The 55754-nt window shown below is 67.7% G+C and carries 53 protein-coding genes and 3 pseudogenes (1 of these 56 running past the window's edge); 35 read left to right on the forward strand and 21 right to left on the reverse strand.

The features are described from left to right. From CNE_RS01390 to CNE_RS01400, 3 genes are all read left to right on the forward strand, one after another. A protein-coding gene (locus CNE_RS01390; RefSeq protein WP_013955366.1) for an aspartate aminotransferase family protein crosses the window boundary here: on the forward strand, nucleotides 1-742 show its 3' portion. Its footprint begins 590 nt before the window's first position; only the last 742 of its 1332 coding nucleotides appear in the window; its start codon lies off the left edge, out of view; it ends in the stop codon at nucleotides 740-742. A gap of 109 nt (nucleotides 743-851) precedes the next feature. Then, entirely contained in the window at nucleotides 852-2369 is a 1518-nt protein-coding gene (locus CNE_RS01395) for a CoA-acylating methylmalonate-semialdehyde dehydrogenase (RefSeq protein ID WP_013955367.1), read from the forward strand. A gap of 79 nt (nucleotides 2370-2448) precedes the next feature. Continuing rightward, nucleotides 2449-2799 carry a VOC family protein gene (locus tag CNE_RS01400; RefSeq protein WP_013955368.1) on the forward strand — a complete coding sequence of 117 codons (351 nt, stop codon included), beginning with the start codon at nucleotides 2449-2451 and terminating at the stop codon, nucleotides 2797-2799. A gap of 6 nt (nucleotides 2800-2805) precedes the next feature. Here CNE_RS01400 and CNE_RS39030 read toward each other — a convergent pair whose 3' ends face one another. After that, on the reverse strand, nucleotides 2806-2970 hold the full coding sequence (locus tag CNE_RS39030) for a helix-turn-helix domain-containing protein (protein ID WP_013955369.1): 165 nt from the start codon (nucleotides 2968-2970) through the stop codon (nucleotides 2806-2808). A 133-nt stretch (nucleotides 2971-3103) separates the two neighbouring features. Beyond that, complete coding sequence (locus CNE_RS01405; RefSeq protein WP_049800588.1) at nucleotides 3104-4264, reverse strand: RNA-guided endonuclease InsQ/TnpB family protein; 1161 nt, start codon at nucleotides 4262-4264, stop codon at nucleotides 3104-3106. 54 nt (nucleotides 4265-4318) lie between these two features. Between CNE_RS01405 and tnpA the strand changes: the two are divergent. Continuing rightward, a pseudogene (gene tnpA, locus CNE_RS01410) lies at nucleotides 4319-4618 on the forward strand (IS200/IS605 family transposase); the annotation flags it as partial. A 44-nt stretch (nucleotides 4619-4662) separates the two neighbouring features. On the opposite strand, the gene CNE_RS01415 reads toward tnpA, so the two are convergent. Further along, nucleotides 4663-5496 carry a GlxA family transcriptional regulator gene (locus CNE_RS01415; RefSeq protein WP_013955371.1) on the reverse strand — a complete coding sequence of 278 codons (834 nt, stop codon included), beginning with the start codon at nucleotides 5494-5496 and terminating at the stop codon, nucleotides 4663-4665. Nucleotides 5497-5660: 164 nt separating this feature from the next. On the opposite strand from CNE_RS01415, the gene CNE_RS01420 reads away from it, so the two are divergent. The 3 genes from CNE_RS01420 (at nucleotide 5661) to CNE_RS01430 (ending at nucleotide 8709) form a co-directional block, all read left to right on the forward strand. Beyond that, entirely contained in the window at nucleotides 5661-6911 is a 1251-nt protein-coding gene (locus tag CNE_RS01420; protein ID WP_013955372.1) for an MFS transporter, read from the forward strand. A 7-nt stretch (nucleotides 6912-6918) separates the two neighbouring features. Beyond that, nucleotides 6919-7122: a hypothetical protein gene (locus tag CNE_RS01425; RefSeq protein ID WP_013955373.1), complete on the forward strand. Its 204-nt coding sequence runs from the start codon at nucleotides 6919-6921 to the stop codon at nucleotides 7120-7122. A gap of 189 nt (nucleotides 7123-7311) precedes the next feature. Continuing rightward, complete coding sequence (locus tag CNE_RS01430) at nucleotides 7312-8709, forward strand: amino acid permease (protein WP_013955374.1); 1398 nt, start codon at nucleotides 7312-7314, stop codon at nucleotides 8707-8709. A gap of 6 nt (nucleotides 8710-8715) precedes the next feature. On the opposite strand, the gene CNE_RS01435 is transcribed toward CNE_RS01430, so the two are convergent. Continuing rightward, nucleotides 8716-10122: an aminotransferase-like domain-containing protein gene (locus CNE_RS01435; RefSeq protein ID WP_013955375.1), complete on the reverse strand. Its 1407-nt coding sequence runs from the start codon at nucleotides 10120-10122 to the stop codon at nucleotides 8716-8718. A gap of 209 nt (nucleotides 10123-10331) precedes the next feature. Between CNE_RS01435 and CNE_RS01440 the strand changes: the two genes are divergently transcribed. The 5 genes from CNE_RS01440 to CNE_RS01460 all read left to right on the forward strand — a co-directional run bounded on the left by CNE_RS01440 (nucleotide 10332) and on the right by CNE_RS01460 (nucleotide 16242). After that, complete coding sequence (locus CNE_RS01440) at nucleotides 10332-10670, forward strand: DUF2917 domain-containing protein (RefSeq protein WP_041227701.1); 339 nt, start codon at nucleotides 10332-10334, stop codon at nucleotides 10668-10670. Nucleotides 10671-10950: 280 nt separating this feature from the next. Further along, nucleotides 10951-14241, forward strand: coding sequence for a fused isobutyryl-CoA mutase/GTPase IcmF (gene icmF / locus CNE_RS01445; protein ID WP_013955377.1), 3291 nt, complete (start codon nucleotides 10951-10953; stop codon nucleotides 14239-14241). A gap of 141 nt (nucleotides 14242-14382) precedes the next feature. Beyond that, nucleotides 14383-14820 (forward strand): HIT family protein, encoded by a 438-nt coding sequence (locus CNE_RS01450; protein ID WP_013955378.1) that lies wholly within the window; start codon nucleotides 14383-14385, stop codon nucleotides 14818-14820. Nucleotides 14821-14872: 52 nt separating this feature from the next. After that, entirely contained in the window at nucleotides 14873-15727 is an 855-nt protein-coding gene (locus tag CNE_RS01455) for a 3-hydroxybutyryl-CoA dehydrogenase (RefSeq protein ID WP_013955379.1), read from the forward strand. A 182-nt stretch (nucleotides 15728-15909) separates the two neighbouring features. Then, nucleotides 15910-16242 carry a hypothetical protein gene (locus CNE_RS01460; RefSeq protein ID WP_013955380.1) on the forward strand — a complete coding sequence of 111 codons (333 nt, stop codon included), beginning with the start codon at nucleotides 15910-15912 and terminating at the stop codon, nucleotides 16240-16242. A gap of 47 nt (nucleotides 16243-16289) precedes the next feature. Here the strand turns inward: CNE_RS01460 and CNE_RS01465 are convergent, their stop codons facing one another. Next, nucleotides 16290-16712 (reverse strand): DUF3293 domain-containing protein, encoded by a 423-nt coding sequence (locus tag CNE_RS01465; RefSeq protein WP_013955381.1) that lies wholly within the window; start codon nucleotides 16710-16712, stop codon nucleotides 16290-16292. 1 nt (nucleotide 16713) lies between these two features. Further along, the gene (locus tag CNE_RS01470; protein ID WP_013955382.1) at nucleotides 16714-17382 is read right to left on the reverse strand and encodes a Crp/Fnr family transcriptional regulator; all 669 of its coding nucleotides are present in this window, start codon (nucleotides 17380-17382) and stop codon (nucleotides 16714-16716) included. Nucleotides 17383-17658: 276 nt separating this feature from the next. Between CNE_RS01470 and CNE_RS01475 the strand changes: the two genes are divergently transcribed. The 7 genes from CNE_RS01475 to CNE_RS01505 all read left to right on the forward strand — a co-directional run bounded on the left by CNE_RS01475 (nucleotide 17659) and on the right by CNE_RS01505 (nucleotide 26405). Continuing rightward, a complete protein-coding gene (locus tag CNE_RS01475) occupies nucleotides 17659-19617 on the forward strand; it encodes an AMP-dependent synthetase/ligase (RefSeq protein WP_013955384.1) in 1959 nt (652 codons plus the stop codon). Between the two features lie 14 nt (nucleotides 19618-19631). Continuing rightward, complete coding sequence (locus CNE_RS01480; protein WP_013955385.1) at nucleotides 19632-20594, forward strand: ABC transporter ATP-binding protein; 963 nt, start codon at nucleotides 19632-19634, stop codon at nucleotides 20592-20594. An 11-nt stretch (nucleotides 20595-20605) separates the two neighbouring features. Continuing rightward, entirely contained in the window at nucleotides 20606-21520 is a 915-nt protein-coding gene (locus CNE_RS01485) for a branched-chain amino acid ABC transporter permease (protein ID WP_013955386.1), read from the forward strand. 24 nt (nucleotides 21521-21544) lie between these two features. Next, complete coding sequence (locus tag CNE_RS01490) at nucleotides 21545-22621, forward strand: branched-chain amino acid ABC transporter permease (protein WP_013955387.1); 1077 nt, start codon at nucleotides 21545-21547, stop codon at nucleotides 22619-22621. A 91-nt stretch (nucleotides 22622-22712) separates the two neighbouring features. After that, nucleotides 22713-24050, forward strand: coding sequence for an ABC transporter substrate-binding protein (locus CNE_RS01495; RefSeq protein WP_013955388.1), 1338 nt, complete (start codon nucleotides 22713-22715; stop codon nucleotides 24048-24050). Between the two features lie 193 nt (nucleotides 24051-24243). Further along, nucleotides 24244-25062, forward strand: coding sequence for an ABC transporter ATP-binding protein (locus CNE_RS01500; RefSeq protein WP_010814873.1), 819 nt, complete (start codon nucleotides 24244-24246; stop codon nucleotides 25060-25062). Between the two features lie 92 nt (nucleotides 25063-25154). Next, entirely contained in the window at nucleotides 25155-26405 is a 1251-nt protein-coding gene (locus tag CNE_RS01505) for a phenylacetate--CoA ligase family protein (RefSeq protein ID WP_013955389.1), read from the forward strand. Nucleotides 26406-26536: 131 nt separating this feature from the next. Here CNE_RS01505 and CNE_RS01510 read toward each other — a convergent pair whose 3' ends face one another. The 8 genes from CNE_RS01510 to CNE_RS01545 form a co-directional block, all read right to left on the reverse strand. Further along, nucleotides 26537-26905 carry a YbaN family protein gene (locus CNE_RS01510; protein WP_013955390.1) on the reverse strand — a complete coding sequence of 123 codons (369 nt, stop codon included), beginning with the start codon at nucleotides 26903-26905 and terminating at the stop codon, nucleotides 26537-26539. 132 nt (nucleotides 26906-27037) lie between these two features. Next, nucleotides 27038-28015 (reverse strand): NAD(P)H-dependent flavin oxidoreductase, encoded by a 978-nt coding sequence (locus CNE_RS01515; RefSeq protein ID WP_013955391.1) that lies wholly within the window; start codon nucleotides 28013-28015, stop codon nucleotides 27038-27040. A 125-nt stretch (nucleotides 28016-28140) separates the two neighbouring features. After that, nucleotides 28141-29577 (reverse strand): two-component system sensor histidine kinase CreC, encoded by a 1437-nt coding sequence (gene creC, locus CNE_RS01520; protein WP_013955392.1) that lies wholly within the window; start codon nucleotides 29575-29577, stop codon nucleotides 28141-28143. A gap of 9 nt (nucleotides 29578-29586) precedes the next feature. Next, nucleotides 29587-30279: a two-component system response regulator CreB gene (gene creB, locus CNE_RS01525; RefSeq protein ID WP_013955393.1), complete on the reverse strand. Its 693-nt coding sequence runs from the start codon at nucleotides 30277-30279 to the stop codon at nucleotides 29587-29589. 9 nt (nucleotides 30280-30288) lie between these two features. Beyond that, complete coding sequence (locus CNE_RS01530; protein ID WP_013955394.1) at nucleotides 30289-31416, reverse strand: NAD(P)/FAD-dependent oxidoreductase; 1128 nt, start codon at nucleotides 31414-31416, stop codon at nucleotides 30289-30291. A gap of 238 nt (nucleotides 31417-31654) precedes the next feature. Further along, a complete protein-coding gene (locus tag CNE_RS01535; protein WP_041227706.1) occupies nucleotides 31655-32980 on the reverse strand; it encodes a sigma-54-dependent transcriptional regulator in 1326 nt (441 codons plus the stop codon). 8 nt (nucleotides 32981-32988) lie between these two features. Then, entirely contained in the window at nucleotides 32989-34995 is a 2007-nt protein-coding gene (locus CNE_RS01540) for a sensor histidine kinase (protein ID WP_013955396.1), read from the reverse strand. Between the two features lie 70 nt (nucleotides 34996-35065). Then, nucleotides 35066-36361 (reverse strand): dicarboxylate/amino acid:cation symporter, encoded by a 1296-nt coding sequence (locus CNE_RS01545; protein WP_013955397.1) that lies wholly within the window; start codon nucleotides 36359-36361, stop codon nucleotides 35066-35068. Between the two features lie 391 nt (nucleotides 36362-36752). On the opposite strand from CNE_RS01545, the gene CNE_RS01550 reads away from it, so the two are divergent. The 7 genes and pseudogenes from CNE_RS01550 (at nucleotide 36753) to CNE_RS01575 (ending at nucleotide 41638) form a co-directional block, all read left to right on the forward strand. Then, a complete protein-coding gene (locus CNE_RS01550; RefSeq protein WP_010814863.1) occupies nucleotides 36753-37073 on the forward strand; it encodes a (2Fe-2S) ferredoxin domain-containing protein in 321 nt (106 codons plus the stop codon). A 148-nt stretch (nucleotides 37074-37221) separates the two neighbouring features. After that, nucleotides 37222-37863 (forward strand): alpha/beta hydrolase, encoded by a 642-nt coding sequence (locus tag CNE_RS01555; RefSeq protein ID WP_010814862.1) that lies wholly within the window; start codon nucleotides 37222-37224, stop codon nucleotides 37861-37863. Nucleotides 37864-37925: 62 nt separating this feature from the next. Then, nucleotides 37926-39125: a D-alanyl-D-alanine carboxypeptidase family protein gene (locus CNE_RS01560; protein ID WP_013955398.1), complete on the forward strand. Its 1200-nt coding sequence runs from the start codon at nucleotides 37926-37928 to the stop codon at nucleotides 39123-39125. Between the two features lie 61 nt (nucleotides 39126-39186). Beyond that, nucleotides 39187-39495 carry a YbeD family protein gene (locus tag CNE_RS01565; RefSeq protein WP_013955399.1) on the forward strand — a complete coding sequence of 103 codons (309 nt, stop codon included), beginning with the start codon at nucleotides 39187-39189 and terminating at the stop codon, nucleotides 39493-39495. 208 nt (nucleotides 39496-39703) lie between these two features. After that, on the forward strand, nucleotides 39704-40900 hold the full coding sequence (locus CNE_RS01570; protein WP_013955400.1) for a class I SAM-dependent rRNA methyltransferase: 1197 nt from the start codon (nucleotides 39704-39706) through the stop codon (nucleotides 40898-40900). 59 nt (nucleotides 40901-40959) lie between these two features. Then, a pseudogene (locus CNE_RS39035) lies at nucleotides 40960-41067 on the forward strand (helix-turn-helix domain-containing protein); the annotation flags it as partial. Between the two features lie 151 nt (nucleotides 41068-41218). Then, a complete protein-coding gene (locus CNE_RS01575) occupies nucleotides 41219-41638 on the forward strand; it encodes an aldehyde dehydrogenase family protein (RefSeq protein ID WP_013955401.1) in 420 nt (139 codons plus the stop codon). 9 nt (nucleotides 41639-41647) lie between these two features. Here the strand turns inward: CNE_RS01575 and CNE_RS01580 are convergent, their stop codons facing one another. The 3 genes from CNE_RS01580 to CNE_RS01590 form a co-directional block, all read right to left on the reverse strand. After that, nucleotides 41648-43747, reverse strand: coding sequence for an ATP-dependent helicase (locus tag CNE_RS01580; protein ID WP_041227708.1), 2100 nt, complete (start codon nucleotides 43745-43747; stop codon nucleotides 41648-41650). A 150-nt stretch (nucleotides 43748-43897) separates the two neighbouring features. Further along, the gene (locus CNE_RS01585) at nucleotides 43898-44434 is read right to left on the reverse strand and encodes a TlpA disulfide reductase family protein (protein ID WP_013955403.1); all 537 of its coding nucleotides are present in this window, start codon (nucleotides 44432-44434) and stop codon (nucleotides 43898-43900) included. A 112-nt stretch (nucleotides 44435-44546) separates the two neighbouring features. After that, the gene (locus tag CNE_RS01590; RefSeq protein ID WP_013955404.1) at nucleotides 44547-45053 is read right to left on the reverse strand and encodes a SoxW family protein; all 507 of its coding nucleotides are present in this window, start codon (nucleotides 45051-45053) and stop codon (nucleotides 44547-44549) included. A gap of 148 nt (nucleotides 45054-45201) precedes the next feature. Between CNE_RS01590 and CNE_RS01595 the strand changes: the two genes are divergently transcribed. The 3 genes from CNE_RS01595 to CNE_RS01605 all read left to right on the forward strand — a co-directional run bounded on the left by CNE_RS01595 (nucleotide 45202) and on the right by CNE_RS01605 (nucleotide 46799). Beyond that, a complete protein-coding gene (locus tag CNE_RS01595; RefSeq protein ID WP_041227710.1) occupies nucleotides 45202-45801 on the forward strand; it encodes a hypothetical protein in 600 nt (199 codons plus the stop codon). 83 nt (nucleotides 45802-45884) lie between these two features. Then, entirely contained in the window at nucleotides 45885-46532 is a 648-nt protein-coding gene (locus tag CNE_RS01600; protein ID WP_013955406.1) for a LysE family transporter, read from the forward strand. Nucleotides 46533-46610: 78 nt separating this feature from the next. Then, complete coding sequence (locus CNE_RS01605) at nucleotides 46611-46799, forward strand: hypothetical protein (RefSeq protein WP_013955407.1); 189 nt, start codon at nucleotides 46611-46613, stop codon at nucleotides 46797-46799. On the opposite strand, the gene CNE_RS41970 is transcribed toward CNE_RS01605, so the two are convergent. Together CNE_RS41970 and CNE_RS41975 are read right to left on the reverse strand one after the other, a co-directional pair. After that, the gene (locus CNE_RS41970) at nucleotides 46781-47242 is read right to left on the reverse strand and encodes a GntR family transcriptional regulator (RefSeq protein ID WP_238553028.1); all 462 of its coding nucleotides are present in this window, start codon (nucleotides 47240-47242) and stop codon (nucleotides 46781-46783) included. The two genes, CNE_RS01605 and CNE_RS41970, sit on opposite strands and share 19 nt — an antisense overlap. Then, the gene (locus CNE_RS41975; protein WP_228772305.1) at nucleotides 47191-47409 is read right to left on the reverse strand and encodes a GntR family transcriptional regulator; all 219 of its coding nucleotides are present in this window, start codon (nucleotides 47407-47409) and stop codon (nucleotides 47191-47193) included. The genes CNE_RS41970 and CNE_RS41975 overlap by 52 nt, the downstream gene beginning before the upstream one ends. Before the next feature lie 292 nt (nucleotides 47410-47701). Here CNE_RS41975 and CNE_RS01615 point away from each other — a divergent pair, with 292 nt between their 5' ends. The 6 genes and pseudogenes from CNE_RS01615 to CNE_RS42680 all read left to right on the forward strand — a co-directional run bounded on the left by CNE_RS01615 (nucleotide 47702) and on the right by CNE_RS42680 (nucleotide 53966). Further along, nucleotides 47702-48664: a porin gene (locus CNE_RS01615; RefSeq protein ID WP_013955409.1), complete on the forward strand. Its 963-nt coding sequence runs from the start codon at nucleotides 47702-47704 to the stop codon at nucleotides 48662-48664. Beyond that, on the forward strand, nucleotides 48661-49764 hold the full coding sequence (gene nagA / locus CNE_RS01620; RefSeq protein WP_013955410.1) for an N-acetylglucosamine-6-phosphate deacetylase: 1104 nt from the start codon (nucleotides 48661-48663) through the stop codon (nucleotides 49762-49764). Before CNE_RS01615 ends, nagA begins: the two co-directional genes overlap by 4 nt. Beyond that, a complete protein-coding gene (locus CNE_RS01625; RefSeq protein WP_013955411.1) occupies nucleotides 49757-50788 on the forward strand; it encodes an SIS domain-containing protein in 1032 nt (343 codons plus the stop codon). The genes nagA and CNE_RS01625 overlap by 8 nt, the downstream gene beginning before the upstream one ends. Nucleotides 50789-50846: 58 nt before the next feature. Continuing rightward, nucleotides 50847-52334: a glucose-6-phosphate dehydrogenase gene (gene zwf, locus CNE_RS01630; protein ID WP_013955412.1), complete on the forward strand. Its 1488-nt coding sequence runs from the start codon at nucleotides 50847-50849 to the stop codon at nucleotides 52332-52334. After that, nucleotides 52334-53641: pseudogene (locus CNE_RS41980) on the forward strand (hypothetical protein). Before zwf ends, CNE_RS41980 begins: the two are co-directional and overlap by 1 nt. Further along, nucleotides 53583-53966, forward strand: a complete 384-nt coding sequence (locus CNE_RS42680) for a glucose-6-phosphate isomerase (protein ID WP_013955415.1) — start codon at nucleotides 53583-53585, stop codon at nucleotides 53964-53966. The pseudogene CNE_RS41980 and the gene CNE_RS42680 overlap by 59 nt, the downstream one beginning before the upstream one ends. Nucleotides 53967-53976: 10 nt before the next feature. Here CNE_RS42680 and CNE_RS01640 read toward each other — a convergent pair whose 3' ends face one another. Together CNE_RS01640 and CNE_RS01645 are read right to left on the reverse strand one after the other, a co-directional pair. Next, nucleotides 53977-55182, reverse strand: coding sequence for a YifB family Mg chelatase-like AAA ATPase (locus CNE_RS01640; RefSeq protein ID WP_013955416.1), 1206 nt, complete (start codon nucleotides 55180-55182; stop codon nucleotides 53977-53979). Between the two features lie 81 nt (nucleotides 55183-55263). Then, nucleotides 55264-55542, reverse strand: coding sequence for an accessory factor UbiK family protein (locus CNE_RS01645; RefSeq protein ID WP_013955417.1), 279 nt, complete (start codon nucleotides 55540-55542; stop codon nucleotides 55264-55266). Nucleotides 55543-55754 lie beyond the last annotated feature (212 nt).

Genomic DNA, 55754 nt, shown 5'->3' on the forward strand with positions numbered 1-55754 from the left:
CGCGCACCTGGCCGATGAGCTGGAGCGCATCCTGGCGCTGCACGACCCGTCCAACGTTGCCGCCGTGATCGTCGAGCCGCTGGCCGGCTCCGCCGGCGTGCTGGTGCCGCCGGTCGGCTACCTGGAAAAGCTGCGTGAAATCACCAGCAAGCACGGCATCCTGCTGATCTTCGACGAGGTCATCACCGCCTTCGGCCGCCTGGGCGCCGCCACCGCGGCGGAGCGCTTCAAGGTCACGCCGGACCTGATCACCATGGCCAAGGCGATCAACAACGCCGCGGTGCCGATGGGCGCCGTCGCCGTGCGCCGCGAAGTGCATGACACCGTGGTCAATTCGGCCGCGCCGGGCGCGATCGAGCTGCTGCATGGCTACACCTACTCCGGCCACCCGCTGGCCGCGGCTGCCGCCATCGCCACCCTCGACCTGTACCAGCGCGAAAACCTGTTCGGCCGCGCCGCCGAACTGGCGCCGGTGTTCGAAGCCGCGGTGCACGGCGTACGCAGCGCGCCGCACGTGAAGGACATCCGCAACTACGGCCTGGTCGCCGGCATCGAGCTGGAGCCGCGTCCCGGCCAGCCCGGCGCGCGCGCGTATGAGGCCTTCCTGAAGTGCCTGGAGCTCGGCGTGCTGGTGCGCTACACCGGCGACATCCTGGCGTTCTCGCCGCCGCTGATCATCTCTGAAGCCCAGATCGGCGAACTGTTCGATACGGTGAAGAAGGCACTGCAGGACATCAAGTAAGCGGCGCGCGCCGCATCGCATTGCCGCCGGACCTGCGGGTCCGGCCTCCCTGACTGCACGCCGGGGCGCGCGCTGACTTGCGTGCCGCGGCAATCGAAGGAAATCCCAAGTGAGCATCGCAGAAAACCGGCAACTTGCCGAGATCCACCATTTCATCGGCGGCGCCGTGCGCCGCGCCGGCGGCCAGCGCCATGCGGACGTATTCAACCCCGCCACCGGCGAGGTCGCAGCGCGCGTGGCGCTAGGGACCACGCAGGACGTGGCCGATGCCGTCGCCGCCGCCCAGGCCGCGTTCCCCGCCTGGGCCGACACGCCGCCGCTGCGCCGCGCGCGCATCCTGTTCAAGTTCAAGGAACTGCTCGACCAGCACCACGATGACCTGGCCGCGCTGATCACGCGCGAGCATGGCAAGGTGTTCTCGGATGCGAAGGGCGAAGTCACGCGCGGCATCGAGGTGGTGGAATTCGCCTGCGGCATCCCCAACCTGCTCAAGACCGATTTCACCGACAACATCGGCGGCGGCATCGACAACTGGAACCTGCGCCAGCCGCTGGGCGTGGTGGCCGGCATCACGCCGTTCAACTTCCCGGTGATGGTGCCGATGTGGATGTTCCCGGTGGCAATCGCCTGCGGCAATACCTTCGTGTTGAAGCCGTCGGAGCGCGATCCGTCGCCGAGCCTGCTGATTGCCGATCTGCTGCGCCAGGCGGGATTGCCCGATGGCGTGTTCAATGTCGTGCAGGGCGACAAGGAAGCCGTGGACGCGCTGCTCGCGCATCCAGACGTCCAGGCGCTGTCGTTCGTCGGCTCGACGCCGATCGCCGAGTACATCTATACGGAAGGGACCAAGCACGGCAAGCGCGTGCAGGCCTTGGGCGGCGCCAAGAACCACCTGGTGGTGATGCCGGATGCCGATCTCGACCAGGCGGTCGATGCGCTGATCGGTGCCGCGTATGGTTCTGCCGGCGAACGCTGCATGGCGATCTCGGTCGCCGTAGCGGTGGGCGATGTCGCCGACAAGCTGGTGCCGCGCCTCGCGGAACGCGCGCGCACGCTGAAGATCCGCAACGGCATGGAGTCCGATGCCGAGATGGGCCCGCTGGTGACCGGTGCGCACAAGGCCAAGGTCGAAGGCTATATTGCCAAGGGTGTGCAAGAGGGCGCGACGCTGGTCACCGATGGCCGCGGTCACAAGGTCGATGGCCATGAGAACGGCTTCTATGTCGGCGGCACGCTGTTCGACAACGTCAAGCCCGACATGACGATCTACAAGGAAGAGATCTTCGGCCCGGTGCTGTCGGTAGTGCGTGTGCATGACTTTGCCGAAGCGGTGTCGCTGATCAATGCGCACGAGTACGGCAACGGCGTGTCGTGCTACACCAGCGACGGCGGCATTGCGCGTGCGTTTGCGCGGCAGATCCAGGTGGGCATGGTCGGCATCAATGTGCCGATCCCGGTGCCGATGGCCTGGCACTCGTTTGGCGGGTGGAAGCGCTCGCTGTTCGGTGACCACCATGCCTATGGCGAAGAGGGCGTGCGCTTCTATACGCGCTACAAGAGCGTGATGCAGCGTTGGCCGGATTCGATCGCCAAGGGCGCTGAGTTCACCATGCCGGTGGCTAAGTAGTTTGTTGTGCCTATTGGCGGGGACCGGTTGGCGGTCCCCGCTCCGTTCAGGGCGGCCCGCTTGTTCAAGGAGGCAGGGGATGAACGTCAGACGTATCGTCGCCAATATCTCGGCCGCGGAGCCTTCGCTTGCGCGCGCCTTCTACCAGGACGTCCTTGGTCTCGACCTGCTGATGGATCACGGGTGGATCCAGACTTATGGCCGCGACACTGCCATGTCCGTTCAGGTCAGCGTGGCGTCGGAGGGTGGCAGCGGTACACCCGTGCCGGACCTGTCCATAGAGGTTGACGATGTCAATGAAGCGCATCGCCGCATGGTGGCCGCGGGCTTTGCCATCGAATACGGCCCTGCCGACGAGCCGTGGGGCGTGCGCCGTTTCTATGTGCGCGATCCGTTCGGGCGACTGGTGAATATCCTCAGGCACGCCTGAGCGCGGCTATTCCGCGCTGCACGTGCTGGCCTGCCGGTAGGCGCTCGGCGTGCCGGCTTCTCCCTTGTTCCAGCAGGCGCGGAAGGCCTGCACGCTGGCGAAGCCGCTCTTCAACGCGATCGCTTCCACCGGCAGCGTCGATGCGGCCAGCAGCTTGCGCGCGCGTGCCATGCGCAGGTTGACATCCTTCCCGTCCTCAGCCTTCGGCTGCCGCCTTACGGCGGAAAGGACGAGGATTCCTACGGCGCTACGTGATGCTCTACGTAGTCACTTCGGTGGGTTCCTGCTTCGTAGAGCGGCTTGACTACGCCGACTCTCCACAGGCTGCAACGCGGTGCCCCCGCGCCAAAATGTTGATCGCGCCGACCACGTCGGCGTGATTCGCATAGCCGCATGCCACACAGGCGAAGCTCGCCTGGCTCTGCCGGTTCTCGACAGATACATGCCCGCAGCAAGGGCACGTGCGACTGGTGTGCTGTGGCGGCACAGCTATTAGCCAGCCGCCATTCCACGCTAGCTTGTATTCCAGTTGACGCCCGAACTCGTACCAACCCTGATCGAGGATGGCCTTGTTCAGGCCGGACTTGGCCCTGACGTTCTTGCCCGGTTGCCCGCTTGAACCGGCCGCTGACTTGGACATGTTCCGTACCTTCAGGTCCTCGATACACACCATCGCTTGATTTTCGCTGATCGTGGTCGTGGCTTTGTGCAGGTAGTCGAGGCGGGCGTTACCGATGCGTGCGTGGATACGCTGGATTCGGGCCTTGGACTTCTTCCAGTTGTTGCTGAATTTCGTCTTGCGGCTCATCGCCCGCTGCGCACGGCGCAGTCTGGCTTCGTGCTTCCTAAAGCTGTTGAGCGGCGCGAGGAAAGTGCCATCGCTCATGGTGGCAAAGCGAGCGATGCCCATGTCGATGCCGATGGCGCTGGTGGCTTTCGGCACAGGTCGCTCGACCTTCCGCTCAGTCTGGATCGAAACAAACCACTTGCCGCCCGACAGGCTGACGCAGGCATTGCGTACCTCACCGAGTACGTCGCGGCTGTTCCTGTATCGCAGCCAGCCCAGCTTGGGCAAAAAGATACGCGAGTTGGTCTGATCAAGCTTGATTTGCTTCTGGTCGGGATAGCGGAAACTGTCGCCCAGACCCTTCTTCTTGAAACGCGGGAAGTCGGCCCGTTTTGCGAAGAAATTTGTGTAGGCCCGCTCCAAGTCCTTGAGCGTCTGTTGAAGAGGATGGACTGGTGCATCGGCCAGCCATGCTGTTTCCGTGCTGTTGCGCCACTCCGTGAGTTGCTTACACAGACCGGCATAGCTGAGCTTCTTTTCGCCTTGATCGTAACGCTGTTTCTGCAACGCCAGCGCCTTGTTATAGACGAACCGGCACGATCCGGCATAACGGCGCATGTTGCGCTGCTGCTCGCCGTTCGGCATCAATTCGTATTTGAATGCTTGAAGACGCTGCATGGCCCAATCATACTCTTGGCCTACGAGCGACGACAATGACATTCGGCAGAGGACCTGCGCGACATATTTACCGGCGTTTGCGCAGATTTCGAAGCTGAACTGGTGGAGTTCGATGGGGAGGACGATCACGTTCACCTTCTTGTGAACTACCCGCCAAAGGTCGCGGTGTCCGCACTGGTAAACAGCTTGAAAGGGGTATCCAGCCGTATGATCCGAAAGAAGAACTACCCGAGCATCAGCAAGAAGCTATGGGGCGGTGCACTGTGGTCGCCGTCTTACTTCGCAGGGAGCTGCGGCGGTGCGCCCATCGAGATCATCCGCCAATACATTGAGCAACAACAGACGCCGCATTAGCCGCCGAAAGGACGCCGACGGCGTCCGCGCTATCCTTCCCCGGCCTAAAGGCCGAGGCTTGCCGCGCACCTGGTCAGCTGGTATTGCTTCGGCGTGAGGCCGGTTTCCTCATGGAACAGGCGCGACAGGTGCCTGACGCTGACCGCGAAACGCTGCGCAAAGCGCGGGTCAGCGACGTTGGCTTCCAGGTCGCGCGCGATCGCATCCTGCACTGCATGCACCAGCGGATTGCCGTGCGAGCGTGCGCTGAACTGCGGTTCAAGCTGCGGATCGGCGCCGAAGCGCCGGAACGGCACGACGTTGTCGCGCGCCACCGCAATCGCGGCCTCGTCGCCGCAGGCGTTGGCCACCAGCCGCAGCGCCAGGTCGATGCCGGAGGCCACGCCGGCCGAGGTCCAGACATTGCCGTCGCGGACGAACACTCGGTTGTCGATCACCGAGGCATCCGGATGGCGCGCGCGCAGGCGCTTGATATGTGCATGGTGTGTCGTGCACAGGCGCCCGTCGAGCAGGCCCGCTGCGCCGAGCAGAAAGGCGCCGGTGCAGACTGCGGCCACCTGCACGCCGCCATTCCTGCCCTCACCAAAGCTATCCCTCAACCATGCCGCGCTATCGTGCCACGCAGGCGATGTCGTCAGTGTGTCCAGAAGTTTGCTGCCAACGGCAATGACCACGTCGCCGGCTTCGAGCCGGGCGGGCAGGCGTTCAACCCGGCCAAGCGCCGGACCCTGGAAGGACGTGACGCTGGAATGCGGGCCGACGCAGCGCACAGTGAGTGGCGCAAGGCCAAGTTCTGCCACACTCGACAGGATCTGTAGCGGCCCGCCGAGGTCGAGCATGTGGACATTGGGCAGCACCAGGAAATAGGCGGTAGTCATCACCAGTGTGGAGATCGCGAGGCCGATGCCGGCATTCTTGCGCGAATTGCAGGCTTTGTATCGGCGATGGCCGAAAATTTGCTTTTCTGGTCCATGGCGTTGTCCCGGCAGGCGGCCGGCCTTCCTTAGCATGGTCAACGAACCCCTGCCAAAGAGAGATCGCCATGCACCGCACCCGCCTGCCCGCCGTCACCGTGGCCCTGGTCGCCATCGGCTTTGCCGTGATGTTCGTGTCGACCGCGGTGAGGGGCCTCTACCAGGTGTACTTCGTCGACCTCGCCACGCACTTCGGGCAGGGCCGTGCGCAGTTTGCCTGGTCCGGTAGTGTCTTTATGCTGGCCACCGGGCTGATGTCGCCGGTGGTCGGCGCGCTCAGCGATCGCGTCGGCCCGCTGCGCACCGCGGCCGCCGGTGCGCTGGCGGCAGGCATTGCGCTGGGCAGCGCGGCGCTGTGGCCGGGATCGCTGACGTTTTTCGTGCTGATGTTCGGCCTTGCCGGCGCGTTCGGGCTGGCGGCCATGACCTTTGTGCCGATGGGCATCCTGGTGGACCGGCTGTTCGAGGAACGCAGGAAGGGGCTGGCCTATGCGGTGGTTACCAACGGCACCGCGATCGGCTTTGTCGTGCTGTCGCCGCTGTGGATCTGGCTGCAGCCGCAGGCGGGCTGGATCACCGCGTTCGGCGTGGCGGGTGCGGTGTTTGCGTTGCCGGTGGCCGGCGCCTTGTGGCTGGCTTCGCGCTGGGAGCCGGCGTCCGCACCGGCGCCACGCACGGCCGAGGCCGACGTGCCGGCATGGACGGTGGTGCGGCGTGACCCGGTGTTCTATGCGCTGGCAGCCGGCTTCTTCGGCTGCGGCGCCACCATGGCCTTTATCGACGTGCACCTGATCGCGTACTGGCAGGGGCAGGGCGTGCCGCGGCTGGCGATGGGCTATGCGATGAGCACGCTCGGTGGACTGGAGCTGGCCAGCGGCCTGGTCTCCGGCGCGCTGGCACTGAGCTGGGACAAGCACCGGCTGCTGGCCACGTTCTACGCGCTGCGCTCGGCGTCGATGCTGTTGCTGCTGGTGCCGGGCCTGGGCGTGCTGCCGTTTGCGGTCGGCTTTGGCGCCAGCTACCTGGGCACGGTGATCCTGACCTCCATGTTCTGCTTCGAGCGCTATGGCAGCCGGATCAAGGGCAAGGTGTTTGGCCTGCTGTTCCTGGGGCACCAGCTGGGTGCCTTCCTGACGGTGCAGCTGGGGGCGTGGTCGTTCGATGCCACGCGCAGCTACCAGGACAGCATCACGGCGCTGGTGGCGGTGACGCTGTGCTCCGCCGCGTGTTCGTGGTTTGGCCTGCGCCGCGCGGGACCGTTGCCGGCACTGGCCAGGGGCCCGGCGCACGCCGCGGTGCCCGAGGCTGCCAGCCGCTGAAGTACTGATGCTGCCGCGGCTCCTGCTTGCCCGCGCGGCCCTTGCTCCGCTGGGTCTGGGGGCCTGGGCGCTGCCGTGGGCGCCGCGCGCAAGGATTGCCGCGCTGGCGGCACTGGCCCTTGCCGGCGCCGCACTGCTGGCGCTCGATCCGCTTGCCGCCGCACTGGCGCGCGTGGACGGCATCCTGTCGGCGCCCGGCTGCGGCGGCTGACATCCTCCACCTGCAGTTTGTCTGCGGTCAGTGCCGGCCAGCCTGGCCTTTCCTATCATTCGATGACGCGCCTGCCTCGCGCGGGCGCGCAATGTGACGCCTTCGCGCCGCGGCGGGCGTAAACTACCGCCCTTTTTCCGGGCCGCCGCCTTGCCGCCTCGTGCCCGGCCATAGTTGCAGGGAGTCTGAATGAGCTTGTTTCGAACCAAGGACATCGACGCGATGCTGGCCGTCGCGCGCGATGACGGCCTGAAGAAGGTGCTGGGTCCGATCGACCTGGTGATGATGGGCATCGGCGCCATCATCGGCACCGGCATTTTCGTGCTGACCGGCACCGGCGCGCTGACCGCGGGGCCGGCGCTGACGGTGTCGTTTGTGATCGCGGCGCTGTCGTGCGGCTTTGCCGCGCTGTGCTACGCGGAGTTCGCTTCGGCGATCCCGGTGTCGGGATCGATCTATACGTACAGTTATGCCACGCTGGGCGAGATTGTCGCGTGGATGATCGGCTGGGACCTGCTGCTGGAATACGGGCTGGCTACGTCCGCCGTGTCGGTGGGATGGTCGGGCTACTTCCAGTCGCTGATGGCGGGCTTCGGGCTGAAGCTGCCGGCGGCGCTGAGCGCGGCGCCAGGGTCCGTGCCGGGGGTGAAGACCATGCTGAACCTGCCGGCGTGCCTGATCATGCTGGCCATCACCTGGGTGGTGTCGTACGGCGTGCGCGAATCCACGCGCATCAACAACCTGATGGTGGCGATCAAGATCGGCGTGGTGCTGCTGTTTATCGCGGTGGGCGTGTGGCATGTGCAGCCGGCCAACTGGCAGCCGTTCGCGCCATTCGGCTTTGCCGGCATCTTCAATGCGGCGGCGCTGGTGTTCTTTGCCTTTATCGGCTTCGACGCGGTGACCTCGGCCGCGGAAGAGGTGCGCAACCCGCGCCGCGACCTGCCGATCGGCATCATCGGTTCGCTGGCGGTGTGCACGGTGCTGTATGTGGTGGTGGCCGCCATCATGACCGGCATCGTGCCGTTCGCGAAGTTTGCCGGCGTGGACCACCCGGTCTCGCTGGCGCTGCAGTTCGCGGGCCAGAACTGGGTGGCCGGCTTTGTCGACCTGGGCGCAATCCTGGGCATGACCACGGTGATCCTGGTGATGACCTATGGCCAGACCCGCGTGATCTTTGCGATGTCGCGCGACGGCCTGCTGCCCGAGCGGTTGTCTTCCGTGCACCCGGTGCATGCCACGCCGTATTTCGCCACCTGGACCGTCGGCATCGTGTTTGCCGCGATTGCCGCCTTCGTGCCGCTGAACGTGCTGGCCGAACTGATCAATATCGGCACGCTGGCGGCCTTCACGCTGATCTCGGTGGCGGTGCTGGTGCTACGCAAGACGCGCCCGGAACTACCGCGCGCATTTCGCTGCCCGGGCGTGCCGGTGGTGCCGCTGCTGTCAATCGGCTTCTGCCTGTTCCTGATGGCACACCTGCAGGCGCTGACCTGGATTGCCTTCCTGGTGTGGCTGGCGGTGGGGCTGGTGATCTACTTCGGCTACGCGCGGCGCAATGCCGTGCTGCATAACCACGGCGGCTGAGCGCCTTCAGCTGCCGCGCCCGGCCGCGGCCTTCATGAAGGCCACCGCGCGCGGCTCGTTGGCGTAGGCGGCGTTGATCCGGATCCATGCCGAGGTCTCGCCGCCCGGGCGGAAGTAGTTGCCCGGGGCCAGCGTCACGCCGTATGCCTCGCCCAGCGTCACTAGTTCGCGCGAATCCTCGATGCCGGGCGGGCGTGCCCACAGGAAGTTGCCGCCGGACGGCTGGCAGAACACCTCCCAGCCGTTGCCGGTCAGCTGCCGCACGGCATTGGCGGAGGCCTCGCGCACGCGCAGGCGCAGCCGCTCCACATATTTGCGGTAGCCGCCGCGTTCCAGCAGCGCCGCCGTCACCGCCTCGGCGAAGTGCGAGCCGGCCACGCTGGTCAGCACCTTCACATCGACCAGGTCCTTGACCAGCGCCTTGTCGGCCACCAGGTAGCCGACCCGCAGCGAGGCCGACACCGTCTTGGAAAAGCCGCCGATGTAGATCACGTGCTCAAGCTGGTCCAGCGTGGCCAGTCGGTCGGTGAAATGGGTCTGGAAGTCCGAGAAGATGTCGTCCTCGACAAAGCGGAAGCCATGCCGGCGCGCCAGCTCCAGCAGCCGGAATGCCACCGGCGGCGCCAGCGTCGACCCGGTCGGGTTCTGCAGCACGCTGTTGGTGAAGAACAGCTTGGGCTTGTGCTGGCGCAGCAGCGCCTCGGTGGCGTCCGGGTCGGGGCCGTTGGCCGTGTGCGGCACGCCCACCAGTTGCACCCCATGCAGCCGCAGCAGGCCGAACAAGTTGTAGTAGCCGGGATCTTCCACGAACACCGTATCGCCGGGCTTGAGCAGGTGGCGCACCACCAGGTCCAGCGCCTGGCTGGCACCGGTGGTGATCAGCACTTGCGGCAGTTCGGCGGCGATGCCCAGCTGGCGCACGCGCAGCAACACCTGGCGGCGCAGTTCCGGATGCCCCATCGGCGTGGCGTAGTGGATCACGCTGTCGATTTCGTTGCGCGAGATCGCGCGGATCGCCTGCGTCAGCCCCTCAACGTCGCGCCAGGTTTCCGGCACAAAGCCGCCGGCCAGCTTGAGCGTGCCGCTGGGGTGGTTGAACTGCTCGAGGATGTGGTCGGAAAGATCCTCGGCCAGGCTCGGATCCGACCAGCCGCACGCTGAGCGCCCCGCCAGCGGACTGTCCGCCACATAGAAGCCCGAACCCTGGCGCGAATCCAGCAGCCCCTGCGATACCAGTCGGTCATAGGCTTCGATCACCGGGAAGCGGCTGATGCCGTTCGCGGCTGCCAGCTGACGGATCGACGGCAGCTTTGCGCCGGGCCGAGCCTCGCGGTTGCCGATCCACGACTTCACGCCGTTGACGATCTGATCGGTCAGTGGAATTCCGGTAGAAGCATCTAAGATTAGTTTCATAAGGCAGGGCAGCCGGGGGAAACCGGAGGACGCAACTGTCAGGGAAAACTACTGAACAGTTCATCGAAAACTGTTCACAACTGTACATGGGATTGTAGTGAGGGATGCGAATAATGGAAGCGTGGCGGAGAAAGGCGCCGGCTCCTGTGGTCATTCGGCATCCAGGAGTCGGCACCGGACCAGACCGCCGGGCTGATGAGGAGTGCGACATGCGCGAACTACGGACTTTCGAACTGGACGAGCCCGGACAGCCAGTGAGCTGGCGCGCCGGTTACGGGCAGACCGTCTGCGCGGCGGCGGGCAAGCTGTGGGTGACGGTGGAAGGCAATCCCACTGACATCTGGCTGGAGCCGGGCGCCGAACTGCCGTTGCCGGAGGGCTACCGGGTGTGGCTGTCGGGCGATGGCGCGGGCGCGCGCTTCGCGCTGGCCCAGGTGCCGGCGCCGTGGTCGCTGCGGCGGCTGGCGGCGTGGCTGCGGGCGATGCGGCACCGGGTGGAGGAGCACAGCACCGATGCGTTCGGGGAGTGCCCGAGGATCTGGGCCTGAGCGGCCACTCACGCTGTGCCGGAACGGCCACCTGCGGGTGGCCTTTTGTTTGCCCGGGGGCTTGCGCGGCGCCTGCCGCGGGCGCCTACTCTATAAGGACTGCCCCGCCCCACGCACGCCGGTATCGGGTTCCGCCCCATTGCTTTACGTTAACGTCAACTTCATATAATCGATCGGCCCCGACCCGGGGCCCAGCCCGCGCATTTGCAGCCAAGCCGGCACAGAACGGCACGTCCGGCGCACGCCGCGGCAGCAGCCAACACCAGAATCGGTGGAGACAATGACCGACCTTTCCGATGTGCATGATGTGCGCCGCGGTGCGCCCCAGCCCAAGCCCACTGTGCAAGGCCGCGGTCCGGTCAACAAGGTGCGCTTTGTCACGGCGGCGTCGCTGTTCGATGGCCATGACGCCTCGATCAACATCATGCGCCGCATCCTGCAGTCGCATGGCTGCGAGGTGGTCCACCTCGGCCACAACCGCTCGGTCGAGGAAGTGGTGACGGCGGCGCTGCAGGAAGACGCGCAGGGCATCGCGATTTCCAGCTACCAGGGGGGACATGTCGAGTTCTTCAAGTACATGGTCGACCTGCTGCGCGAGAAGGGCGGCGAGCACATTCAGGTCTTTGGCGGTGGCGGCGGCGTGATCGTGCCGGACGAGATCCGCGAGCTGCAGGCCTACGGCGTGGCGCGCATCTTCAGCCCCGAGGACGGCCAGCGCATGGGCCTGGCCGGCATGATTGCCGACATGGTGCAGCGCTGCGACATCGACCTATCGCGCTATGCACCGGCCACGCTTGAACCTGTCACCGGCGGCGACCGCCGTGCGCTGGCGCAATTGATTACGGCGCTGGAGAACGGCAAGGCCGATCCGGCGCTGGTGGACGCGATGCATGCGCAGGCAAAGCAGGCATCGATTCCGGTGCTCGGCATCACCGGCACCGGCGGCGCCGGCAAGTCGTCACTGACCGACGAACTGATCCGCCGCTTCCGGCTGGACCAGCAGGATGCGCTCTCCATCGCCGTGATCTCGATCGACCCGTCGCGGCGCAAGTCTGGCGGCGCGCTGCTGGGCGACCGCATCCGCATGAACGCGATCAACCACCCGAACATCTTCATGCGCTCGATGGCGACGCGCGAGGCGGGCTCGGAGATCTCGCAGGCGCTGCCGGACGTGATCGCCGCGTGCAAGGTGGCCGGTTTCGACCTGGTGATCGTCGAGACCTCGGGCATCGGTCAGGGCGATGCAGCCATCGTGCCGCACGTGGACCTGTCGCTCTATGTAATGACGCCCGAGTTCGGCGCGGCCAGCCAGCTCGAGAAGATCGACATGCTGGACTTTGCCGACTTCGTCGCCATCAACAAGTTCGACCGCAAGGGCGCGCAGGACGCGTGGCGCGATGTGGCCAAGCAGGTGCAGCGCAACCGCGAGCAATGGCATGGCAAGGCCGAAGACATGCCGGTCTACGGCACGCAGGCGTCGCGCTTCAATGACGATGGCGTGACCATGCTGTACCAGGGACTGCGCGCGGCGCTGGCCGAACGCGGCCTGAAGCTGCAGCCGGGCGTGCTGCCGGCGCAGGCGGGGCGCATCTCCACCGGCCAGAATGTGATCGTGCCGCCGGCGCGCAGCCGCTACCTGGCGGAACTGGCAGACACGGTGCGCGGCTACCACCGCCGCGTGATGACGCAAAGCCGCCTAGCACGCGAGCGCCAGCAGCTGCGTGAATCGAGCCGCATGCTGCAGGCCGCGCAAGGCGATGGCGCGGCGCTGGACGCGCTGGCCGCCGAACGCGAGAGCGCGCTGGGCCAGGTCGAGCGCAAGCTGCTGGCGATGTGGCCCCAGATGCGCGAAGCCTACAGCGGCGACGAATACGTGGTCAGGATCCGCGACAAGGAGATCCGCACGGGGCTGGTCACCACCACGTTGTCCGGCACCAAGGTGCGCAAGGTGGTGCTGCCGCGCTTCGAGGATGACGGCGAGGTGCTGAAGTGGCTGATGCGCGAGAACGTGCCCGGCAGCTTCCCCTACACCGCCGGCGTGTTCGCCTTCAAGCGCGAGAACGAGGACCCCACGCGCATGTTCGCCGGCGAGGGCGATGCCTTCCGCACCAACCGCCGCTTCAAGCTGGTGTCCGAAGGCATGGATGCCAAGCGCCTGTCGACGGCGTTCGACTCGGTCACGCTGTATGGCGAAGACCCGCACGTGCGCCCCGACATCTACGGCAAGGTCGGCAACTCCGGCGTGTCGATCGCCACGCTCGACGACCTGAAGGTGCTGTACGACGGCTTCGACCTGACCAGCCCGAGCACCTCGGTGTCGATGACCATCAACGGCCCGGCCCCGACCATCCTGGCGATGTTCATGAACACCGCCATCGACCAGCAGCTCGACAAGTTCCGCGCCGACAATCAGCGCGAGCCCACCGCAGACGAGGAAGCCAAGATCCGCGCCTGGGTGCTGCAGAACGTGCGCGGCACGGTGCAGGCGGACATCCTCAAGGAAGACCAGGGCCAGAACACCTGCATCTTCTCCACCGAGTTCTCGCTCAAGGTGATGGGTGATATCCAGGAGTACTTTGTCCACCACCAGGTGCGCAACTTCTACTCGGTGTCGATCTCCGGCTACCACATCGCCGAGGCCGGCGCGAACCCGATCTCGCAGCTGGCGTTCACGCTGTCCAACGGCTTCACCTATGTGGAGGCGTACCTGGCGCGCGGCATGCATATCGATGATTTCGCGCCCAACCTGTCGTTCTTCTTCTCCAACGGCATGGACCCCGAGTACGGCGTGCTGGGCCGCGTGGCGCGCCGCATCTGGGCCGTGACCATGCGCGACAAGTACGGCGCCAACGAGCGCAGCCAGAAGCTCAAGTACCACATTCAGACCTCGGGCCGCTCGCTGCATGCGCAGGAGATCGACTTCAACGATATCCGCACCACGCTGCAGGCGCTGATCGCGATCTACGACAACTGCAATTCGCTGCACACCAACGCCTACGACGAGGCCATCACCACGCCCACCGGCGAGTCGGTGCGCCGCGCGCTGGCGATCCAGCTGATCATCAACCGCGAGTGGGGCGTGGCCAAATGCGAGAACCCCAACCAGGGCAGCTTCCTGATGGAAGAGCTGACCGACCTGGTGGAAGAGGCGGTGCTGCAGGAGTTCGAGCGCATCGCCGAGCGCGGCGGCGTGCTGGGCGCGATGGAGACCGGCTACCAGCGCGGCAAGATCCAGGAAGAGTCGCTTTACTACGAGCAGCTCAAGCACGACGGCACGCTGCCCATCATCGGCGTGAACACGTTCCGCAACCCGGACGGCGACCCGACCCCGCAGAAGCTGGAACTGGCGCGCTCCAGCGAGGCCGAGAAGCTGAGCCAGCTCGACCGCCTGCAGGCGTTCCAGCAGGCCCATGCGGCCGAGGCCCCGGCCATGCTGGCGCAGTTGCGCCAGGCGGTGATCGACAACCAGAACGTATTCGCGGTGCTGATGGACGCAGTGCGGGTTTGCTCGCTGGGGCAGATCACGCACGCGCTGTTCGAGGTGGGCGGGCAATACCGGCGCAATATGTAGAGCCGGCGGCACCGCGTAGCAAGCAGTGCCCGATTACCGCGCAGGGCGGCCGCAGTGAAGGGCCGCCCTGCGTTACACTCGAAGGCTGTGCCGGCGCCCGCGCCACGGCAAACGTATTCGAGACAAAGCAAGCCAAAGATCATGGACACCCAGTACAACCCGACCAATATCTTCGCGAAGATCCTGCGCGGCGAGCTGCCGTGCATCAAGGTCTACGAGGACGACGACACCATCGCCTTCATGGACATCATGCCGCAGGCCGACGGCCATACGCTGGTGGTGCCCAAGGAAGCCGCGGTCAACCTGTTCGACCTGTCCGAGCAGGGCGCGCAGGCCGCCATCGTTGCCACGCAGCGGGTGGCGCGCGCGGTGCGCGCGGCGTTTGCGCCCGACGGCATCTCCATCGGCCAGTTCAACGGCGCGGCCGCGGGCCAGACCGTGCCGCACGTGCATTTCCATATCGTGCCGCGCTATGCCGACAGTGCCCTGCGCGGCCACGCGCGCGAGATGCAGGACCCGGAACAGCTCAAGGGCCATGCCGAGCGCATCATTGCCGCGCTGCGCGAGCAGGGCGCCTGAACCCGCGCCTGAACCGATTTATCAGCAATCCAACCAAGCAGAGGAAGACAAGATGAGCATCAGGACAGTGGGCATCGTCGGTGCCGGCACCATGGGCAATGGCATCGCCCAGGCCTGCGCAGTGGTAGGTCTCAACGTGGTGATGGTCGACATCAGCGATGCCGCCGTGCAGAAGGGTGTTGCCACCGTGGCGGGCAGCCTGGACCGGCTGATCAAAAAGGAAAAGCTGACCGAGGCCGACAAGGCCAGCGCGCTGGCGCGCATCAAGGGCAGCACCTCGTACGACGATCTCAAGGCCACTGATATCGTGATCGAGGCCGCGACCGAGAACTACGACCTGAAGGTCAAGATTCTCAAGCAGATCGACAGCATCGTCGGCGAGAACGTGATCATCGCGTCCAACACCTCGTCGATCTCGATCACCAAGCTGGCCGCCGTGACCTCGCGCGCCGACCGCTTTATCGGCATGCACTTCTTCAACCCGGTGCCGGTGATGGCGCTGGTGGAACTGATCCGCGGCCTGCAGACCAGCGACACCACCCATGCCGCCGTCGAGGCCCTGTCGAAGCAGCTCGGCAAGTACCCGATCACGGTCAGGAACAGCCCGGGCTTCGTCGTCAACCGCATCCTGTGCCCGATGATCAACGAGGCCTTCTGCGTGCTGGGCGAAGGCCTGGCCTCGCCGGAAGAGATCGACGAAGGCATGAAGCTGGGTTGCAACCACCCCATCGGGCCGCTGGCACTGGCCGACATGATCGGCCTGGACACCATGCTGGCCGTGATGGAGGTGCTGTACACGGAGTTTGCCGATCCGAAGTACCGTCCGGCCATGCTGCTGCGTGAGATGGTGGCCGCGGGCTACCTGGGCCGCAAGACGGGCCGCGGGGTGTACGTCTATAGCAAGTAAGCTGCCCGGCACTTGCCGCGTGGCACGGCGGCCGCCTGCGGGCGGCCGCCGCTTTTTCCGGTGCCGGTTCCGGTCGCCGCCAAATCCCGCTTACACGGCGTTATATGCCGAAACACTCCGCCGCATCCGGTAACAGGAATGCGCGGTAGAGTGCCCATTCCGTTTACGACAAGACAAACTTCATGGCTCACCCGATTCTCTTTGCTGCGCTGCTCGCGGGCGCAATGTCCCTGCTGGCGGCCCGTTCGGCGATGGCTCATGTGGATGTGGGCGTGCAGGTCGGCGCGCCGGTCTATGTGGCCCCGGCCCCTGTGTATGTGGCGCCTCCGCCGCCCGTGGTCTATGCGCCGCGCTACCACGGCTGGCATGGCGACCGCTATTGGGACGGACGCCGCTGGTATGGCCGCGGTGAGTGGCGCGGGCGGCATCACCACTCTCATCACTATCGGGACTACGATCGCCATTACGGGCGCGGCCACGGCCATGGGCACGGGCACCGCGGCCACGGCCACTGACCCTCTCGCCGGCTGACGCGCCGCCACGACGCGGCGCGTCGCGGCGTTCAGCGCAGCAGCACCAGACGCGGCACCGCGTCCGCGCCGCTCCAGACCACCGCGTTCTGTTCGTATTTCTCGCCGAGTGCCCGGGCATCCTCCAGCGACAGCCCCGGCACCAGGAAGCTCGGCTCTGCCGGCCAGCCGTTGGCAGGATGCTCGCCGGCGGCTTCGATTGCGCGCAACCCCATCTTTGCCACGTCCCGCGCCAGCGCCTGCTGGCGCCGTGCGTTGGCGTCGTCGTCGCAGCGCAGGCTGAACGGGTTGGCGGCGGTAATGAAGGCGCTCGATGCCACGCCCAGCGCGCGGTGCAGCGCCGCCAGCGGGGCGCTGGGTTGGTCTACCCGCAATATCATCGGCAGGTCGCCCAGCACGCGGTAATGCGTCTCGCGATAGGCCTGCAGCGTGGCGGCATCGATGGCGCTGGCCATGTTATTCGCCGTACTGCCGCAACCCCTCCAGGTCCAGCACCTCGATCACGCCGTAGTCCACCCGCACCAGGCCCTGCTGTTCCAGCACCTTGAGCGCCTGGTTGGCGCGCTGGCGCGAAATGCCTGCAAGCAGGCCGATCTCTTCCTGCGAGATCTCCAGCGTCGTGCCGATCCCCGGATACAGGTGCTCATTGAACAGCGACGACACCGCGCGCGCCACGCGCGAATCGATGTCGAGCAGCCGTTCATATTCCACCGCCGCGATGAACTGTCCCAGGCGTTCGTTGAACTGCGTCAGCAGGAAGCGCGTGAACGGCAGGCTGGTATCCAGCAACCACAGAAAAGTGTCGCGCGGCAGGAAGGCGATGGTCGAGCGGCGCAGCGCCATCACGTCGTACTTGCGGATTTCCGACTTGAGCACCGCGCCTTCGCCGAACCAGCCGCCGGTGGGCACGCCGGTGAAGGTGACCGACTTGCCCGAGGGCGACACCGTGGTGATCTTGACGATGCCTTCGAGCACGCCCATCCAGTGCTCAGCCATGTCACCCTTGTGACAGACGTAGTCGCCCTGGGTGTACTCGTGGACGAACATGGCGCGGCGCACGCGTTCGCGCTGCTCGGGGCTCAGGTCTGCTGCCCATACGCAGCGGTCGACAAAATCGTTCAGCATGGCCTGCAGAAGCTCCCGTAGGGATTAACCCGGAATTGTCACCGGCGTGACAACCGGGGTTGTTGGCATGGGCTATCGTACGATCACAACGGAACCGCGGGTGCCACCAGCGGCACGCCGGGGCAAGGCGCAAGCCTTCCCGGCGGCCTGATGCAAGGCACACCGGGCTTGATGCCGGGCGGCAATTGCTGCCGGGCAAAGCAAGCCAAGTATAACGACCGGACCGGCGCTTGACACCGGGCGTGGATCCCCACGCCGGAGGGACAGGAGACAGCGATGCAGGAATCGTCGGCGACGACCTTCCCGCGATGGCTGCTGGCGCACGCCCAGCAGCGGCCGGATCATCCGGCTCACCGCGAGAAGGATCTCGGCATCTGGCAGACATACAGCTGGGCCCAGGCGGCCCAGCAGGTGAGGGCGCTGGCTTGCGGGCTGGCCGCGCTCGGCTTCAGGCGCGGCATGAACCTGGCGGTGGTGGGCGACAACCGCCCGCGGCTGTACTGGGCCATGACCGCGGCGCAGGCGCTGGGCGGCGTGCCGGTGCCGCTGTACCAGGACGCCATCGCCAACGAGATGGTCTACGTGCTCAACGATGCGGAAATCGAGTTCGCCATCGTCGAGGACCAGGAGCAGGTCGACAAGCTGCTGGAAGTGGAGGCGCAGCTGGCCGAGTCCGGCCGCGCCGTGCGCCACGTCATCTTTGAAGACCCGCGCGGCCTGATGGACTACGACCACCCGTCGCTGATGTCTTATGAACGGCTGCAGGAACTGGGCCGCGAGTTCGACCAGGCGCACCCGGGCTTCTATGACGAGGCCATCGCCGCCGGCCAGCCCGACGACACCGCGATCATCCTCTATACGTCGGGCACTACCGGCAAGCCCAAGGGCGTATGCCATTCGCACTACGGCCTGATCGGCGCGGCGCGCAACGGCTGCGCCTTCGACAAGCTGAGCGCTGACGACGACGTGCTGTCCTACCTGCCGATGGCATGGGTGGGCGACAACCTGTTCTCCTACGCGCAGGCGATGGTGGCGGGCTTCACGGTGAACTGCCCGGAATCGCGCGAAACGGTGATGACCGACCTGCGCGAGATCGGCCCCACCTACTACTTTGCGCCGCCGCGCATCTATGAAGGGCTGCTGACGCAGGTGATGATCCGCATGGAGGATGCCGGCTGGATCAAGCGCAAGCTGTTCCACTGGGCCATGGATGTGGCGAAGCGCTGCGGCACCGACATCCTTGACGGCCAGCCGGTATCGCTCGCGGACCGCGCGCGCTACGCCCTGGGCGAAGTGCTGGTCTACGGCCCGCTGCGCAATGTGCTGGGCATGAGCCGCATCCGCGTGGGCTATACCGCGGGCGAGGCGATCGGACCGGACCTGTTCCGCTTCTACCGCTCGATCGGCGTGAACCTGAAGCAGTTCTACGGCCAGACCGAGACCTGCGCCTATGTGTGCCTGCAGCCGGACGGCAAGGTCAAGTTCGATTCCGTAGGGCCGGCCGCGCCCGGCATGGAAATCCGCATCGCCGACAACGGCGAGGTGCTGGTGCGCGGCGTGGGCCTGCTCAAGTCCTACTACAAGCGCGACGACGCCACGCGCGAGGCCATCAACGACGAGGGCTACTTCATGACCGGGGACGCCGGTGTGATCGACGCCGACGGCCACCTGAAGATCATCGACCGCGCCAAGGACGTGGGCAAGCTGGCCGATGGCTCGATGTTCGCGCCCAAGTACATCGAGAACAAGCTCAAGTTCTTCCCGTACATCAAGGAAGCGGTGGCCTTCGGCAGCGACCGCGACCAGGTCTGCGCCTTTATCAACATCGACTTCGAGGCCGTGGGCAACTGGGCCGAGCGCCGCCACCTGCCGTATGCCGGCTATGTCGACCTGGCCGCGCAGCCCGACGTGCTGGAAATGATCGGCGAGTGCGTGAACCAGGTGAATGCCGATCTGGCCAACGACCCGATGCTGGCCGGATCGCAGGTTGCACGCTTCCTGGTCCTCCACAAGGAACTGGATCCGGACGACGACGAGCTCACGCGCACGCGCAAGGTGCGCCGCGGCTTTATCGCCGACAAATACGGCGTGCTGGTGGAGGCGCTCTATGCGGGCAAGTCCGAGCAGTTCATCGAGACGCGCGTCAAGTTTGAAGACGGGCGCGAGGGCAGCGTGTCGGCCACGCTGAAGCTGGTCAATGCGAAGCGCCTGCCTGTGGCGGCGCGCGCGGCATGAGCGAGGGCAGCAAGATGACGCAAGTAGCCTGGCAAGGCGCGGGGCAGCGCGAATGGGCGGGGACGGCACGCACGGATGCCAGCGGCACGGGCAGCGGCGGCGCGATCGCCCCGGCAGGCCCGATGTCTCCCGCGGGTCTGGCGGATGACAGCGGCGCGCATCCCGGCACGCAGCGCGCACAGCGCACCGGCGAGCAGGCGCGCACCGGCGGCGAGGTGATCCTGGACCTGCAGCATATCTCGCTGTCGTTCGGCGGGGTCAAGGCGCTGACCGATATCTCGTTCGATGTGTGCGAGCACGAGGTGCGCGCCATCATCGGCCCCAACGGCGCCGGCAAGAGCTCGATGCTCAACGTGATCAACGGCGTCTACCACCCGCAGCAGGGACGCATCGTGTTCCGCGGCGAGGAGCGCAAGCAGATGCACCCGACCGCCGCGGCGCGCCAGGGCATTGCGCGCACCTTCCAGAACATCGCGCTGTTCAAGGGCATGACGGTGCTGGACAACATCATGACCGGGCGCAACACGCAGTTCCGCACCGGGCTCTTCGCCCACGCGCTGTGGTGGGGCCCGGCGCGCAACGAAGAGATGCGCCATCGCCAGAAGGTCGAGGAAGTGATCGACTTCCTCGAGATCCAGTCGATCCGCAAGACCCCGGTGGGGCGCTTGCCGTATGGCCTGCAGAAGCGCGTGGAGCTGGCGCGCGCGCTCGCGGCCGAGCCCTCGATGCTGCTGCTGGACGAGCCCATGGCCGGCATGAACGTGGAAGAGAAGCAGGACATGTGCCGCTTCATCCTGGATGTGAACCGGCAGTTCGGCACCACCATCGTGCTGATCGAGCACGACATGGGCGTGGTGATGGATATCTCCGACCGCGTGGTGGTGCTCGACTACGGCAAGAAGATCGGCGACGGCACGCCGGACGAGGTCAAGGGCAACCCTGACGTGATCAAGGCGTACCTGGGCACTTCGCACTGAGGCTCTGAACCATGACGTTCTTCTTTGAAATCCTGATCGGCGGCTTGCTCTCGGGCCTGATGTACTCGCTGGTGGCGCTGGGCTTCGTGCTGATCTACAAGGCCTCAGGCGTGTTCAACTTCGCGCAGGGCGCGATGGTGTACTTCGCCGCGCTGGCGGTGGTGGGGCTGATGGACAAGGGCCTGCCGATGTGGGCCGCGGTGATCGGCGCCTTCGTGGTGATGATCCTGGTCGGCATGAGCACCGAGCGCTTCGTGCTGCGCAAGCTGGTCAACCAGCCGCCGATCACGCTGTTCATGGCGACCATCGGGCTGTCATTCTTCCTCGAAGGCCTGGGGCCGCTGCTGTTCGGCAATGAAGTGCGCCCGATCAACCTGGGCATCGTCGACGAGCCGATCGAATCGATCCTGACCAACTTCAATATCGTGCTGTCCAAGTTCGACATCGCGGCGGCGGCCATCGCCGGCGTCCTGGTGGGATCGCTGGCGCTGTTCTTCCAGTACACCAAGGTCGGCCGCGCGCTGCGCGCGGTGGCCGACGACCACCAGGCGGCGCTGTCGCTGGGCATCCCGCTGCAGAACATCTGGGCCATCGTCTGGGGCGTGGCAGGCTTCGTTGCACTGGTGGCCGGCATGCTGTGGGGCTCGCGCAATGGCGTGCAGTTCGCGCTCACGCTGACCGCGCTCAAGGCGCTGCCGGTGCTGATCCTGGGCGGCTTCACCTCGGTGCCGGGCGCCATCGTCGGCGGGCTGATCATCGGCGCCTCGGAGAAGCTGGCCGAGATCTATATCCCGCCGGTGTTCCAGTCGATGTTCGGGGGCAACTTCGGCGGCATCGAAGGGTGGTTCCCGTATGTGTTCGCCCTGCTGTTCCTGCTGGTCCGCCCCGAAGGGCTGTTCGGCGAGAAACACATCGATCGCGTCTGACCGACTTCGCACAGGAGACTTACCATGTTTTATCGTGAAGCCGGCCAATTCAAGACCAGCTACGTCGCCGACAGCCAGATCTTCCCCATCCGCCAGGACCGCATCGGCTTTGCCGTGCTGATGGCCGTGGCCTTCGTGGCGATCCCGTTCGTCGGGTCGGAGTACTGGTTCTCGGCCATCCTGATCCCATTCCTGATTTTCTCGCTGGCGGCGCTGGGCCTGAATATCCTGACCGGCTATGCCGGCCAGCTGTCGCTCGGCACCGCAGCCTTCATGGCCGTGGGCGCCTACGCGGCCTACAACTTCCAGCTGCGCATCGAAGGCATCCCGGTGCTGCTGTCATTCCTGCTGGCCGGGCTGTCGGCGGCGCTGGTGGGGGTGGCCTTCGGCCTGCCGTCGCTGCGCATCAAGGGCTTCTACCTCGCCGTGGCGACGCTGGCGGCGCAGTTCTTCGTGGTGTGGGCGCTGACCAAGTTCCCCTGGTTCTCCAACAACAGCTCGTCGGGCGTGATCACGGCGCAGCGGCTGGACCTGTTCGGCGTCGCCATCGACACCCCGCTGAAGAAGTACCTGTTCGTGCTGGCCATCGTCACGGTGCTGGCGCTGGCCGCCAAGAACCTGGTGCGCTCGGCCACCGGGCGCGCGTGGATGTCGGTGCGCGACATGGACGTGGCGGCCGAGGTGATCGGCATCCCGCTGATGCGCACCAAGCTGCTCGCGTTCGCGGTCAGCTCGTTCTACTGCGGCGTGGCCGGCGCGCTGTATGCGTTCTGCTACCTGGGCTCGGTCGAGCCCGACGGCTTCTCGCTGGACCTGTCGTTCCGCGTGCTGTTCATGATCATCATCGGCGGCGTGGGCAGCATCCTGGGCTCGTTCCTGGGCGCGGCCTTCATCCTGCTGCTGCCGATCTTCCTGGACAACGTGCTGCCGCCGCTGGCCGCGCTGCTGCACCTGCCGTTCACCAATGCCACCGTGTCGCACATCCAGCTGATGGTGTTCGGCGGGCTGATCATCTTCTTCCTGATCGTGGAGCCGCACGGGCTGGCCCGGCTGTGGCAGATCGCCAAGGAAAAGCTGAGGCTGTGGCCGTTCCCTCATTGACGGGAGGGGTGCCTGTGTTACCGCAGTTCCTGTGTGAAGTTCTGAAGCTTACGCATAACGAAACGCTCCCTTGAGGGCGATGGAGACTGTCATGACCAACCTGATTCGCAATGTGCAACGCGCCGCCCTGGTGGTCAGCGCCGCGGCGGCACTGCTGGCGCCGGCGGCGCCGGCCATGGCGCAGAGCAACGAGCAGTTCGTGGCGCTGCCAAGCTACCGCGTGGGGCCGTATGGCGCCAACGGGCAGTCCTGGTATGGCGGTTTCATCGACTACCTCAACTACGTCAACCTGAAGGAAGGCGGCGTCAACGGCGTCAAGCTGTCGTGGGAAGAGTGCGAGACCGAGTACAACAACGCCAAGGGCGTGGAGTGCTATGAACGCCTGAAGTCCAAGAACGCCACCACCAAGGGCACCGCCTACCACGCCATGTCCACCGGCATTTCGTACGCGCTGGTCGACAAGACCGCCGCCGACAAGGTGCCGCTGGTGATGATGGGCTACGGCCGCACCGACGCGGTGGATGGCTCGGTGTTCCCGTACGCGTTCCCGCTGGTGACCACGTACCAGATGCAGGTCTCGGCCATCGTCAAGTACCTGGCCTCGAAGAACGGCGGCTCGCTGGCCGGCAAGAAGATCGTCTACCTGTACCACGACTCGGCCTATGGCAAGGAGCCGATCGTGGCGCTGCAGGCCGAGGCCAAGCTGGGCAAGTTCAACCTGGTGGAGATCCCGGTGGCGCACCCGGGCAACGAGCAGGGCGCGCAGTGGCTGAAGATCCGCCAGGAGAACCCCGACTACGTGATCTTCTGGGGCTGGGGCGTGATGAACCAGACCGCGCTGAAGGCCGCGCAGAAGGTGGGCTTTGCGCGCGACAAGATAATCGGCTCGTGGTGGGCCGGCTCGGAAGAAGACACGGTGCCGGCGGGTGATGCGTCCAAGGGCTACATGAGCGCCACCTGGAACGTGGCGGGCCGCAACGTGCCGCTGATCGCCGATATCGACAAGGTGGTCTACGGTGCCGGCAAGGGCAATATGCAGGACAAGAACAAGGTGGGTTCGGTGCTGTACAACCGCGGCGTGTCGGCGGCGGTGGTGACGGTGGAAGCGGTGCGCGTGGCACAGGCCAAGTTCGGCAAGGGCAAGCCCATGACCGGCGAGCAGATGCGCTGGGCCTTCGAGAACCTGAACCTGACCAACGCGCGCCTGCAGCAACTCGGCGCCACCGGCCTGCTGCCCGAGATCAAGACCAGCTGCGACAACCACGAGGGTTCGGGCAAGGTCAAGATCCAGCAGTGGGATGGCACCAAGTGGGTGGTGGTGTCGGACTGGATCGAGGGCAACAAGAGCCTGATCCACCCGCTGTTCAAGGCCACGGCGGCGCAGTACGCGAAGGAGAAGGGGATTACTCCGGCTTGTTCGAAGTCTTGAGAGGCCGCCCGAATCCCGACTGGGTTCTCCCCTCTCCCGCTTGCGGGAGAGGGGCGGGGGTGAGGGCCGGCGCTGGCAATAGCGAGCGCGTTCACTTCGTGGCAGCGCCCGCCCTCACCCCAACCTTCTCCCAGAGGGAGAGGGAGTACCCAATAGGCAAGCTGGAAACCGCAACACCAACACGAGCCGCACCATGAGCCTTCTGTCCGTCAACAATATCGAAGTCATCTACGATCACGTGATCCTGGTGCTCAAAGGCGTCTCGCTCGAAGTGCCGGAAGGCAAGATCGTGGCGCTGCTCGGCGCCAACGGCGCGGGCAAGACCACCACGCTCAAGGCCATCTCCAACCTGCTGCAGGCCGAGCGCGGCGATGTCACCAAGGGCTCGATCGAATATCGCGGCGACCGCGTCGACCAGCTCACGCCCAACGACCTGGTGCGCCGCGGCGTGATCCAGGTGATGGAGGGGCGCCACTGCTTCGCGCACCTGACCATCGAAGAGAACCTGCTCACCGGCGCCTACACGCGCGGCCTGTCGCGCGGCCAGACGCGCGACGAGCTGGAAAAGATCTACGAGTACTTCCCGCGGCTGAAGACGCGCCGCAAGTCGCAGGCCGGCTACACCTCTGGCGGCGAGCAGCAGATGTGCGCGATCGGCCGGGCCATGATGGCCAAGCCGGCGATGATCCTGCTGGACGAGCCTTCGATGGGGCTGGCGCCGCAGATCGTCGAGGAGATCTTCGAGATCGTGCGCGGCCTGAATTCGCGCGAGAACGTCAGCTTCCTGCTGGCCGAGCAGAACACCATGGTGGCGCTGCGCTATGCCGACTACGGCTACATCCTGGAAAACGGCCGCGTGGTGATGGACGGCGACGCCGAATCGCTGCGCACCAACGAGGATGTCAAGGAGTTCTACCTGGGCGTGGCCGCCAACGATGCGGACGACGGTGCCGGGCGCAAGTCGTTCCGCGATGTGAAGAGCTACCGGCGCAGGAAGCGCTGGCTGGCCTGAGCCGACGTAAGCCGACCCAATTTATCCGGCATTGCCACCACGCGCCTGTGGCGCGACGGCATGCCGCATCCCATTCCCTGACGCACAGCACCATGCCAGAACACTTCGATTCGCTCGAAACCCGCGCGCCGGAAGTCCGCGAGCAGGCGCTCCTTGCCGCCCTGGCACGCCAGGTGGCCCATGCGCGCGACAACGCCCCTTACTTTGCCGAGATGCTGAGCGGGGTCGATCCGCGGCTGCTGACCTCGCGCGCGGCGCTGGCGGCGCTGCCGGTCACGCGCAAGTCGGACCTGACCGCGCGCCAGCGCTTGCTGCCGCCGCTGGGTGGCCTGAACGCGACCCCGCTGGGCAAGTTGCGCCATGTGTTCCAGTCGCCCGGCCCGATCCACGAACCCGACGGCCACGACGCCGACTGGTGGCGCGTGGCCCGCGCCATGCATGCGGCGGGCTTCCGCGCCGGCGAGCTGGTCTACAACACCTTCTCCTACCACTTCACCCCGGCCGGCATGATGATGGAGACCGGCGCGCACCGGCTGGGCTGCTGCGTGTTCCCGGCCGGTGTCGGCCAGACCGATTCGCAGGTGCAGGCGCTGGCCAGCCTGCAGCCCACGGCCTACGCCGGCACGCCGTCGTTCCTGAAGCTGCTGCTGGAGCGCGGCGACGAACTGGGCACGCCCTGCACCAGCCTGGCCAAGGCGCTGGTCTCGGGCGAGGCGTTGCCGCCGTCGCTGCGGGCCTGGTTCCAGGCGCGCGGCGTGCGCGTGCAGCAGATGTATGGCACCGCGGACGTCGGCCTGATTGCCTATGAGACCGAGGGCGGCGACGGCTGGGTGGTGGACGAGGGCGTGCTGGTAGAGATCGTCGAGCCCGGCGGTTCCCGGCCGATGCCCGAGGGCGAGACCGGCGAGGTGGTGGTGACGGTGCTGGGCAACGGCGACTACCCGCTGATCCGCTTCGGCACCGGCGACCTGTCGGCCATCGTGGCGGAGTCGTCGCAACGGCCCAGCCCGTGCGGGCGCACCAATATCCGGCTCAAGGGCTGGCTGGGCCGTGCCGACCAGGCCACCAAGGTCAAGGGCATGTTCGTGCATCCGGGGCAGGTGGCGGACGTGCTGCGGCGGCATCCGGAGATTCGCGTGGCGCGGCTGGTGGTGACTGGCGACCCTGGCGCGGACGTAATGACGCTGCGCTGCGAGGCTACGCGCGAGGATGGTGACTTGCAGCGTGCGGTGGCGGAATCGCTGCGCGAGGTGATGCGGCTGCGCGGTGAAGTGGCCTTCGTGGCGGCGGGGTCGTTGCCGCAGGATGGGAAGCTGATCGAGGATGCGCGCAGCTACGATTGAGTTGGGTGGCGGCTGGCAGGATCGACTTCGTTGATACCCCGGCCGTCTCCCCCAGCCCTCTCCCGCAGGCGGGAGAGGGCTGGGGGAGACGGCCGGTGCGTGGAGTGACGCGCCTTAGTACGCCCGCGCTTTCAAGACTTCCCCCCCTCCACCGGCCGCGTCGGCAGCCTGACCATCCACACACTCACCCCCACCGCACAAGCCAGCAGCGCCGCCGAAGCAATCGGCCGCGCCCGCAGCAGCCACGCGGTCGTCCCCATCGACGCCCACATCATCGACAACGCCAGGCATTTGGCCCGCAAGGGAATGCTGCGATAGCGCTGCCAGTCGCTGACCAGCGGCCCGAAGCGCGGATGCCCTAGCAGCCACTCATGGAAGCGCTGGGACCCCCGCGCGAAGCATGCCGCGGCCAGCAGCACGAATGGCGTGGTTGGCAGCACCGGCAGGAAGATGCCGATCACCCCCAGCAGCAGGAAAGCCGCACCCAGCACCACCCACATGGCGCGCAGCGCCTGCTGCCGGCGGCTCAGTGTGGCGACGGCGTCTGGAGCGGAATCGGGCGGGGTGGCGGGGCTAGGACCAGGCAATGGATGGAGCAAGGGCCGCAACAGCGGCCCGGTGGTGACTGGAGTTTAGTGCGCGATACCCAGGCGCGCCTTGGCGGCATCGTACTCCGCTTTCATGCGCACGACGATTTCGCCGGCGGTGGGGATGTCGTGGATCTGGCCCACGCCCTGGCCGGCGCCCCACACGTCCTTCCACGCCTTGGCCTTGGAGGCGCCGCTGGAGAAGTCCATCTTGCTTTTGTCGGCCACCGGCAGGTTGTCCGGATCCAGCCCCACGTTGCTGATGCTTTCGCGGATGTAATTGCCGTGCACGCCGGTGAACAGGTTGGTATAGATGATATCGGCGGCGGCCGAACTGGTGATCGACTGCTTGTACGTCTCTGCCGCGTGGGCCTCCTGCGAGGCGATAAAGCGCGTGCCCACGTAGGCAAAGTCCGCGCCCATGGCCTGCGCGGCCAGCACCGCCTCGCCGGTGGCGATCGAACCCGACAGCGCGATCGGGCCGTCGAAGATCTTGCGCACCTCGCCCACCAGCGCGAACGGCGACAGCATGCCGGCATGGCCGCCGGCGCCGGCCGCCACCAGGATCAGGCCGTCGACGCCGGCCTCGATCGCCTTCTCGGCATGGCGCAGGCTGATCACGTCGTGCAGCACGATGCCGCCGTAGCTATGCACCGCGTCGATCATTTCCTTGACCGGGGCGCGCAGCGAGGTGATGAAGATTGGCACCTTGTGGTCCACGCACACCTTCACGTCGTGTTCCAGCCGCGCGTTCGAGGTATGCACGATCTGGTTGACCGCGACCGGGCCCACCTGCGCGCCCGGGTTGGCGGCCTTGAAGGTGGCCAGCTCGCCTTCGATCTGGGTGAGCCACTCGTCGAGCAGCTCCGCCGGGCGCGCATTGAGCGCCGGGAACGAGCCGACGATGCCGGCCTTGCACTGCGCCAGCACCAGCTCCGGGTAGCTGACGATGAACATGGGCGAGGCGATGACGGGCAGGGCCAGGTTCTGCAGGGCCTGGGGCAGTTGCTTGGCGGCGGGCATGGTGTCTCCTGAACTACTGGGCGGGCCTCGCGGGCGCCCTAAATGAACGGTCGTTCGATTATAGGGAGTTTCAGCGCGATCACGTTAGAAGCCCCAGTCTATGCCGGTTCGGTCACCTCGTGGAACTATGCTGCCGGAAGGGTCAGTTCCGCCAGCGCGCCGCCGCCGGGGCGGTTGGCCAGCGTGACATCGCCATGATGCAACGTTGCCACCTCGCGTGCAAAGCACAGGCCCAGGCCGGTGCTCTTGTCCGCACCGTGCGGGCGCGGCAGCGAATAGAAGCGCTCGAACACGCGCGGCAGGGCGTAGTCGGGGATGCCCGGGCCCTGGTCGGCGACGGCGATGGCCAGCGCGCCGCCGCGGCGCTCCAGCCGCACCGTGACTTCGCTGTCCGGCGGGGCGAAGTCGATGGCGTTCTCCAGCAGGTTTGCGATGGCCTGGCGCAGCAGGAACGGATCGCCGGCGACCAGGTCCGGGCTGGCGTCGGCGGCCAGCCGCAGCGTCACGCCGCGCTGGCGCGCGCGCGGCTCCAGCTCGCTGCCCAGTTGCGCCAGCAGCGGGGCCAGCCGCACCGGCTCGCGCACTTCCAGGCGCTGGCGCTGCTCCACGTCGGCCAGCGCCAGCAGCTTGCGGATCATGGTTTCAAGCCGTCCGGATTGCGCACGGATATTGGCGACGAAGCGCTGGCGGTCCGCCGCCGGCATCTCTTCCTGCAGCAGCTCGGCGGCACCGCCGATCGCGGCCAGCGGGCTTTTCATCTCATGGGTCAGCGTGTGGATGTAGTGCTCGACATACTGCTTGTCTTCCAGCCGCTCGCGCATGCCCTGCACCGCGCGGCCCAGCTCGGCCAGCTCGCTGCCGCCGCGCAGCGGCATCTCGGCGCGCTCGCCGGCCGCCACCGCGCGCGCGTACCCGCGCAGCCGGCTTAGTCCATGCGCCAGCCACAGCGTGCAGGCCAGCCCGATCACGCAAGCGGCGCCGATCAGCAGGCCGCCGTAGAGCAGGATCTTGCGCTGGCTGCGCTCGATAAAGGGCGCCATCGCCGCATTGGGCTTGGCCACGGTCAGCACCCCGATGATGCGCTCGCCGTCCCCGTCGCGTATTGGCGCGGCCACGTGCATCACGGTGCTGGCCTCGTCGTCGGGGTCGGTGCGCGTGCTGCGCGCGCCGTACTTGCCGCGCAGCGTCAGGTAGACATCGTTCCAGCGCGAATAGTCGCGGCCCACGTCAGTGCCGGTGGAGTCAAAGCGCACGATGCCCCTGGCATCGGTCACGTAGATGCGGTAGCCGATGCTGTCCTTGTGCAGGCCCGACACATCGGCGTCCACCGGCAGGTCGCGCAGCGCCGCCATGTGCCGCGCGAATTCGCCGTCGGCAATGCGGCCGGCCTTCATGTCGTCGGCGGCAAGCGCCGCCAGCACGTGCGCGGTGTCGATCAGCGTGTCTTCCATGGCCTGGCGCACGCCGGGCTTGACCTCCTGCACGAACACGCGCAGCGTCAGCACCGTGGCCAGTCCCACGATCAGGAAGAAACCGAAGAAGATGCGCAGGCCGATATGCATGGCGTGCGCTCACGGTTCCAGCGAATAGCCCATGCCGCGATGGGTGCGGATGCGATCGGCGCCGTCTGGCGAGGCCTCCCGCAGCTTGGCGCGCAGGGTCTTGATATGGGTGTCGACGGTGCGGTCGCTGGTGTCGAGCGCGTCTTCCCAGACGCCCTCCATCAGCTGCGCTCGCGAATAGATACGGCCCGGATGCGCCACCAGCCAGGCCAGCAGCAGGTACTCGTAGCGGGTCAGCTCCAGCCAGCGGCCGCGGTAGGCCAGGCGAGCGCCGTCCTTATCGTGGGTGAAGCCGGCGACCTCGTCGCCCTTCGCTGTGCTGCCGCCGCGCGCCCGGCGCAGGATGGCGCGCACGCGCGCGGCCAGTTCGCGCGGCGAGAAGGGCTTGACCACATAGTCGTCGGCGCCAATCTCCAGCCCGACGATGCGGTCGATCTCTTCATGGCGCGCAGTCAGGAAGACCACCGGCGCATTGCTGAAGGTGCGCAGCGTGCGGCAGACCTCGAAGCCGCTCAGGTCCGGCAGGCCCACGTCGAGGATCACCAAGTCGGCCGCGCCGGCGCGCATGCGCTCGAGCGCGGCGCCGCCGAGCGTGCAGTGCTCGGCCAGCATGCCGTCGGTGCGCAGGGCATAGAGGATGGTGTCGGCGATGGCCTGCTCGTCTTCCACCACCAGGATCCGCGGTTGTTCCATGCCCGGCATTCTAGCCGGTTAGGCGCTGGCCGCCGTGCGGGCCGGCGGCGCGGGTTCGTCGCCCTGGCGCTTGTGGAAATAGATCTGCTCCGCCGCCCAGCGCAGCGGCGGCGAGTACATCATCAGGTCAAAGGGCCAGTCGCATTGGAAGCGGTCGAACATCCAGCGCAGCGCACGTTTGGCGCGAAAGCGCGGCGCGCTGGCGGTGGCGACGGCTTCCGGCGCCGGGCCGCCGCGCAGCAGGTGCGCGGCCACGGCCTGGCCGACCGACTCGCCATGGGCAAAGGCATAGTGGATGCCGCCGGCGGTGACCGGCGAGACGATGCCGGCGGCATCCCCCGTCAGGATCACGCCGTCGCGCGCCAGCGGGAAGACCGGGCCGCCGCACGGGATCAGGCCCGCGCGCGTCGCCGCAGGCTGCGCCAGCTGCGGCAGCCCGGCGCGCTCGCGCACATGCGCCAGCAGCCCGTCCAGGTCCGGCGCGCGGCCGTGACGCGGCAGGTAGCGCAGCGCCAGGCCGGCCTGCACGCCGGTGGGGTTCTGCGCGATCCAGCCGATATAGCCGGGCGCGAAGCGCCGGGTGATAAAGCAGTGCAGCGCGCCGGGCTCGGGCAGCGCCAGTCCCGGGAACTCGTATTCCACGCCATACAGGAAGCTGTGCACGCGCCCCAGCCCGGCACACTGTGCCACGCGCGACTTCGCGCCGTCCGCTCCCACCAGATAGCGCGTATTGCCCACGCCGGTCACATGCCATCCGCCGTGGCGCGGCACCGCGCCCACAAACGCCTGGCCCAGGCGCAGTTCGACCCGGTGGCACACCAGTTCGGCGGCCAGCCAGCGCATCAACCGCGGCGTATCCGTAGTGTGGAAGTAATAGCCCGGCGCGCTCAGGTCGATGCTGCGCAGCTTGGGCGAGTACAGCCGCACCTGCTCCACCCGGTGCACGCAGTCGGCCGGCGCGCGGCCCAGCCAGGTTTGCTCGATGGCTTCCTTGACCAGGATGCCGGTGGTGTGGAGCTTGTCGCCCGGATCGGTCTTGCGTTCCAGCACCAGCACGCGCAGGCCCGCGCGTGCCGCGGCCAGGGCGCAGGCTGCGCCGGCAAAGCTGGCGCCGGCGATGACGATGTCGTAGTCGAAAGAGGGCATGGCAGTTCCCGGAGATGGAAGGGCTCCAGTCTGGCCAGCGGGGGTGAGGGGAGTGTGTGGGCAGTGTGAAGTGGCGGGGCGGGGTGAATCACCCAAAAAAACGCCCCGCATACGCGGGGCCATCAATTACCACGAAGATTGATACACACGGCGGGCACCTGCCAATGCCACAACCGCCACCGAAGGATAGTCCGCCAATGTGACGGCCCCGTGGCAGCGGAATGAAGGCAGCGTGACATCACAGCCCGTAGCGCTTGATCTTGTCATAGAGCGTAGCCTTGCCGACTTGCAGCAAGTCTGCCGCCTGGCTGACCGCACCACCGGTGCGCGCCAGTGCATCTGCAATCACGGCGCGCTCGAAGTGCTCCATCCGCTCGCGCAGCGGCGCGGCTTCATCGGGGCCCGCGGCCTGCGCACCTGCCTGCCCGCCCTCCGGCACGCCCAGCACCATCCGATCCGCGGCATTGCGCAGCTCGCGCACATTGCCAGGCCAGGGCCGCTGGGCCAGTGCCTGGCGTTGCGCCTCGGACAGGATCGGCGCCGGCCGCTGGTAGCGCACCGCAGACACCAGCGAGAAATGCTCGAACAGCGGCACGATGTCCTCGCGCCGTTCGCGCAACGGCGGCAGCGCAATGGTGACCACGTTCAGCCGGTAGTACAGGTCCTCACGGAAGCTGCCCTGCGCCACCAGCGCATCCATGTCGCCCTTGGCCGCGGCGACGATGCGCACATCGATCTTCACCGAGGCATTCGACCCCAGCCGCTCCAGCGAGCCTTCCTGCAGCACCCGCAGCAGCTTGACCTGCAGCGCCAGCGGCATGCTCTCGATCTCGTCGAGGAAGAGCGTGCCGCCCGAGGCATGTTCGAGCTTGCCGATGCGGCGCTTGCCGGCGCCGGTGAAGGCGCCGGCCTCGTGGCCGAACATCTCGCTCTCGAAGATGGCCTCGGGCACCGCGCCGCAATTCAGCGCGATAAACGGGCCTTCGGCACGGCCGGACAGCGCATGCAGGCTGCGCGCCACCAGTTCCTTGCCGGTACCGGTCTCGCCGTTGATCATCACCGGCACGTCGGTGGGCGCGACATTGGCCACCAGCGCGCGCACCTGCCCGATCGCGGGCGAGCGGCCGATGATACGCGTGCCCGCCGCAGGGCCGGCCAGTTCGCGGCGCAGCGCCTGGTTTTCCAGTTCCAGCGCGCGGCGTTCCAGCGCGCGGCGCACGGTGTCGGTGAGGCGGTCGGCACCGAAGGGTTTTTCGATAAAGTCGTAGGCGCCTTCGCGCATGGCCTGCACGGCCATGGTGATGTCGCCATGGCCGGTCACCAGGATCACCGGCACGCCCGGCGCGGCGTTGCGGCAGTGCTGCAGCAGGTCCAGGCCGCTGGCGCCGGGCAGGCGCACGTCGGTCACCACCACGCCGGCAAAGGCGCCGTGCAGGTGCGGGATCGCGGCCTCGGCGGAGGGCAGCGCCAGCACCGCGAAGCCGGCCAGCTCCAGGCTCTGCGCGGTGGCCTGACGCACCAGCGGCTCGTCTTCGACAAACAGGACACGCAGACCGTCTTGCATGGCAATACTCATTGAGAGGCGGAAACCGATGGTGCCGGATCGATGGCGGGGGCGCGCGCTAGCACCAGCGTGAACTGCGCGCCGCCGCCCGGCACGTTGGCCACGCTCAGCTGGCCGCCGAACTCGCGCACGATCGACGACGAGATCGCCAGCCCCAGCCCCAGGCCCTGCCCGGTTTCCTTGGTGGTGAAGAATGGTTCGAACAGGCGCGGCAGCGCTTCCGGCGCGATGCCGGTGCCGTTGTCTCGCACGACGACGGTGACGGCGTGGTCTTCTGCCTGCACGTCGAGATCGATCTGTCCCCGCGCCGGCGCGGCTGCCGCAATCGCATCCAGCGCGTTGCCGAGCAGGTTCAGCAGCACTTGCTCCAGCTTCAGCTCATCGGCGCGCACGGCGAGGCCGGGCAGGGCGTCCAGGCCGGTGACGCTGACCGTAACCGCGCCCAGCCGCGGCGCCAGCAGCGCCAGCACGTGGTCGACCGCCGCGCGCAGCGCCACCGGCCGGCGCACCGGGCGGGCCTTGCCGGCAAACAGCTTGAGCTGGCTGGTGATCTTGCCCATGCGCTCGGTCAGGTCAGCAATGGCGGTGAGGTTGCCTTCGGCCGCGGCCAGCTGGCCGCGCTCCAGCAGCACGCGGGTGTTGTCCGAGAACGTGCGCAGCGCCGCCAGCGGCTGGTTCAGCTCATGCGTGATGCCGGCCGCCATCTGCCCCAGCGCGGCCAGCTTGCTGGCCTGCACCAGTTCGTCCTGGGCCGCGCGCAGCTCGCTTTCCGCACGGGTGCGCTCGGCCACTTCATCTTCCAGCTTTTCATTGATCGCCATCAGGTCGACGGTGCGAGCCTCGACGCGGCGCTCCAGCTGGTCGTAGGCGGCCTCCAGCAGGCGGCGGCTGTACTGCATGTCGCGCGCGCGCTGGCGGCGCTGGCGCCAGTTGACCAGCAGCAGGCAGATGCAGGCATAGGCCAGCGCCGCCGCCACGGTGGCGTTGCGCGCATTGGCCAGCACCGGCTCCAGCGGCGCCATCACCTGCATGGTCCAGCCAGCGGGGCCGACCGTGCGGCCCAGTTCCAGGTAGCGGTCGGCGCGCTCGGCGCCGTCCGGGGCAAAGGTGGTCCTGGTGGCGGGCGATTCGTCGCGCACGCGCACCAGCCGCGCGCCGTCGGTCAGTGTGGTGTCCGCCAGCCAGCGCGTGACCGGCGAGGTCAGCGGCTCCAGCGGCAGCGGCGTCACTGCGCGGCCGTGGTACTGGCGGGTGTTTTCCATCTCGGCCTGCAGCGCCGGCGGCAGCGGGCGCAGGGTGCGGTACTGCCAGGCCGACACCGACGACAGGAAGATCACGCCATGGTCGTCGCTGACCATCAGCGGCTCGGCGCCGCTGCCGGCGCGCTGGAACCACTCCAGGTTGAGCTTGACCACGGTCACGCCGATGACCTTGCCGCCCGACTCGACCGGCTGCGCGAGGTAGTAGCCGGGCTCCTCGCTGGTGATGCCGATGGCATAGAAACGCCCCATCTTGCCGCCCGCGGCGGCCTGGAAGTAGGGGCGGAAGCGGTAGTCGGTGCCGACAAAGCTGCCGGGCTGGCCGTGGTTGCTGGCCGCCAGCGCAATGCCGTTGGCGGCGATCACATAGGTGGCCGAGGCATGCGCGCGGCGATTGACCTCCGCCAGGTACTGGTTGGCGGCGGCCACGCGTTGCGGGTCGTTGGGGGAGTCCAGCAGCCCGCGCACGAAGGGGTGCAGCGCGACCAGCGCGGGCAGGAATTCGTAGCGGTCGAGGGTGCTTTCCAGCGTGGCGGCGTAGCGGTCGGCGCGCGTGGCTGTGCTTTGCTGGAGGGTGGCCAGGCCGCGCTGGACCGAGACCAGCCAGGTCAGCGCGCACAGCAGCAGCAGGCCTGCGGCCAGGGCGACCGCAAAGCCCCACCAGCGGCCGTTGCCGCTGTCCGGCGCATGGGCCGGATGCGCGGCAGACGGGGCGGCGGGGTCATGCACGGCGAGAAAGTCGTCTGAGTGTGGCATCGGCGCGCGCGAAGGCTGTCGCGCCGATGATACTCGCTGGCGGGTGGCCGGGGCAGCCACCCGCATGGCGTCAGACGTTCTGGCCGGCGTCGGCCAGTACTTCAGCATCGCGGCCGCCGTGTTGCAGCACACTGTTGAGCTTCTTGCGGTCAAGCTCGCGCTCCCATGCCGAGACCACCACCGTGGCCACGCCGTTGCCGATGATGTTGGTCAGCGCGCGGCACTCGCTCATGAAGCGGTCGATGCCAAGGATCAGCACCATGCCCGCCACCGGGATGGTCGGCACCACCGCCAGCGTCGCGGCCAGCGTGATGAAGCCCGAACCGGTCACGCCGCTGGCGCCCTTGGAGGTGATCATCGCCACCGTCAGGATGGTCAGCTGCTGCATCAGCGTCAGCTCGATGCCGGTTGCCTGTGCAATGAAGATCACCGCCATCGTCATGTAGATGTTGGTGCCGTCCAGGTTGAACGAATAGCCGGTGGGCACCACCAGGCCCACCACCGAGCGCGAGCAGCCGAGCTTTTCCAGCTTCTCCATCATGTGCGGCAGCGCCGCTTCCGACGAGCTGGTGCCCAGCACGATCAGCAGCTCTTCCTTGATGTACGAGATGAAGCGCAGGATGCTGAAGCCGGTCAGGCGCGCCACCGTGCCCAGCACGAACACCACGAAGACGATGGCCGTGAAGTAGAAGGTGCCGATCAGCTTGAGCAGCGGCACCAGCGAGCCCAGGCCGTACTTGCCGATGGTGAACGCCATCGCGCCGAAGGCGCCGATCGGGGCCACCTTGGTGATCACGTGGACGATGTGGAAGAACACCTTGGAGACCTGCTCGATCAGCTGCACCACGATGCGCGCGCGCTCGCCGAGCACGGCCAGCGCGGCGCCGAAGAACAGCGACACCAGCAGGATCTGCAGGATGTCGCCGTTGGCGAAGGCGCTGAAGACCGTGTCCGGGATGATGTGCATCAGGAACTCGACCGTGCTCTGGCCGTGCGCCTTGGACACGTACTGGGCAATGGCCTTGGTGTCCAGCGTGGCCGGGTCGATGTTGAAGCCCACGCCCGGCTTGAGCAGGTGCGCGGCGCCCAGCCCGATCAGCAATGCGAAGGTCGACACCACTTCAAAGTACAGCAGCGCCTTGCCGCCCACGCGGCCGACCTTCTTCATGTCGCTCATGCCGGCGATGCCGGTCACCACGGTACAGAAGATGATCGGGCCGATGATCATCTTGATCAGCTTGATAAAGCCATCGCCCAGCGGCTTCATGGCCACGCCGGTGTCTGGCCAGTAGTGGCCGAGCAGGATGCCGACGAAGATGGCGAACAGGACCTGCACGTACAGGATCTTGTAGAAGGGTTTTCTCATGATGTCGTCCTCGGTGTTGACCGTACCCGGCGGGGCCGCGCGGGCTGCGCGCCGTCACGGTTGCGGCGCGTTCAGGGAGGGAATTCGCAACCGCCGTGCCAGTCAAACCGGCATTGCTAACTGGTTGATTCACAAGGAAACGACGGCCTGGCAGGGGCGCGCGGCCTCCGGGATTCCGGAAATCCGGACGGTGTGGCTCCGGGGTTTCGGAATGCCGGAGGCATCACAGGTGCGCGAAGCGCCACCCGCCGGGAGCCGGCGGCAACTTCGACGGCCGTGCCAGGGCGCCGCCATCGCGGACATGCCGCCGCGACACCGTATAATTCCGAGCTTCCGTTCAATGCCGTCCGGGCTGTGCCGCCGTCCGGGGCCGCCTTCTCACACCGTACGCATGAGCAGCTACTACCAGCACCACGTCTTCTTCTGCCTGAACCAGCGCGAGGCCGGCGAGAACTGCTGCGCCAACCACAACGCCCAGGCGATGCAGGAATACGCCAAGAAGCGTTGCAAGGAACTGGGCATCGCCGGCGGCGAAGGCCGGGTGCGCATCAACAAGGCAGGCTGCCTGAACCGTTGTGAACTCGGCCCGGTGCTGGTGGTCTACCCCGAGGCCATCTGGTACACCTTTGTCGATGAGCACGACATCGACGAAATCATCGACAGCCACCTGATGAAGGGCAAGCCTGTCGAACGGCTGATGGTGGACCGCTGAACGAACCGAGGCCGGCGCATGCCGGCTTGTTGTTTCCCTGTTTCGCCGCTTTGCCGTATTGCCCGCCGCCCGCCAGCCGGACGGTTTTTTTCATTTTTGCCCGGGCTTGCCGCCGGGCGCTTGCTTCACCGCCATCCTGACCGCCATCATGAACGCGCATACCCAGGTACTTTCCATTGCCGGTCCCGCCGGTGCGATCGATCTCTCGGTAGACCTGCCGCAAGGTGAGCCGCGCGGCCTGGCGCTGGTGGCGCATCCGCATCCGCTGTTCGGCGGCACCAAGGACAACAAGGTTGCGCAGACGCTGGCGCGCAGCTTCGTGCAGCTGGGCTATGCTACGGTGCGCCCCAACTTCCGCGGCGTGGGCGGCAGCGCCGGCGAGCATGACAACGGCATCGCCGAGCAGGACGACCTGCTGGCCGTGGTGGCCTGGATGCGCCAGCAGACCGCGTGGTCGGCACAGGCCGCAACGCTGCCGCTGGCCATGGGCGGGTTCTCGTTCGGCAGCTTCGTCACCACCCACGTGGCACGCCGCCTGGCCGAGGCCGGCACGCCCGCGCAGCGACTGGTGCTGGTGGGCACCGCCGCCAGCCGCTGGCAGGTGGCCGAGGTTCCGGCCGATACCATCGTGATCCATGGCGAACAGGACGACACCGTGCCGCTGGCCAGCGTGTTCGACTGGGCCCGCCCGCAGGAGCTGCCGGTGATCGTGATCCCCGGCGCCGACCATTTCTTTCACCGCAAGCTGCATCTGATCAAGCAGCTCGTCGTCAATGCGTGGGACCGGTGAGGCCGGCACGCCGCCACCCGGACCATCCCCGCGCCACCTTCTTACTGTCGGAAAACAGAAACATGCTGAATAGAGCCACGACACGCCTTTCGTCCGCTTTTGCTCCCGCCGCCATCGCCGCCGCCGTCGTGCTGGCCGCCGCGCCTGCCGCCGTCCTGGCGCAGGGCGTGCCGATGCCGCAGGTCGCAGCCAAGTCGTGGATGCTGTATGACGTGACCAGCGGCCAGGCCCTGGCGTCGCAGAATGCCGACGCGCGCATCGAGCCGGCCTCGCTGACCAAGCTGATGACCGCCTACCTCGCGTTCGAGGCACTCAAGGAAAAGCGCCTGACGCTGGACCAGTCGGTGGTGCCGACCAGCCTGGTGCTCAAGGTCAAAAGCGACGAGTCGCGCATGTTCATCGAGCCCAACAAGCCGGTCACCGTGCAGGACCTGCTGCTGGGCCTGATCGTGCAGTCGGGCAACGACGCCGCGCTGGCGCTGGCCGAAGCCGTGGGCGGCTCGGAGGAGGGCTTCGTCGCGATGATGAACCGCGAGGCCCAGCGCATGGGCATGAAGAACACCCACTTCACCAACACCGACGGCATTCCCGACCCGAACCACTACACCACCGCGGTGGACCTGGCGACGCTGACCACGCGCCTGATCAAGGACTTCCCCGAGTACTACGCCATGTACTCGCAGAAGGAGTTCACCTATAACAAGATCAGGCAGCCCAACCGCAACCGCCTGCTGTATATCGACCCGACCGTGGACGGGGTCAAGACCGGCCACACCAAGTCCGCCGGCTACTGCCTGATCTCGTCGGCCAAGCGGCCGCTGGCCAACGTGCCGGACGGCTCGCGCCGCCTGATCTCGATCGTGATCGGCACCACCACCGAACAGGTGCGCACCCAGGAAAGCCTGAAGATCCTCAACTACGGCTTCCAGTTCTTCGACACGCTGCGCCTGTACGACAAGGGCCAGGTGCTGGCCACGCCGGACATCTACAAGGGCAAGAGCGGCACGGTCAAGATCGGCGTGCAGAACGAGACCTTCGTCACCGTGCCCAAGGGCACCGGCGGGCGCCTCAAGCCGGTGCTGGAGCGCCAGGAACTGCTGATCGCGCCGATCTCGGCGGGCCAGCAGGTGGGCATGGTCAAGCTGATGGACGGCACCAACAAGGTGGCGGAGTTCCCGGTGGTGGCGCTGGAAGAAGTGCCCGAGGCCGGCTTCTTCGGCCGCCTGTGGGACACCATCCGCCTGTGGTTCAAGCGCAAGTGACCTGAATGCGCGCAAGCTGGCGCGCCATGCGGCGCGCCGGTTTCGTGCCGGAGAATCCGACATGACAACCGACAACCAAGGCAGCGGCAACAAGCCTGGCGATATCCCGCCGGAGCAGTCGCTGATCGAGTATCCCAGCCACTTCCCCATCAAGGTGATGGGCGCGATGCAGGACGGCTTTGCCGAGGCCATCGTCGAGCTGGTGCAGGGATTCGATCCCGACTTCCACGCAGGCAAGATGGAAATGCGCCCCTCGAGCGGCGGCAACTACCTGGGCCTGACCGTGACAGTGTGGGTCACCAGCCGCGAGCAGCTCGACGACTTGTATCGGGCGCTGACGTCGCATCCGATGGTGAAGGTCGTCCTCTAAGGCGTCTTTCCCGCATTGTTTTCTCCCCTCTCCCGCGCGCGGGAGAGGGGCAGGGGGTGAGGGCAGGCGCTGGCATACCGACACGCATCACTTCGTCGACGCTCCCGCCCTCACCCCCACCCCTCTCCCGCAAGCGGGAGAGGGGTGCCGCCTTGATGCGTTCGCGCCAGTTTCAATTGCTGGTGGCCTGCAGTTTCCCCATACCAACATGAACACCATCACCCTGAAACCCGGCAAGGAAAAATCCCTGCTGCGCCGCCACCCGTGGATCTACGCCACCGGCATTGCCACGACCGAAGGGCGCTGCGAGCCGGGCGCAACCGTGATCGTGCGCGCCGCCGACGGCCGCTTCCTGGCCAAGGCCGCCTACAGCCCCGAGTCGCAGATCCGCGCGCGCGCGTGGACCTTCGATGAAAACGAGCCGGTCGACCACGCCCTGTTCAAGCGCCGCGTGGCCGCGGCCATTGCCTACCGGCGCCAATGGGTGAAGGACAGCGACGCGGTGCGGCTGATCTTCGGCGAATCCGACCGGCTGCCCGGCCTGATCGTCGACTACTACGGCAATGGTGAAAAGGGCCAGCTGGTGTGCCAGTTCAATTCGGCCGGCGTGGAACACTGGAAGACCGCGATCGTGCAGGCACTGGTCAAGGAGACCGGCTGCCCCAACGTCTATGAGCGTTCCGATGCCGCCGTGCGCCAGCGCGAAGGCCTGGAGCTGGTGACCGGCGTGTTGGCCGGCGCCGAGCCGGATCCGGCGCTGTCGGTCACCGAGCACGGCGTGCGCTACTACGTCGACGTGCGCAACGGCCACAAGACCGGCTTCTATGTCGACCAGCGCGACAACCGCAAGCTTGTGGGCGACCTGGCCGTCGGGCGCGAGGTGCTGAACTGCTTCTGCTATACCGGCGGCTTCTCGCTGGCGGCGCTGCGCGGCGGCGCCACCTCGGTGACCTCGATCGATTCATCGGGCGAGGCGCTGAAGATCGCCGCGGGCAATGTCACGCTCAACGGCTTCGAACCCGAGCGCGCCACCTGGCTCGATGCCGACGTGTTCAAGACCCTGCGTGAATTCCGCGCCGAGGGTCGCCAGTTCGACCTGATCGTGCTGGACCCGCCCAAGTTCGCCCCGTCGGCGCAGCATATCGACCGCGCCGCGCGCGCCTACAAGGAAATCAACCTGGTCGGCATGCAGCTGCTGCGCCCGGGCGGGCTGCTGTTCACCTACTCGTGCTCGGGCGCGATCAGCATGGAGCTGTTCCAGAAGATCGTGGCGGGCGCGGTCACCGATGCGCGCGCCGATGCGCGCATCCTGCGGCGGCTGTCGGCGGGCACGGATCACCCGATGCTGGCCGCGTTCCCGGAAGGGGAGTACCTGAAGGGATTGCTGCTGGAAAAGGTGGCGTAGGCCAGCCAGGCCACGCATTCACGGACGGGCAGGCGCGAGTCACGAACAAACTCTCTGAAATGCATGCCTTCGTGGCCGTGGTCGATGCCGGCAGCATTACCGAGGCGGCACGGCGGCTGGACACGACCAAGTCGGTGATCAGCCAGCGTGTGCAGATGCTGGAGCAACGGCTCGGCGCCGTGATGCTGCAACGCGGGCGCGGTGCCGCGGCGACCGAAGCGGGGCAAGTCTTCCACGAATACTGCGTGCGCATCGTGGGCGAGGCCGAGGACGCCGTACTGGCCGCCAATACGAGCCTGCGCGGCCTTCGAGGTCGGCATGGTGCCGGCCAAGCTGCGCTACTACGCCGGGCTCGCGCTCACCGAATACGGCCGCGCCGCCGAGCCGCGGCCGGGGCGGCTGTCGCTGGTGCTGCGCGAGCCGATGGGCGTGGCCGGCATCATCGCGCCGTGGAATTCGCCGGTGGTGCTGATGGTGCGCTCGCTGGCGCCGGCACTGGCGGCGGGCTGCACGGCGGTGATCAAGATGCCGGGGCAGACGGCGCTGACAAATGCGCTGGTGGCGCGCATCATGGCGCGCGCGCTCGAGGCGGGCACCGTGTGGATCAACAACTGGGCGTCGGTCTACGACGAATTCGAGGAGGGCGGCTACAAGCAGTCGGGGCAGGGCCGGCTCAACGGCGTGGCCGCGATCGATGACTTCGTCGAATACAAGCACATCGCGCTGGCGCCGGGGTAGCGCACAGGCTCAGCGCCACATATTCCGCATCCGGCTGGCCAGGTCCACCGGCGCCAGCGCCGGCCTTGCCGGCGCCTCGCCCGGCATCGGCGGCGGCGGCCAGGCACGGCTGTGGAAGTTGGGCATCACGCGATTCGGCAGGAAGCGCGTGCGCGACGCATACACATGCCGGTCGCCGAAGCCTACCTGCTGATGCACATAGAAGCGCTGCGGCACCACGATGTCCAGGTGGTCCTTGGCCCGCGTCATCGCCACATAGAGCAGCCGCCGTTCTTCCTCGATCTCTTCGGTGGTGCCGGTCGCCAGGTCGCTCGGCATGCAGCCGTCGACCGCATTGAGCACGTATACCGCCTTCCACTCCTGGCCCTTGGCGGAGTGGATGGTCGACAGGATCAGGTAGTCCTCGTCGCGCGAGGGCACGCCGGATTCGTCGCTGGAGGCGCTGGGCGGGTCCAGCGTCAGCTCGGTCAGGAAGCGCTCGCGCGCGCCGTAGGTGGCGGCGATGCGCTCCAGCTGCTGCAGGTCGGCCTGGCGCGCGGCGGCATCGTCGTGCAGGCGCTCCAGGTGCGGCGCGTACCAGGCCAGCACTTGCTCGAACTCCGACGGCCACGGCGAGGTGGGCGCCATCAGCGCGCGCGCCAGCGCCAGCAGGTCGGCCCAGGCGGGCGCGGCGGCCGGCGGCGGCTCGAATTCCTCCAGCGAGAACAAGGGCTCGGTGGCCAGCGCCATCGCATCCAGCACGCGCGCCGCGGTCTTGGGGCCGATGCCGGGCAGCAGCTGCAGCGTGCGGAAGCCCGCCATGCGGTCGCGCGGGTTTTCCAGCCAGCGCACCACCGCCAGCACGTCCTTGACGTGGGTCGACTCCAGGAATTTCAGTCCGCCGAACTTCACGAACGGGATATTGCGCCGGGCCAGCTCGATCTCCACCTGCGCACTGTGGTCGGCGGCGCGGAACAGCACCGCCTGCGCCATCAGCGTCAGGCCGGCCTCGCGCCGCGCCAGCACCTGCTCGACCACGTAGCGGGCCTGGTCGGCCTCATCGTTGACCACGATCACGCCGGGCTTTTCGGCCGAGGCGCGCTCGGACCACAGGTCCTTGGTATAGCGCTCGGCCGCCAGCCCGATCACGGCGTTGGCGGCCTGCAGGATCGGCTGCGTCGAGCGGTAGTTCTGCGACAGCGTGACCTGCTGCGCGGCCGGCGTGAACTGCGCCGGGAAGTCCAGGATATTGCGCACGGTAGCGCCGCGGAAGGCGTAGATCGACTGCGCGTCGTCGCCCACCACGGTCAGGCCGCGGCCGTCCGGTCGCATGGCCAGCAGGATCGACGCCTGCAGCGCATTGGTGTCCTGGTATTCGTCGACCAGCACATGGTCGAAGCGCGCGCCCATGTCCTGCGCGATGGTGGGCTCGGCCATGGCCTGCGCCCAGTACAGCAGCAGGTCGTCATAGTCCAGCACATGCTGCTTCTGCTTGGCCTCGACATAGCCGGCGAACAGGGTGCGCAGCGCATCGGCCCACATCGCGTAGCGCGGGAACTGCTGCCTGAGCACGTCTTCCAGCAGCGCCTGGGTGTTGACCACGCGCGAGTAGATCGACAGGCAGGTTTCCTTCTTCGGGAAGCGGCTCGCGGTCTCTGACAGCCCCAGGTCGTGGCGCACCACGTGCATCAGGTCGGCGGCATCGCCGCGGTCGCTGATGGTGAAGGCGGGCGACAGGCCCAGGGTCTCGGCGTATTCGCGCAGCAGGCGCGCGCCGATGGCGTGGAAGGTGCCGGACCATTGCAGCGCCGCGCGCCCCGCGCCGGTCTGGGTGCCGAGTGCCTGGTCGACGATGCGCTCGACGCGCCGTCCCATCTCGGCCGCGGCGCGGCGCGAGAACGTCAGCAGCAGGATGCGGCGCGGATCGGCACCGGCCAGCACCAGGTGCGCGACCCGGTGCGCCAGCGTATTGGTCTTGCCCGAGCCGGCGCCGGCGATGATCAGCAGCGGCGCGTCGCTGCCGTGTTCCACCGCGGCGCGCTGCTCCGGGTTGAGCCGGGACAGGTAGGCGGGGACGTCATCGGCGTCAGGGGCCGCGAGGTCGGCGGCGGGGGCTAGGTCCAAAGTCACAGGCGGGGCTCGGGGAAGGCTCAGAAAAGGCTGGCGCCAACTGTATATCCATACAGGGATGTCGCGCAACCTGCTGCCCTGGCGATCGTGCCTAAAAACAAAAAAAGGTGCTCAATGAGCACCTTTTCGCTGCGGTTGCCGCCGGGAGCGTTACGCGGACTTTGCCAGCGCGCCATCCAGCAGCTTGTGCAGTGCATCCCACTCGGGCTCGCCCACATAGCGCTTCAGGATGCGACCGTCCTTGTCTACCACGAAGGTGGTCGGCGTCAGCTGCACATTGCCGAAGGCCTTGGCCGCGGCGCCGTCGGAATCCATGGCCACCTTGAACGGCAGGCCGCGCGTCTTGGCGTAGTTCATCACATACATGGGCGGGTCGTAGTTCATCGCCACGGCGACGAATTCCAGCCCCTTGCCCTTGAACTGCTCATAGGTGCGGACCATGTCCGGCATTTCCTTGACGCAGGTGGCGCAGCTGGTGGCCCAGAAGTTGATCATGTAGACCTTGCCCTTGAGGTCGGCGGTGCTGACCTTCTCGCCCGACAGCAGCGTGAAGGTGGCCGCCGGGGCCGTATTGGCCGGCGACAGCGCGCGGTAGCCGAACCAGCCCAGCAGCGCGAGCACGACCACGGCCACGACGATGGGCCAGGGCTTGCGGGAGGTTTTGATGGCAGGAGCAGCAGTGGTCATGGAATCCGGGTCAGGCAGGTTCGGGTCAGCATTGGGACATTCTAATGCCGCGGGCGTTCGCGCGCTGCGCGGGGCCGGGCTGCGGCAATCTGCCGCAAGCGCGCCAATCCGTTCAGCGCCGGGTGGCGATGGCGGCGCGTGCCTGGTCCAGCGCCTGTTCCAGGTAGGCGCCGTAGAAATCCGGCTGCATGCCGCGCAGCGGGCCGGCGGCGGCGCGGCCCTGGCGGTCCAGGAACAGCACCGTGGGCGCCACCTGCACCTGGTGCGCCCGCGCCCACGCGCGCGCGGTAGTCAGGCTGCCGTCGGCATCGCGCAGCGGGGTGTCGGAGGTCATGTCGAGTTCGCGCACGGCAATCTCGCCGGCGGCGGCCTGCGGGCCGAGGTAGTTGCGGCGCACGGCATCGCAATAGCTGCAGCCCGGCATCGACACCAGCACCACCAGCGGCTCGCCGCGGCGCGCGGCCTCGGTGCCGTGGGCGGCCAGGTCGGTGGCCGGCGGCAGATGAGCGGGGCTGGCGGCGGCGGGCATGCTGGTTGCGGCTGCCAGCAACGCGCTCGCGGCCACCCAGCGCAGGCTGGTGGTGGCAAAGACGTGGCGGGCGATGCGGGCGGCAGGCATGGCAGGAACGTGGGGGCAGGGGGTAGTGGGAGCGGCGCGGCAAGCACTGGCGCGCCGCTTTCGGGATAATACCGGTTTCCGCCCGCAGGCGATGGCGCCCGCCAGCGCCGCCCGCAGCCTGTGCGCGCCGTCCCCCCATGGATTCCCGATGCGTCTTGTGCCGCCCCCGCCGAGCTTTCCTGCCGCTGTCCGCCGGCCGCTGCTGTGCTGTGCCGCCGTGCTGGCATTCGCCCTGTGCGCCTGTTCGCCGCGCTATGACTGGCGCACCATCCAGTCTGGCGAGGGCGCCTATGCCGCGCTGTATCCGGGCAAGCCCACCAGCGCCGCGCGCGACGTGACCATTGCCGGGCGCAAGCTGCCGATGACGATGGAAGCCGCGCGCGTCGACGACACGCTCTTCGCCGTGGGCGTGGTGACGCTGCCCGCCGATGACGAAGCCCTGCGGCGCGAGGCGCTGGCGGCGATGCAGGCCGGCCTGCTGGCCAACCTTGGCACGCCGTCGGGCGAGCCGCGCGCGCGGCCGGTCACCATGATGAGTGCCGACCGTCCGGGCCGCCCGCTTGCCGGCGTGGAAGTGCAGGCCAGCGGGGTGTCGCCGCAGGACCAGTCGCCGCGCCGGCTGACGGCGCGCCTGGTGGCCGTGGGTACGCGCGCGTACCAGGCGGTGGTGCTGGAATCGGGCGATGCCGCGCGCGCGCGCCAGGCCGAGCAGGTGGAGCAGTTCCTGGGCGGCTTCCACCCGTTCTGACGCGCCGCGCCGCAGGAAAAATTGTTTGTGCCGTGGCTGCGGGATCGTGGCCCCGGCATCGTTGTCGTCAAAGGAGAGTAGGGATGCGTTGGGAAGTGTGGTTGGCTTATTTCGCTGCGTGCTGGGTGATCGCCGTGTCGCCGGGGTCGGGCGCGGTGCTGTCGATGAGCCATGGGCTCTCATATGGGCTGCGCAGGACCACCACCACCATCTTCGGTCTGCAGGCCGGGCTGGTGATCGTGCTGCTGGTGGCGGGCGGCGGGCTGGGCGCGCTGCTGCTGGCCTCGGAGCAGGCTTTCATGGTGGTCAAGACGATTGGCGCGCTGTACCTGATCTACCTCGGCGTGCAGCAATGGCGCGCGAAGATGGAGAGCGGGGCGGACCAGGGTGGCGGCGCCGCCCCCGTGCGCGTGGCGGTGATGAGCCGGCGCCGGCGCTTTGCCACCGGCCTGCTGACCAATGTGACCAACCCCAAGGGCATCATCTTCATGGTCGCGGTGCTGCCGCAGTTCATCGATCCCAACCGGCCGCTGGCGCTGCAGCTGGCGATCCTGGCCGCCACCATGTGCTGCGTGGACCTGGTGGTGATGCATGGCTATGCGCTACTGGCTTCGCGCATGCAGGGGCTGTTCCGCAATGCGCGCGCGGTGCGCTGGCAGAACCGCTTCTTTGGCAGCGTGCTGATGGCGGTGGGCGCGGCGCTGTTCTTCGTGCGCCGGCAACACGCCTGAGCAGGGCTTGCATCATTACTGGCGCGCACCGGCCGGGTTTGCTTCAATGAGGAGGAAACCCGGCCACGGAGACCCCGCATGCCCGCCTTGCCGAACCCCCGCGCCGTTGCGCGCCTGCAGCCGCGCCATACCGTGCCCCCGGTCGAAGAGCCCGGGCCGCCGGGCATCCCCCCGGACTTGCCGTTGCCGCCAGAGGAAGACCCGACCCCGCCCCCGGTCGAGCCGCCGGTGGCCGGGCATGCGGGGCGCTACGGCGTCAGTTCGTAGAAGTCGTTCAGGTAGTACGCGTCGGTCAGTTCGACCGGCTGGTCGTCATGGGTGTAGCCGGTGCGCCGGATGTGCAGCAGCGGCTCGCCCGGCTCGATGCCCAGTCGTGCGGCCAGCTCCTCGGTTGCCACGATCGCGCGCAGCTTCTCGGTGACGCGCAGCACCGGCTTGCCGATCCGCTCCAGGTAGGCGTACAGCGATTCGCCGATGGCGCTGGCGTCGGGCAGCACGGCCAGCGCCAGCGTGGTCACATCGATCCAGAAAATCTGCCCGTCGGCCTTGCGCAGGCGGGTCAGCCTGACGATCTCATCGGCGTCCGGCAGTGCCAGCGCCGCGGCCTCCTGCGTCGTGGCGCGGCGGCGTTCGAACGCCACCCGCTCGCTGGCCGGCGTCATGCCGCGCCGGCGCGCCAGCTCGCTGAAGTTGTCCAGCCGCGCCGCCACTTCGGCTCAGGGCGCGGCGCGATAAAGGTGCCCGCGCCGCGGCTGCGCGTGATCGCGCCTTCCTCCGCCAGCACCTGCTGGGCGCGGCGGGCCGTGACGCGTGAAATCCCCAGGGGATCGGCGATGACACCGCCCACATCGCCTTCGGCCATGCGGCTGACGGACACGGGGCCGCTTTCGAGCGCGCCCTGCAAGCCATGCCCACCTGCCCCCCGCCGCCGCAGCCGTGCGCGGCTGCGGTCGACCTTCCCCATCGGCCACAACAACGACGGCCGCGCCGGTGGATACCGTCTGCCTATCCAGGAGTCATTGATCATGAAACGCATTGCTCTGACGGCGCTGCTCGCAGCGTCGGCCGGGGGCGCCTGCGCCCAGTCCGCCGGCACCGGCATCACCTTGTACGGCCGCGCCGTGGCCGGCCTCGACTAGGTCAACGGCATCGCCCGCCCGGGCGGCGACGTGGGCACCTTCCGCTTCGGCAGCAACCAGTACGGCGTCAGCTTCTGGGGCATGCGCGGTGCCGAGGACCTTGGCGGCGGACTGCGTCGGGTCTTCAACCTGGAGGGCATGATCACCTCCGGCACCGGGCGCTACGATCCGCTATTCAACCGGCGCGCGCAAGTGGGCCTGGCCAGCAACGACTGGGGCACGCAGCTGCTGGGCCGGGCCATGAGCCTGACCGATGACGAGAGCGGCGCGATCGACCCGATGGGCCTGCAGGCCAGTTCGGTCGCCACCCTGGTCTATGGCCGCAACTGGGGCTCGCGCCTCAATGCCGCGACCTACAACTCGCCGGTGTGGGGCGGGCTGAGTGTGCGCGCGCAGGCCGGCAGCGACGGCATGGCGGGCAGCTTCAACAGCGGCAAGCAGCTGAGCGCGGCCATCAAGTACGCGCAGGGCAACCTGAACCTGACCGGCATCTACGAGGAACTGCGCGACGCGCAGAGCCGCATGGACAACCTGTACGCCAGTTCGCGCCAGTACACGCTAGGCGGCAGCTATGCGCTGAACAACCTGCGCCTGTTTGCCGGCTACAACCTGACCGTGTCCTCGGGCGATACCGTGGCCACGCCGGAGAACTCCTACGCCGCCACGCGCAGCCAGATGGCATGGGTCGGCGCCAACTACCGCTTGCTGCCGGCGCTGACGCGGCTGTCCGGCGTCTACTACGCCACCCTGAACAAAAGCGGCGGGCATGGCACGCTTGTCACACTGGGCGCAAAGTATGACTTGTCGAAGCGCACCTCGCCGTATGGCACGGTGGCGTCGGTGTTCAACTCGCGCATGCCACCGTCTCGGTGGAGGCGTCGCCGGACACCATGCCGCGCGCCGGGGCGAACCAGCAGGGCAATGCCGGCATCATCCACCGGTTCTGACGGTGGCTGGCCGGTGATTGAAATGTATTGGAGAGCATTGCCATGAAAGGAAACATCCTGACACCGGCCGGCTGGATCTTCGGAGAGATCCATGCCGGCCCGGACGGACGCATCGCGCGCATTGAGGGCGTGCCCGCCTCGCCTGAGCACAACGATGCCCCGTACGTGCTGCCGGGGTTTGTCGACCTGCTCAACCACGGCGGCGGCGGCAAGGACTTCATGGATGGCGAGGCCGCGGTGCCAGTGATCCTGCGCGCGCATGTGCGCTTTGGCACCTCCAGCCTGCTGGGCAGTACCATGACCTCGCCGCACGACGTGCTGCTGCCCGCACTGCAGGCGCTGGGCCGGGCCTGCGCGCAGCGCCCGCCCGGCGCGGCGCGCATGCTGGGCGTGCACCTGGAAGGGCCATATATCAACCCCGGCAAGCTGGGCGCGCAGCCGGATACCTCGGCCACTGCCACGCCCGAAGAACTGGAGCAGTACCTGGGCGCCGCGCCGCTGAAGGTGGTGACGCTGGCGCCCGAGCTGCCGGGGCATCTGGACATCATCCGCCTGCTGGCCGCACGCGGCGTGCGCGTGCAGCTGGGCCACACGCTGGGCACCTATGAGGACGCCGTGGCCGCGCTGGACGCCGGCGCCAGCGGCTTCACCCACCTGTTCAACGCAATGACCCCACTGCAGCACCGCGCGCCCGGCGTGGTCGCGGCAGCGCTGGCGCATGCCGAGTTTGCCGAGCTGATCCCCGACCTGCTGCACGTCCACCCCGGCGCCATCCGCGCCGCGCTGCGCGCGATTCCGCGGCTGTATGCGGTGACTGACGCCACCGCCGCCGCGGGCATGCCGGACGGCGTGTACCACCTGGGCAGCCAGACCGTCTACAAGGCCCACGGCAGCGTGCGCCTGGCTGACGGCACGCTGGCTGGCAGCGTGCTGACCATGGACCAGGCGCTGCGCAACTTTGTGTCGATCGGGCTGGACCTGGCCGATGCGTCGCGGCGCGTGTCGCTCTATCCGGCCCAGTACCTGGGCATGTCCGACCGCGGCATGCTGGCACAGCGCTGCTGGGCCGACGTGGTCGTGCTGGACCGCGCGCTCTCGGTGCGCACCGTTTATGTCGAAGGAGAATGCTGTGTCGAGAATGCTTGAAGAGGCGCTGAGCGCGCCGGCCGTGGTGGCCGCGCAGTTGGCGCAGGCGCCGCGCGTGGCCGCGCTGGCTGCGCAACTCGCCGCGCAGGCCTGGCCCGCGGCGCTGACCGTGGCGCGCGGCAGTTCGGACCATGCCGCCAGCTACTTCGCCACGCTGGTCACGCGCCGGCTGGGCGTGCCGGTGGCCTCGCTGCCGATGTCGACGGTGACGCTGCACGACAGCGCGCTGCGCGTGGCTGGGCAGCTGGCGGTGGCGTTCTCGCAGTCGGGCCGCAGCCCGGACCTAGTCGAGACCATGCAGGCGCTGCGCGACGGCGGCGCCGCCACCGTGGCGCTGGTCAACGCCCCGGATTCGCCGCTGGCGCAGGCGTGCGCGTATGAATTGCCCTTGCTTGCCGGGCCTGAGCAGAGCGTGGCCGCGACCAAGAGCTATATCGCCATGCTGTCGATGTCGGCGCTGCTGGTGGGGCATCTCGAGGCCGCGCGCAGCGGCGAGCGCGAGCTGGTCGATGCCTGCGCAGGCTTGCCGGCCGCGCTGGAGCAAGCGGCAGCGCAGGACTGGTCGGCGCTGGTGCCCGCGCTGCGCGACGTGGAGCGCATGATCGTACTGGGCCGCGGCGCGGGCCTGGCGATCGCGCAGGAAGCGGCGCTCAAGCTCAAGGAGACCTCCGGCATTCAAGCCGAGGCCTTCTCCGGCGCCGAAGTGCGGCATGGCCCGATGGAAATCATCGGCGACGGCTACCCGCTGCTGGTGTTCGCGCCGCGCGGACCGGAACAGGCCGGGCTGCTGGCGCTGGCCGCCGAGATGCGCAAGCGTGGTGCGCGCGTGCTGCTGGCGGCGCCTCCTGGCACGGTTGATGCGGAGCTGCCCCCGGAGTTGCCACTGGTGCCGGCCGGCCATCCGCTGCTCGATCCGATCTGCGCCATCCAGAGCTTCTATGTCGCCGCGCAGGCGCTGGCGCTGGCACGCGGCCGCAATCCCGACCAGCCGCAGTACCTGCGCAAGGTGACCGAGACGCGCTGAGCCGGCCCATACTGCCCCAATACCGCCCCACGCCGCCCCGGCAAGCAAGGAGTCCGTCATGCAAACCACCCGAACCGCCTCTTCCTCCGGTACAGCCGACGCGCGGCCGCTGGACCTCGTCATCTTCGGCGGCGCCGGCGACCTGTCGGCGCGCAAGCTGCTGCCATCGCTCTACATGTGCCACCGTGACGGCAACCTGCCCGACGGCACCCGCATCATCGGCGTGGGCCGGCACCGCTGGGACCGCGAGGCCTTTGTCAATTTTGCCGATGAAAGCGCGCAACCCTTTGTCGAAGCGCGCTATCTCGAGCCGGCCAAATGGCAGACCTTCCTGCAGCGGCTGGATTTCGTGCACGTTGACGCCTCGCAGTCCGGGGACTATCCGGCGCTGGCCGCGCAGCTGCGCCAGGACGCGCTGCGCATCTACTACATGGCGATGCCGCCCGGCTTGTTCGCGGCCACCTGCGACAACCTTGCCAGCCATGGCCTGATCGCCAACGACACGCGGCTGGTGCTGGAAAAACCGCTGGGCGTGGACCTGGCCTCGGCCATCGGCATCGGCGAGGTGGTCAGCCGCTACTTCAGCGAGGACCGCACCTACCGGATCGACCACTACCTGGGCAAGGAAACGGTGCAGAACCTGATGGCGCTGCGCTTCGGCAATTCGATCTTCGAGCCGCTGTGGCGCACGCCGTTCGTGCGCAGCGTGCAGATCACCGTGGCCGAGACCGTGGGCGTGGGCACGCGCGGCGGCTTCTACGACGAGGCCGGCGCCATGCGCGACATGGTGCAGAACCACCTGCTGCAGCTGGTCAGCATCCTGGCGATGGAGCCGCCGGCATCGCTCACCTCCGATGCGGTGCGCGATGAAAAGCTCAAGGTACTGCGCTCGCTGCGGCCGATGTCGCCCGAGGACGTGCGCCGCAACACCGTGCGCGGCCAGTACACCGCGGGCGCCATCGCCGGCGAGCTCGTGCGCGGCTACCTGCAGGAAGAAGGCATTCCGCCCGACAGCCGCACCGAGACCTTCGTCGCGATGCGCGCCGAACTGGGCACGTGGCGCTGGAACAAGGTGCCGTTCTACCTGCGCACCGGCAAGCGCATGCAGGAGCGCGTGACCGAGGTGGTGATCAACTTTGCCGAGGTGCCGCATTCGATCTTCGATGCCGGCAGCACGCTCCAACCCAACCGCATGGTGATCCGGCTGCAGCCGGAAGAGTCGGTGCGGCTGACGCTGATGGTCAAGCAGCCGGGCGAGGGCATGAAGCTGAAACCGCTGAGCCTGGCGCTGAACCTGGACTCGGCCTTCACCACCCGGCGCGCCGAAGCCTACGAGCGCCTGCTGCTCGACGTGATCCGCGGCCGGCTGGCGCTGTTCGTGCGGCGCGACGAACTGCAGGCCGCCTGGACCTGGGTCGACCCGATCCTGGAAGCGTGGCGCCAGCAGGACGAAGGCCCGCGCCCCTATACCGCCGGCACCTGGGGCCCGGCGGCATCGTCGGCGTTCATGGCGCGCGAAGGCGTGCAGTGGTCGGAGGAGGCGTGATGCGGCTGACCGAACGCCCTGCATGGCGGGCTCTCGCCGCGCTGGCGGTGCAGCCGCTGCCGCATCTGCGTGAACTGGTGCTCGAGCCGGGCCGCGGCGACTATGCGCGCTTGTCGGCTGCCGGCATCGAACTGGACTTCACGCGGCAACGCATCAACGGCACTGTCCATGAAGCGTTGCTGGCCCCGGCGCAAGACGCGGGCATCGAGGCGCAGCGCGACGCCATGCTCGCCGGGGAGCCCGTCAACGCCACCGAAGGCCGCGCCGTGCTGCACGTCGCGCTGCGCGGCGGCGCCGACGCGCATCCACCCTAGGGCCGCCAGCTGGCGGCGGAAATCGATGCGGAACTGACGCACGCCTGCGACTTCGCCGATGCCGTGCGCGATGGCCACGTGCGCGGCTTCGGCGGCGCGCCGGTCCGGCATGTGGTCAGCCTCGGCATCGGCGGTTCCGATTTGGGACCGCGCATGGCCTGCGAGGCGCTGGCCGCGCACGCCAGCGACGCCGTGCAGCTGCATTTCGTCTCCAACCCGGACCCGGCGCAGCTATGCGCCGTATTGCGCCAGGCCGATGCCGCCACCACGTTGTTCCTGGTCTCGTCCAAGACCTTCACCACGCACGACACGCTGATCAATGCCGCCTCGGCGCGGCAATGGCTGCTGGACCACGGCTGTCCAGCGCAACAAGTGCCGGCGCAGTTCGCCGCAATCACTGCCAACGCCGCGTGTGCCGTGGCCGAGGGCTACCTGCCGCAGCAGGTATTCCGTTTCTGGGGCTGGGTCCGCGGACGCTATTCGCTGTGGTCGGCCATCGGCCTGCCGGTGATGATCGCCGCCGGCCCGCGCCAGTTCCGCGCGCTGCTGGACGGCGCGCACGCCATGGACACGCACTTCCGCAGCGCCCCGCTCGCACAAAACCTGCCGGTGGCGATGGCACTGTGCGGCATCTGGAACCGCAATTTCCTGGGCGCGCCGACGCAGCTGGTCGCGCCCTACGCGGCACCGCTGGCCAGGCAGCCCGCCTACCTGCAGCAGCAGGACATGGAGTCGTGCGGCAAGCGCGTGGACGCGGCGGGCAGGGTAGTGGAACACGATACCGGCTTCATCGTCTGGGGCGGCCTGAGGCTGGACGGCAGCACACCTACTTCCAGCTGCTGCACCAGGGCACGCACCTGGTGTGCAGGCCGACCTGATCGGCACGCGCCGCTGCGAGGTGCCGCTGCTGCGGGCGCAGAAGCATCACCAGCTGGTGCTGGCCAATCTGCTGGCGCAGGCCAGCGCGCTGTCTTGCGGACGCAACCACGATGAGACGCTGGCCGCGCTGTCGGCATCCGGCCTGCCGCCGCAGGAGGCCGCACGGCTGGCACCCCATCGCACCTTCACCGGCAACGTGCCGGTCAGCCTGCTCTGGCTGGACATGCTCGACGCCGCGTCCCTGGGCGCGCTGATCGCGCTGTACGAGCACAAGGTCTTCGTGCAGGCCGCGATCTGGGGCATCCACGCCTATGACCAGTGGGGCGTGGAACTGGGCAAGGCGATCGCGTCGGCCATGCAGGCGTGCCTGGCGCGGCGCGAGGTGCCCAAGGAGATGGATCCGGCGGGGGCGGCGACGCTGGCTTCGCTTGTCGGTTAGGCCGAGGCATTCAACCGCCCGCCATCCGCAACGCCCGCCGGTACTGGATCGCCTCGCCCACGTGCGCGGCGGTCAGCACCTCGGCACCTTCCAGGTCGGCGATGGTGCGGGCTACCTTCAGCACGCGGTAGTACGACCGCGCCGACCACGCCAGCCGCGTCATCGCGCCGCGCAGCAATGCCTGCGCCTGCGGTTCCATCGTGCAGTGCAGTTCAATCTCCCGTCCGCCCAGTTCATTGTTTGGCTTGCCCTGCCGGGCCAGCTGGCACTCGCGCGCGGCCAGCACGCGGGTGCGCACCACGGCGCTGGGTTCGCCGGGCGGGCCGTCGAGCATCTCGCCCTGGTCCTGCGCGGGGACTTCCACCTGCAGATCGATGCGGTCGAGCATCGGGCCGGAGATGCGGGACTGGTAGCGCCGCACCTGGTCGGGCGTGCAGCGGCAGGGGCGGTCGGGATGGCCGAGGTAGCCGCACGGGCAGGGGTTCATCGCGGCGACGAACTGGAAGCAGGCGGGGAAGTCGGCGTGGCCGGCGGCGCGGGTGACGGTAATGCGGCCGGATTCCAGCGGCTCGCGCAGGACTTCCGGCACCCTGCGGTCGAATTCGGGCAGCTCGTCCAGGAACAGCACGCCGTGGTGCGCCAGCGAGATCTCGCCCGGGCGCGGGTTGCCGCCGCCGCCGCCCATGGCCGGCCCGGATGCCGTGTGGTGCGGCGACCGGCACGGGCGCTGGCCCCATAGCGCGGTGCGGAAGCCGCCCGGCGTCAGGCTCATGACCGCGGCGGATTCCAGTGCTTCCTGCAACGTCATCGGCGGCAGCAGCCCGGGCAGGCGCTGCGCCAGCATTGACTTGCCGGTGCCCGGCGGGCCCACCAGCAGGGCGGAGTGCTGGCCGGCGCCCGCCACTTCAATGGCCCGGCGTGCCTGCGCCTGGCCGCGCACGTCGCGCATGTCGGGACCGCGGGATGCCAGGTCGAAGCGGCCGGATTCCTTGGGCAGGTCGGCCGGGGCCAGGTTGACGGTGATGCGGTGGTTGGGAAACTCGTAGCCGCTGTTGAGGATGGCGGCGCGCACGCGCTCGCGGCTTTCGCTCACGCCGGTGTCGGCCAGGCCGACGATGGTGAAGGCCGGCAGGCCGTTGGCTAGGTGGGTCTCGACCCGCACCGGCGGCGCGGCGATGCCGGTCAGTGCCCGGCTGCGTAGGACGGCAAGGCTCATGAAATCGAACCGTTAACGAAAAAGGCCGCCAGGAGTGGCGGCCTTCAGGCAGGCTGGCGGGATCGGGCAGGTCCGGCGTGCTCACGCGCCCCCGGTCGAGTCCACCGCGCCGGCGCCGGGCGGGATGCCGGCGCGGCGCTCAAGCTCCGCCACGCGGCCCTCCAGTTCCTCCAGGCGGGCGCGGGTGCGGGCCAGCACCTGCGACTGGACGTCGAATTCCTCGCGCGTGACCAGGTCCAGCCTGGCAAAGCCCTGGGTCATCATGCTGCGCACGTTTTTTTCGATGTCCCTTGCCGGCGAGTTGCGCAGCGCCTCGCTGACCTTGTTCTGCAGGTCGTTGAAGAGATCGGTCGGTTTCATGGTTTCTCCTTTGCGCACCTAACTGGTGCCAATCCGGGTGGGCATCTGGCGTATAGCGCGCTTTCGCACAGGATTTGGGCGCCCCGATTGCGGGCGCGCGGCCTTGTGTGTCGCGGCACGCAGCCACCGTCAGGACTCAATTATCGCCCGTGAGGCACGTGGACGAAAGCTCCGGCGTATCCGCGTTCACACCTTTTAACCCGATCTGGCTT

The organism is Cupriavidus necator N-1, from assembly GCF_000219215.1.
Taxonomy (GTDB): domain Bacteria; phylum Pseudomonadota; class Gammaproteobacteria; order Burkholderiales; family Burkholderiaceae; genus Cupriavidus; species Cupriavidus necator.

Bases quoted from the DNA above. Each gene is read 5' to 3' on its own strand.
- CNE_RS01450 (WP_013955378.1), top strand. From the start codon at position 14,383: ATGGACACCCAGTACAACCCGACCAATATCTTCGCGAAGATCCTGCGC.
- CNE_RS01500 (WP_010814873.1), top strand. From the start codon at position 24,244: ATGAGCCTTCTGTCCGTCAACAATATCGAAGTCATCTACGATCACGTG.
- CNE_RS01460 (WP_013955380.1), top strand. From the start codon at position 15,910: ATGGCTCACCCGATTCTCTTTGCTGCGCTGCTCGCGGGCGCAATGTCC.
- CNE_RS01510 (WP_013955390.1), bottom strand. From the start codon at position 26,905: ATGTGGGTGGTGCTGGGTGCGGCTTTCCTGCTGCTGGGGGTGATCGGC.
- CNE_RS01505 (WP_013955389.1), top strand. From the start codon at position 25,155: ATGCCAGAACACTTCGATTCGCTCGAAACCCGCGCGCCGGAAGTCCGC.
- CNE_RS01485 (WP_013955386.1), top strand. From the start codon at position 20,606: ATGACGTTCTTCTTTGAAATCCTGATCGGCGGCTTGCTCTCGGGCCTG.
- CNE_RS01605 (WP_013955407.1), top strand. From the start codon at position 46,611: ATGCCCGCCTTGCCGAACCCCCGCGCCGTTGCGCGCCTGCAGCCGCGC.
- CNE_RS01550 (WP_010814863.1), top strand. From the start codon at position 36,753: ATGAGCAGCTACTACCAGCACCACGTCTTCTTCTGCCTGAACCAGCGC.
- CNE_RS01535 (WP_041227706.1), bottom strand. From the start codon at position 32,980: ATGCAAGACGGTCTGCGTGTCCTGTTTGTCGAAGACGAGCCGCTGGTG.
- CNE_RS01480 (WP_013955385.1), top strand. From the start codon at position 19,632: ATGACGCAAGTAGCCTGGCAAGGCGCGGGGCAGCGCGAATGGGCGGGG.
- CNE_RS01540 (WP_013955396.1), bottom strand. From the start codon at position 34,995: ATGCCACACTCAGACGACTTTCTCGCCGTGCATGACCCCGCCGCCCCG.
- CNE_RS01400 (WP_013955368.1), top strand. From the start codon at position 2,449: ATGAACGTCAGACGTATCGTCGCCAATATCTCGGCCGCGGAGCCTTCG.
- CNE_RS01475 (WP_013955384.1), top strand. From the start codon at position 17,659: ATGCAGGAATCGTCGGCGACGACCTTCCCGCGATGGCTGCTGGCGCAC.
- zwf (WP_013955412.1), top strand. From the start codon at position 50,847: ATGCAAACCACCCGAACCGCCTCTTCCTCCGGTACAGCCGACGCGCGG.
- CNE_RS01575 (WP_013955401.1), top strand. From the start codon at position 41,219: ATGGTGCCGGCCAAGCTGCGCTACTACGCCGGGCTCGCGCTCACCGAA.
- CNE_RS39030 (WP_013955369.1), bottom strand. From the start codon at position 2,970: ATGGCACGCGCGCGCAAGCTGCTGGCCGCATCGACGCTGCCGGTGGAA.
- creB (WP_013955393.1), bottom strand. From the start codon at position 30,279: ATGCCGGGCATGGAACAACCGCGGATCCTGGTGGTGGAAGACGAGCAG.
- nagA (WP_013955410.1), top strand. From the start codon at position 48,661: ATGAAAGGAAACATCCTGACACCGGCCGGCTGGATCTTCGGAGAGATC.
- CNE_RS01490 (WP_013955387.1), top strand. From the start codon at position 21,545: ATGTTTTATCGTGAAGCCGGCCAATTCAAGACCAGCTACGTCGCCGAC.
- CNE_RS01435 (WP_013955375.1), bottom strand. From the start codon at position 10,122: ATGAAACTAATCTTAGATGCTTCTACCGGAATTCCACTGACCGATCAG.
- CNE_RS01590 (WP_013955404.1), bottom strand. From the start codon at position 45,053: ATGCCTGCCGCCCGCATCGCCCGCCACGTCTTTGCCACCACCAGCCTG.
- CNE_RS01495 (WP_013955388.1), top strand. From the start codon at position 22,713: ATGACCAACCTGATTCGCAATGTGCAACGCGCCGCCCTGGTGGTCAGC.
- CNE_RS01600 (WP_013955406.1), top strand. From the start codon at position 45,885: ATGCGTTGGGAAGTGTGGTTGGCTTATTTCGCTGCGTGCTGGGTGATC.
- CNE_RS01625 (WP_013955411.1), top strand. From the start codon at position 49,757: ATGCTTGAAGAGGCGCTGAGCGCGCCGGCCGTGGTGGCCGCGCAGTTG.
- CNE_RS01415 (WP_013955371.1), bottom strand. From the start codon at position 5,496: ATGACTACCGCCTATTTCCTGGTGCTGCCCAATGTCCACATGCTCGAC.
- CNE_RS01405 (WP_049800588.1), bottom strand. From the start codon at position 4,264: ATGCAGCGTCTTCAAGCATTCAAATACGAATTGATGCCGAACGGCGAG.
- CNE_RS01455 (WP_013955379.1), top strand. From the start codon at position 14,873: ATGAGCATCAGGACAGTGGGCATCGTCGGTGCCGGCACCATGGGCAAT.
- CNE_RS01440 (WP_041227701.1), top strand. From the start codon at position 10,332: ATGCGCGAACTACGGACTTTCGAACTGGACGAGCCCGGACAGCCAGTG.
- CNE_RS01570 (WP_013955400.1), top strand. From the start codon at position 39,704: ATGAACACCATCACCCTGAAACCCGGCAAGGAAAAATCCCTGCTGCGC.
- CNE_RS01640 (WP_013955416.1), bottom strand. From the start codon at position 55,182: ATGAGCCTTGCCGTCCTACGCAGCCGGGCACTGACCGGCATCGCCGCG.
- CNE_RS01565 (WP_013955399.1), top strand. From the start codon at position 39,187: ATGACAACCGACAACCAAGGCAGCGGCAACAAGCCTGGCGATATCCCG.
- creC (WP_013955392.1), bottom strand. From the start codon at position 29,577: ATGCATATCGGCCTGCGCATCTTCTTCGGTTTCTTCCTGATCGTGGGA.
- CNE_RS01470 (WP_013955382.1), bottom strand. From the start codon at position 17,382: ATGCTGAACGATTTTGTCGACCGCTGCGTATGGGCAGCAGACCTGAGC.
- CNE_RS01560 (WP_013955398.1), top strand. From the start codon at position 37,926: ATGCTGAATAGAGCCACGACACGCCTTTCGTCCGCTTTTGCTCCCGCC.
- CNE_RS01425 (WP_013955373.1), top strand. From the start codon at position 6,919: ATGCTGCCGCGGCTCCTGCTTGCCCGCGCGGCCCTTGCTCCGCTGGGT.
- CNE_RS01420 (WP_013955372.1), top strand. From the start codon at position 5,661: ATGCACCGCACCCGCCTGCCCGCCGTCACCGTGGCCCTGGTCGCCATC.
- CNE_RS01645 (WP_013955417.1), bottom strand. From the start codon at position 55,542: ATGAAACCGACCGATCTCTTCAACGACCTGCAGAACAAGGTCAGCGAG.
- CNE_RS01585 (WP_013955403.1), bottom strand. From the start codon at position 44,434: ATGACCACTGCTGCTCCTGCCATCAAAACCTCCCGCAAGCCCTGGCCC.
- CNE_RS01530 (WP_013955394.1), bottom strand. From the start codon at position 31,416: ATGCCCTCTTTCGACTACGACATCGTCATCGCCGGCGCCAGCTTTGCC.
- CNE_RS01545 (WP_013955397.1), bottom strand. From the start codon at position 36,361: ATGAGAAAACCCTTCTACAAGATCCTGTACGTGCAGGTCCTGTTCGCC.
- icmF (WP_013955377.1), top strand. From the start codon at position 10,951: ATGACCGACCTTTCCGATGTGCATGATGTGCGCCGCGGTGCGCCCCAG.
- CNE_RS01430 (WP_013955374.1), top strand. From the start codon at position 7,312: ATGAGCTTGTTTCGAACCAAGGACATCGACGCGATGCTGGCCGTCGCG.
- CNE_RS01515 (WP_013955391.1), bottom strand. From the start codon at position 28,015: ATGCCCGCCGCCAAGCAACTGCCCCAGGCCCTGCAGAACCTGGCCCTG.
- CNE_RS01555 (WP_010814862.1), top strand. From the start codon at position 37,222: ATGAACGCGCATACCCAGGTACTTTCCATTGCCGGTCCCGCCGGTGCG.
- CNE_RS01465 (WP_013955381.1), bottom strand. From the start codon at position 16,712: ATGGCCAGCGCCATCGATGCCGCCACGCTGCAGGCCTATCGCGAGACG.
- CNE_RS01595 (WP_041227710.1), top strand. From the start codon at position 45,202: ATGCGTCTTGTGCCGCCCCCGCCGAGCTTTCCTGCCGCTGTCCGCCGG.